Origin of the sequence: Pseudomonas fluorescens (assembly GCF_902497785.1) — a bacterium.
Classification (GTDB): domain Bacteria; phylum Pseudomonadota; class Gammaproteobacteria; order Pseudomonadales; family Pseudomonadaceae; genus Aquipseudomonas; species Aquipseudomonas fluorescens_BO.
The window spans coordinates 57,672-115,342 of the sequence record NZ_CABVHK010000013.1 but is presented as its reverse complement, the minus strand read 5'-3'; the positions used below and the strand labels follow the sequence as shown (position 1 = coordinate 115,342).

47 protein-coding genes and 2 tRNA genes (1 of these 49 only partly in view) are annotated in these 57,671 nt (G+C 60.2%); 18 read left to right on the top strand and 31 right to left on the bottom strand.

Translation table 11 applies throughout. The annotated features are described in order from the left end of the window. The first annotated feature begins 169 nt into the window (after nt 1-169). A complete protein-coding gene (gene pncB, locus F8N62_RS19975; RefSeq protein ID WP_150712295.1) occupies nt 170-1,396 on the top strand; it encodes a nicotinate phosphoribosyltransferase in 1,227 nt (408 codons plus the stop codon). Nucleotides 1,397-1,400: 4 nt separating this feature from the next. Beyond that, nucleotides 1,401-2,228, top strand: a complete 828-nt coding sequence (gene nadE, locus F8N62_RS19970; RefSeq protein WP_150712294.1) for an ammonia-dependent NAD(+) synthetase — start codon at nt 1,401-1,403, stop codon at nt 2,226-2,228. A 189-nt stretch (nt 2,229-2,417) separates the two neighbouring features. Here nadE and azu read toward each other — a convergent pair whose 3' ends face one another. Beyond that, entirely contained in the window at nt 2,418-2,864 is a 447-nt protein-coding gene (azu, locus tag F8N62_RS19965; protein WP_150712293.1) for an azurin, read from the bottom strand. A 343-nt stretch (nt 2,865-3,207) separates the two neighbouring features. On the opposite strand from azu, the gene F8N62_RS19960 reads away from it, so the two are divergent. Both F8N62_RS19960 and F8N62_RS19955 read left to right on the top strand, forming a co-directional pair. Beyond that, nucleotides 3,208-3,795: a TIGR00730 family Rossman fold protein gene (locus F8N62_RS19960; protein WP_150712292.1), complete on the top strand. Its 588-nt coding sequence runs from the start codon at nt 3,208-3,210 to the stop codon at nt 3,793-3,795. A gap of 68 nt (nt 3,796-3,863) precedes the next feature. Beyond that, nucleotides 3,864-4,055 (top strand): hypothetical protein, encoded by a 192-nt coding sequence (locus F8N62_RS19955; protein ID WP_150712291.1) that lies wholly within the window; start codon nt 3,864-3,866, stop codon nt 4,053-4,055. Between the two features lie 154 nt (nt 4,056-4,209). Here the strand turns inward: F8N62_RS19955 and F8N62_RS19950 are convergent, their stop codons facing one another. The 11 genes from F8N62_RS19950 to rnr all read right to left on the bottom strand — a co-directional run bounded on the left by F8N62_RS19950 (nt 4,210) and on the right by rnr (nt 21,104). Beyond that, nucleotides 4,210-5,100, bottom strand: a complete 891-nt coding sequence (locus F8N62_RS19950; RefSeq protein ID WP_150712290.1) for a transglutaminase family protein — start codon at nt 5,098-5,100, stop codon at nt 4,210-4,212. Then, nucleotides 5,100-7,586, bottom strand: coding sequence for a circularly permuted type 2 ATP-grasp protein (locus F8N62_RS19945; RefSeq protein ID WP_150712289.1), 2,487 nt, complete (start codon nt 7,584-7,586; stop codon nt 5,100-5,102). The genes F8N62_RS19950 and F8N62_RS19945 overlap by 1 nt, the downstream gene beginning before the upstream one ends. 88 nt (nt 7,587-7,674) lie before the next feature. Then, complete coding sequence (locus F8N62_RS19940; protein ID WP_150712288.1) at nt 7,675-10,950, bottom strand: DUF2126 domain-containing protein; 3,276 nt, start codon at nt 10,948-10,950, stop codon at nt 7,675-7,677. 313 nt (nt 10,951-11,263) lie between these two features. Next, a complete protein-coding gene (locus tag F8N62_RS19935; RefSeq protein WP_150712287.1) occupies nt 11,264-13,567 on the bottom strand; it encodes a YgiQ family radical SAM protein in 2,304 nt (767 codons plus the stop codon). A 237-nt stretch (nt 13,568-13,804) separates the two neighbouring features. Then, entirely contained in the window at nt 13,805-15,199 is a 1,395-nt protein-coding gene (gene dnaB / locus F8N62_RS19930; RefSeq protein WP_150712286.1) for a replicative DNA helicase, read from the bottom strand. Between the two features lie 120 nt (nt 15,200-15,319). Next, complete coding sequence (gene rplI, locus F8N62_RS19925) at nt 15,320-15,766, bottom strand: 50S ribosomal protein L9 (RefSeq protein WP_008035347.1); 447 nt, start codon at nt 15,764-15,766, stop codon at nt 15,320-15,322. Nucleotides 15,767-15,785: 19 nt separating this feature from the next. Beyond that, nucleotides 15,786-16,679, bottom strand: a complete 894-nt coding sequence (locus F8N62_RS19920) for a hypothetical protein (protein WP_150712285.1) — start codon at nt 16,677-16,679, stop codon at nt 15,786-15,788. A gap of 36 nt (nt 16,680-16,715) precedes the next feature. Next, a complete protein-coding gene (rpsR, locus tag F8N62_RS19915; protein WP_002551829.1) occupies nt 16,716-16,946 on the bottom strand; it encodes a 30S ribosomal protein S18 in 231 nt (76 codons plus the stop codon). Between the two features lie 28 nt (nt 16,947-16,974). Further along, the gene (gene rpsF, locus F8N62_RS19910; protein ID WP_003217491.1) at nt 16,975-17,397 is read right to left on the bottom strand and encodes a 30S ribosomal protein S6; all 423 of its coding nucleotides are present in this window, start codon (nt 17,395-17,397) and stop codon (nt 16,975-16,977) included. 318 nt (nt 17,398-17,715) lie between these two features. Beyond that, nucleotides 17,716-18,477: a 23S rRNA (guanosine(2251)-2'-O)-methyltransferase RlmB gene (rlmB, locus tag F8N62_RS19905; protein ID WP_150712284.1), complete on the bottom strand. Its 762-nt coding sequence runs from the start codon at nt 18,475-18,477 to the stop codon at nt 17,716-17,718. Beyond that, complete coding sequence (rnr, locus tag F8N62_RS19900) at nt 18,474-21,104, bottom strand: ribonuclease R (protein ID WP_150712283.1); 2,631 nt, start codon at nt 21,102-21,104, stop codon at nt 18,474-18,476. The genes rlmB and rnr overlap by 4 nt, the downstream gene beginning before the upstream one ends. Nucleotides 21,105-21,328: 224 nt before the next feature. On the opposite strand from rnr, the gene F8N62_RS19895 reads away from it, so the two are divergent. The 4 genes from F8N62_RS19895 (at nt 21,329) to F8N62_RS19880 (ending at nt 24,534) form a co-directional block, all read left to right on the top strand. Continuing rightward, nucleotides 21,329-21,415 (top strand) — tRNA-Leu (locus tag F8N62_RS19895). A gap of 166 nt (nt 21,416-21,581) precedes the next feature. Continuing rightward, nucleotides 21,582-21,668 (top strand) — tRNA-Leu (locus F8N62_RS19890). 290 nt (nt 21,669-21,958) lie between these two features. After that, nucleotides 21,959-22,969, top strand: a complete 1,011-nt coding sequence (locus F8N62_RS19885; RefSeq protein WP_150712282.1) for an extracellular solute-binding protein — start codon at nt 21,959-21,961, stop codon at nt 22,967-22,969. Further along, the gene (locus F8N62_RS19880; RefSeq protein WP_150712281.1) at nt 22,969-24,534 is read left to right on the top strand and encodes an ABC transporter permease; all 1,566 of its coding nucleotides are present in this window, start codon (nt 22,969-22,971) and stop codon (nt 24,532-24,534) included. The genes F8N62_RS19885 and F8N62_RS19880 overlap by 1 nt, the downstream gene beginning before the upstream one ends. An 89-nt stretch (nt 24,535-24,623) precedes the next feature. Here the strand turns inward: F8N62_RS19880 and F8N62_RS19875 are convergent, their stop codons facing one another. From F8N62_RS19875 to F8N62_RS19820, 12 genes are all read right to left on the bottom strand, one after another. After that, nucleotides 24,624-26,558 (bottom strand): methyl-accepting chemotaxis protein, encoded by a 1,935-nt coding sequence (locus F8N62_RS19875; RefSeq protein ID WP_150712280.1) that lies wholly within the window; start codon nt 26,556-26,558, stop codon nt 24,624-24,626. 150 nt (nt 26,559-26,708) lie between these two features. Beyond that, complete coding sequence (locus tag F8N62_RS19870) at nt 26,709-27,998, bottom strand: adenylosuccinate synthase (RefSeq protein WP_150712279.1); 1,290 nt, start codon at nt 27,996-27,998, stop codon at nt 26,709-26,711. Nucleotides 27,999-28,052: 54 nt separating this feature from the next. Next, the gene (locus F8N62_RS19865; RefSeq protein ID WP_150712278.1) at nt 28,053-29,240 is read right to left on the bottom strand and encodes an ATP phosphoribosyltransferase regulatory subunit; all 1,188 of its coding nucleotides are present in this window, start codon (nt 29,238-29,240) and stop codon (nt 28,053-28,055) included. 316 nt (nt 29,241-29,556) lie between these two features. Beyond that, nucleotides 29,557-30,426, bottom strand: a complete 870-nt coding sequence (gene hflC / locus F8N62_RS19860) for a protease modulator HflC (RefSeq protein ID WP_017336255.1) — start codon at nt 30,424-30,426, stop codon at nt 29,557-29,559. Continuing rightward, on the bottom strand, nt 30,426-31,598 hold the full coding sequence (hflK, locus tag F8N62_RS19855) for an FtsH protease activity modulator HflK (protein ID WP_150712277.1): 1,173 nt from the start codon (nt 31,596-31,598) through the stop codon (nt 30,426-30,428). The genes hflC and hflK overlap by 1 nt, the downstream gene beginning before the upstream one ends. A gap of 96 nt (nt 31,599-31,694) precedes the next feature. After that, the gene (gene hflX, locus F8N62_RS19850) at nt 31,695-32,996 is read right to left on the bottom strand and encodes a ribosome rescue GTPase HflX (protein WP_150712276.1); all 1,302 of its coding nucleotides are present in this window, start codon (nt 32,994-32,996) and stop codon (nt 31,695-31,697) included. A gap of 12 nt (nt 32,997-33,008) precedes the next feature. Continuing rightward, the gene (gene hfq / locus F8N62_RS19845; RefSeq protein WP_007902656.1) at nt 33,009-33,269 is read right to left on the bottom strand and encodes an RNA chaperone Hfq; all 261 of its coding nucleotides are present in this window, start codon (nt 33,267-33,269) and stop codon (nt 33,009-33,011) included. Nucleotides 33,270-33,363: 94 nt separating this feature from the next. Then, nucleotides 33,364-34,335, bottom strand: a complete 972-nt coding sequence (gene miaA, locus F8N62_RS19840) for a tRNA (adenosine(37)-N6)-dimethylallyltransferase MiaA (RefSeq protein ID WP_150712275.1) — start codon at nt 34,333-34,335, stop codon at nt 33,364-33,366. Then, nucleotides 34,335-36,245 carry a DNA mismatch repair endonuclease MutL gene (gene mutL, locus F8N62_RS19835; protein WP_150712274.1) on the bottom strand — a complete coding sequence of 637 codons (1,911 nt, stop codon included), beginning with the start codon at nt 36,243-36,245 and terminating at the stop codon, nt 34,335-34,337. Before mutL ends, miaA begins: the two co-directional genes overlap by 1 nt. Next, complete coding sequence (locus F8N62_RS19830; RefSeq protein WP_150712273.1) at nt 36,242-37,669, bottom strand: N-acetylmuramoyl-L-alanine amidase; 1,428 nt, start codon at nt 37,667-37,669, stop codon at nt 36,242-36,244. The genes mutL and F8N62_RS19830 overlap by 4 nt, the downstream gene beginning before the upstream one ends. Continuing rightward, nucleotides 37,670-38,140: a tRNA (adenosine(37)-N6)-threonylcarbamoyltransferase complex ATPase subunit type 1 TsaE gene (tsaE, locus tag F8N62_RS19825; RefSeq protein ID WP_150712272.1), complete on the bottom strand. Its 471-nt coding sequence runs from the start codon at nt 38,138-38,140 to the stop codon at nt 37,670-37,672. After that, nucleotides 38,128-39,627: an NAD(P)H-hydrate dehydratase gene (locus F8N62_RS19820; protein WP_150712271.1), complete on the bottom strand. Its 1,500-nt coding sequence runs from the start codon at nt 39,625-39,627 to the stop codon at nt 38,128-38,130. The genes tsaE and F8N62_RS19820 overlap by 13 nt, the downstream gene beginning before the upstream one ends. 63 nt (nt 39,628-39,690) lie before the next feature. Between F8N62_RS19820 and queG the strand changes: the two genes are divergently transcribed. Next, nucleotides 39,691-40,755: a tRNA epoxyqueuosine(34) reductase QueG gene (gene queG / locus F8N62_RS19815; protein WP_150712270.1), complete on the top strand. Its 1,065-nt coding sequence runs from the start codon at nt 39,691-39,693 to the stop codon at nt 40,753-40,755. Nucleotides 40,756-40,842: 87 nt separating this feature from the next. On the opposite strand, the gene F8N62_RS19810 is transcribed toward queG, so the two are convergent. Together F8N62_RS19810 and orn are read right to left on the bottom strand one after the other, a co-directional pair. Next, the gene (locus tag F8N62_RS19810; RefSeq protein WP_150712269.1) at nt 40,843-41,454 is read right to left on the bottom strand and encodes a trimeric intracellular cation channel family protein; all 612 of its coding nucleotides are present in this window, start codon (nt 41,452-41,454) and stop codon (nt 40,843-40,845) included. 182 nt (nt 41,455-41,636) lie between these two features. Next, entirely contained in the window at nt 41,637-42,179 is a 543-nt protein-coding gene (orn, locus tag F8N62_RS19805; protein ID WP_128606376.1) for an oligoribonuclease, read from the bottom strand. A gap of 107 nt (nt 42,180-42,286) precedes the next feature. Between orn and rsgA the strand changes: the two genes are divergently transcribed. The 4 genes from rsgA (at nt 42,287) to F8N62_RS19785 (ending at nt 45,383) form a co-directional block, all read left to right on the top strand. Further along, complete coding sequence (rsgA, locus tag F8N62_RS19800; protein WP_150712268.1) at nt 42,287-43,318, top strand: small ribosomal subunit biogenesis GTPase RsgA; 1,032 nt, start codon at nt 42,287-42,289, stop codon at nt 43,316-43,318. Between the two features lie 210 nt (nt 43,319-43,528). Further along, the gene (locus tag F8N62_RS19795) at nt 43,529-43,936 is read left to right on the top strand and encodes a TIR domain-containing protein (RefSeq protein WP_150712267.1); all 408 of its coding nucleotides are present in this window, start codon (nt 43,529-43,531) and stop codon (nt 43,934-43,936) included. 2 nt (nt 43,937-43,938) lie between these two features. Continuing rightward, a complete protein-coding gene (locus tag F8N62_RS19790; RefSeq protein WP_150712266.1) occupies nt 43,939-44,898 on the top strand; it encodes a caspase family protein in 960 nt (319 codons plus the stop codon). Beyond that, entirely contained in the window at nt 44,898-45,383 is a 486-nt protein-coding gene (locus F8N62_RS19785; protein ID WP_150712265.1) for a toll/interleukin-1 receptor domain-containing protein, read from the top strand. The genes F8N62_RS19790 and F8N62_RS19785 overlap by 1 nt, the downstream gene beginning before the upstream one ends. Nucleotides 45,384-45,566: 183 nt before the next feature. Here the strand turns inward: F8N62_RS19785 and motB are convergent, their stop codons facing one another. Then, complete coding sequence (gene motB / locus F8N62_RS19780; protein ID WP_150712264.1) at nt 45,567-46,595, bottom strand: flagellar motor protein MotB; 1,029 nt, start codon at nt 46,593-46,595, stop codon at nt 45,567-45,569. A gap of 3 nt (nt 46,596-46,598) precedes the next feature. Next, nucleotides 46,599-47,450 carry a flagellar motor stator protein MotA gene (motA, locus tag F8N62_RS19775; protein ID WP_150712263.1) on the bottom strand — a complete coding sequence of 284 codons (852 nt, stop codon included), beginning with the start codon at nt 47,448-47,450 and terminating at the stop codon, nt 46,599-46,601. Between the two features lie 166 nt (nt 47,451-47,616). On the opposite strand from motA, the gene F8N62_RS19770 reads away from it, so the two are divergent. The 4 genes from F8N62_RS19770 to F8N62_RS19755 all read left to right on the top strand — a co-directional run bounded on the left by F8N62_RS19770 (nt 47,617) and on the right by F8N62_RS19755 (nt 52,888). Continuing rightward, on the top strand, nt 47,617-49,155 hold the full coding sequence (locus F8N62_RS19770; RefSeq protein WP_150712262.1) for an HDOD domain-containing protein: 1,539 nt from the start codon (nt 47,617-47,619) through the stop codon (nt 49,153-49,155). 39 nt (nt 49,156-49,194) lie between these two features. Further along, nucleotides 49,195-50,010, top strand: a complete 816-nt coding sequence (locus F8N62_RS19765; RefSeq protein WP_150712261.1) for a rhodanese-like domain-containing protein — start codon at nt 49,195-49,197, stop codon at nt 50,008-50,010. Between the two features lie 18 nt (nt 50,011-50,028). Further along, on the top strand, nt 50,029-50,889 hold the full coding sequence (gene asd / locus F8N62_RS19760) for an archaetidylserine decarboxylase (RefSeq protein WP_150712260.1): 861 nt from the start codon (nt 50,029-50,031) through the stop codon (nt 50,887-50,889). 211 nt (nt 50,890-51,100) lie between these two features. Further along, on the top strand, nt 51,101-52,888 hold the full coding sequence (locus tag F8N62_RS19755; protein ID WP_150712259.1) for a molecular chaperone: 1,788 nt from the start codon (nt 51,101-51,103) through the stop codon (nt 52,886-52,888). Nucleotides 52,889-53,021: 133 nt separating this feature from the next. Here the strand turns inward: F8N62_RS19755 and serB are convergent, their stop codons facing one another. After that, nucleotides 53,022-54,236 (bottom strand): phosphoserine phosphatase SerB, encoded by a 1,215-nt coding sequence (gene serB, locus F8N62_RS19750; RefSeq protein ID WP_150712258.1) that lies wholly within the window; start codon nt 54,234-54,236, stop codon nt 53,022-53,024. Nucleotides 54,237-54,370: 134 nt separating this feature from the next. Here serB and F8N62_RS19745 point away from each other — a divergent pair, with 134 nt between their 5' ends. Continuing rightward, nucleotides 54,371-55,903 (top strand): AhpA/YtjB family protein, encoded by a 1,533-nt coding sequence (locus F8N62_RS19745; protein ID WP_150712257.1) that lies wholly within the window; start codon nt 54,371-54,373, stop codon nt 55,901-55,903. Nucleotides 55,904-56,154: 251 nt separating this feature from the next. Here F8N62_RS19745 and F8N62_RS19740 read toward each other — a convergent pair whose 3' ends face one another. Both F8N62_RS19740 and parC read right to left on the bottom strand, forming a co-directional pair. Then, nucleotides 56,155-56,868 carry a membrane integrity-associated transporter subunit PqiC gene (locus F8N62_RS19740; protein WP_150712256.1) on the bottom strand — a complete coding sequence of 238 codons (714 nt, stop codon included), beginning with the start codon at nt 56,866-56,868 and terminating at the stop codon, nt 56,155-56,157. Between the two features lie 176 nt (nt 56,869-57,044). Next, nucleotides 57,045-57,671 carry the end of a DNA topoisomerase IV subunit A gene (gene parC / locus F8N62_RS19735; protein WP_150712255.1) on the bottom strand. 1,641 nt of this gene lie beyond the right edge of the window, so 627 of the gene's 2,268 nt are visible here — the last part of the coding sequence; the start codon falls outside the window, past its right edge — the gene reads right to left on this strand; it ends in the stop codon at nt 57,045-57,047.

Genomic DNA, 57,671 nt, shown 5'->3' with positions numbered 1-57,671 from the left:
AGCTGTCGAGTGAAACGAGGCTGCGATCTTTTGATCTTGTTTTAAAAGCAAAATCAAAAGATCGCAGCCTCGGTTCCCTCGACAGCTCCTACAGGTCCAATAAGAAATCGCTGGCACTACCCGGCACCGATATGCGCCACTAGCCCTATTCAATGTGGAGAACCCCGTTATGAGCGAGAGTGTGTTTGCCGATCGCATCGTGCAGAACCTGCTCAACACCGACTTCTACAAACTGACGATGATGCAGGCAGTGCTGCACAACTACCCGAACGTCGAAGTCGAATGGGAGTTTCGTTGCCGCAACAGTGAAGATTTGCGCCCCTACCTGGCGGAAATCCGCTTGCAGATCGAGCGCCTTGCCGAGTTGAGCCTGAGCGCCGACCAGTTGGGCTTTATGGAACGCATCAGCTTCATGAAGCCGGATTTCCTGCGTTTTCTCGGGCTGTTTCGCTTCAACCTGCGCTACGTCCACACCGGTATTGAAAACGGCGAGTTGTTTATCCGGCTGCGCGGGCCATGGCTGCATGTAATCCTGTTCGAAGTGCCACTGCTCTCCATCGTCAGCGAAGTGCGCAACCGCTATCGCTACCGGGACATCGTGCTGGAACAGGCCCGCGAGCAGCTCTACCGCAAGTTCGACTGGCTGACCGCCAACGCCGGCAGCGACGAATTATCCGAATTGCAGGTAGCCGATTTCGGCACTCGGCGTCGCTTTTCGTACCGCGTGCAGGAAGAAGTGGTGAGCGTGCTCAAGCATGACTTCCCCGGACGCTTCGTTGGCACCAGCAACGTGCACCTGTCCCGGGAACTGGACATGAAGCCGCTGGGCACCATGGCCCACGAATGGATCATGGCGCACCAGCAACTCGGCCCGCGGCTGATCGACAGCCAGATCGCCGCCCTCGATTGCTGGGTCCGCGAGTACCGGGGCCTGCTCGGGATCGCCTTGACCGACTGCATCACCACCGATGCCTTTCTCAACGATTTCGACCTGTACTTTGCCAAGCTTTTCGACGGCCTGCGCCATGACTCCGGGGATCCGGTGATCTGGGCGGAAAAAGCCATCGCCCACTATCACAAGCTCGGCATTGACCCGATGAGCAAGACGCTGGTGTTCTCTGACAGCCTGACGCTGCCCAAGTCGCTGGAAATATTTCGCGCCTTGCGCGGTCGGATCAATGTCAGCTTCGGCATCGGCACCAACCTGACGTGCGACATTCCGGGTGTCGAACCGATGAGCATCGTGCTTAAAATGGCAGCCTGCAACGGCCAGCCGGTGGCGAAGATCTCCGACGAGCCAGGCAAGACCCACTGCAAAGACCCGAATTTCGTCGCCTACTTGCGACACGTTTTCAAAGTACCTGCCGCCCTTTCCAGCACACCAAGCAAGGAGTGAATTCATGCAAGCCGTACAGCGTGAGATTGCTGAGCAGCTCAAGGTTCAACCGCCATTCGCCGACAAGGCCGCCCTCGAGGCGGAAATCGCCCGGCGCATCAGCTTCATCCAGGATTGCCTGGTCAATTCCGGGCTCAAGACCCTGGTGCTCGGCATCAGCGGCGGCGTCGATTCCCTGACCGCCGGCCTGCTGGCCCAGCGCGCCATGCGTGAACTGCGCACCCGCACCGGTGATGACCATTACAAGTTCATCGCCGTGCGCCTGCCCTACGAAACCCAGTTCGATGAACACGACGCCCAGGCTTCAGTGGATTTCATCGCCCCGGACGAGCGTCACACCGTGAACATCGGCCCCGCAGTCAAAGCGCTGGCCAATGAAGTTGCCGCCTTCGAAGGCAAACATGCGGTTTCAGTGGATTTCGTGCTCGGCAACACCAAGGCGCGGATGCGCATGGTCGCCCAATACACCATCGCCGGTGCGGCTCAGGGCCTGGTGATCGGCACCGACCACGCGGCGGAAGCGGTGATGGGCTTCTTTACTAAATTCGGTGATGGCGCCTGCGACCTGGCCCCGTTGAGCGGCTTGGTGAAAAATCAGGTGCGAGCCATCGCTCGCAGTTTCGGCGCGCCGGAATCGCTGGTGGAAAAAATTCCGACGGCGGATCTTGAGGACTTGTCGCCGGGCAAGCCGGATGAAGCGTCACATGGCGTGACCTATACCGAGATCGATGCGTTTTTGCATGGCGAGCCGGTGCGTGAGGAAGCGTTCAAGATCATCTGCGATACGTACCGCAAGACCCATCACAAACGAGTCATGCCGTTCGCGCCGTGACCTTCTCTTGTCGAAACCTGTAGGAGCCGTAGGAGCTGTCGAGTGCAACGAGGCTGCGATCTTTTGATCCTGCTTTTAATAGGCAAAATCAAAAGATCGCAGCCTCGTTGCACTCGGCAGCTCCTACACGACAACGGACTCAAAAAAAAAGCGCCCTCACAGGACGCTTTTTTTATGAAGCCGATTCGCTTACTTCAGCGTAACCGTACCTTTCATCATCGAGATGTGGCCCGGGAACGAGCAGAAGAAGCCGTATTTCTCGTTGGCGTCCAGCTTGGACACATCGAACGTCACCGAGTCGGTTTCCTTGGCGCCGATGATTTTGGTGTGAGCGATGACGCGGGCATCACCTTCCGGCAGGTAGCTCTTTTCGATGCCAGCGGCCAGGCCTGCGGTGGCGATTGGCTGCATGTCCGCTTCTTTGCTCAGCACCCAGTTATGACCCATGACGTTTTTCGGCAGGTTGCCGGAGTGAGTCAGCTCGACGGTGAAAGTCTTGCAGCTTTTGTCGATTTCAATGGCCTTGGTGTTGAAGGACATTTGGTCGGTGGAGTCGATGGTGGTCTTGCACTCGGCAGCCATCAGTTGGCTGCTGGCCAGTGTCAACAGGGATACCGCAACGAGTTTGGCAAACATGGTGAATCTCCAAGGCAGGTTTATCAAAAGTGCGAATGGACAGAAGACTGCCTGAAAACTTCGCAAGTTCCTATGACCTGAATCAAAAATTGTATACAACTTTCGGGCTATGACACCTATCGAAACAATCTACCAGCCAGACGTCTGGGACGGCCCTATCATCAGGTCGTCATCACTCAGCCGGAGCGTCCGTCATGTCCTTCAACAGTTTTTTGTGCAGTTTGCTCGCCGCCTATGCCTGTGGCGCCAGCGGAACCTGCGAAACGCCCCAGCGCGAAGTTTAGACCTTGGAGCGGCGCCTATCTGCCTTTAACCTGTGGTCATCCTGACCCTGGAGCAAGGCATGACTTTAACGTCCGTTTGTGTATTTTGCGGTGCCAGCACCGGCACTAACCCGGCTTACCGTGAAGCGGCGGTCGCCCTCGGGCGCGCATTGGCCGAACGTCGGCTGACCCTGGTTTACGGCGGCGGCGCCGTCGGGCTAATGGGCATTGTCGCCGACGCCGCGCTGGCGGCCGGCGGTGAGGTCATCGGGATCATCCCGCAAAGCCTAAAGGACAAGGAAATCGGTCACAGCGGCCTGACACGCCTGGAAGTGGTCGATGGCATGCATGCGCGCAAGGCGCGTATGGCCGAGCTCAGCGATGCATTTATCGCCCTGCCCGGCGGCCTGGGCACCCTCGAAGAATTGTTCGAAGTCTGGACCTGGGGCCAACTCGGCTACCACGGCAAACCGCTGGGGTTGCTGGAAGTGAACGGTTTCTACAGCAAATTGACCGGTTTTCTTGATCATATCGTCGGCGAAGGCTTCGTTCGCGAAGCACACCGTGACATGCTGCAAGTGAGCGAAACGCCGCAAACCCTGCTCGATGCGCTGGACGCCTGGCAACCGACCGTGATGCCAAAGTGGACAGAGCAAAAACCCAGCTAACGGCTCGGCACCGATACAGGGCAGAATATGCGCCGCTCAACCTCACCTTCGACCCCAGAGGATCGCCCATGGCTAAACCTAATTATTCCTTCGCCAAACGTCAGAGAGACTTGGCCAAGGAGCAGAAGAAAGAGGAAAAGCTTCAGCGCAAGAAAGCTACAGCTGAAGAAGAAGCCGCTGCACTGAACCCGGAAGCAGAGGGTGGAGTGGCCGCAGAAACTGATGTTGATGCACCGAAAGATCAGGCGCCCGACGCCTGAGACCCTCAGGGCCCGATGATCTGATCAGGCCCACCGGATCTGTGTGTAGGAGCGAGCTTGCTCGCGAAGGTATCGAAGACAGCGCGTTTTTCCAGACAGGACGCGTCATCGTTGACGTCCATCGCGAGCAAGCTCGCTCCTACAAGGGGTCTTGTCAGTCCAATGGCATCACGGTGACGCGGACTTCCGGGTCATGGTTGCCACCCCCCAGAATCACCCCCCGCAGCGGCGAAACATCGGAGAAATCCCGGCCCCAGGCCAGGGTGATGTGCTCCAGTGCCGGCTGCACATTGTTGGTCGGATCGAAATCCACCCAGCCCAGCACCGGGCAGAACACCGAAACCCAGGCGTGCGAGGCGTCGGCACCGATCAGGCGTGGCTGGCCCGGCGGCGGTTGCGTCAGCAGGTAACCGCTGATGTAACGAGCCGCCAACCCACGGGAGCGCACGCAGGCCAGCATCAGGTGGGCAAAGTCCTGGCAGACACCGCGCCGGCGCTCCAGCACTTCCACCAGCGGCGTTGCGACCTGGGTGGCTTCGGCATCGAAGGTAAATTCGCTGAAGATTTTTTCCATCAATGCCTGCACGCCCGGCAGCAACGGCCGCCCCGCCGGAAAGCAGCTTTCGGAAAACTCGACGAAATTGCGCTTCAGGTGCACATAAGGCGATTCAAACCGGTAACGGCAGGCTTCCAGCAAATCGGGTGAAAGCGGCTGACTGCTGTAAGTCAGCGCGTTGCGCGTGTCTTCCCAGGCCGGTGATCGATTGAAATCCAGCGTGGGCCGGGCCAGCACCTCGACGGTGAGGCTGGCATTGACCAGCAATTCATCGTGCGGACGCTCGAACGCCAGCCGGGTCAGCGGATTGCCGAACACATCCAGCTCATCCCGGCGAACGGTCGGGTCGGGGCTGATCTGCAATTGCCGAGCGGTGCAACGCTGCCAGGCGCAGGGCCGCGGCCACAAATGGGCCAATTGCTGGGCCAGCGACACCGGGCTGTCGTAGTGGTAATGGGTGTCATGGAAAATCTGATAATGCGCGCTCATCAGACGGACACCGTACGCTGGCTGACATCATCGACATGGGCGAAATGGCGCAATGCCAAACGATCCGATACTTGCCCGCTGGCCTCAGCGATCTCATGCAGCAGATCGGCCAGCCCGTCGACAGCAGCGCGAACGCTGGCTTCGCCGAACAGGGAATTCTCCAGGCACCCCAGATCGAAGCGCGCCAGTCGCTCCACCAAGTGCGGCAGGCCGGCCTCGCGCGGCACGCCGAAATCATCGTTCAAACGTTTGAGGGTACGGGTCACCAACTTCAGTTGAAACAGCACCGCGTGTGGGTTCTGCTCGTCGAGGAGCAAGAGGTCAAGCACCGGGATCAGTTGCGCCACCGCCAGGTACCGCGAACGGTAAGTGATGCTGCTGTTGCCCAGCTCCAGCAGCCACTCCAGCCCGGCCTGATCAAACGCACCGCTTCCGCGCAGGAACGCCGCGAGGCTGGCGCTGAGAAATTGCAGCCGTTCAATCCGCCGCCCGATCATCAGAAAGCGCCAGCCTTCGTCCCGGGTCATGTCGTCGAGGGCAAAACCGGACAACGCGGCCAGCGACATCACCAGTCGATTGAGAAAATCCAGCAACTCGCCGAAGTCCGGCTCTTCGGTTTCCAGCTCCATGGCTTCGCGCTGCAATTCCACCAGCGCCTGCCAGTTTTCCCGCGAGAGCTTGCCGCGAACCTGCGAAGCCGCCCACTGCAAGCGCTGCAGGTTGGAGCGCAGGCTGAACGGCCAGTCATCACCCAGCAGCGCCGCCAACAACCGCTGCGGCAACTCGCCTTCATCCGGCAACAACATCAACCGCTCGCCCAGATCGACTGCCGCTTGCAGGGCTTGCGGATCGTCGCCATCGACATGATGCGCGAGCATGATCCGCAGCAATCGCGCACTGTCATCGCAGCGCTCGCAATAACGGCCGAACCAGAACAGATTTTCTACCACCCGCGAGGGCAGGTACGGATCGCGCCGCACCAGATCATGCACGCCGATCGTGCGCCGGGTTTTCCATTGTTCGCCGCTGGGGGCGCGCTCGCCGAGCACCCAGGTATCCTTGCTCGCGCCACCGCGTTGCATCGACACCACTTCGGCGTCGGCATCGGCCGCCACGCGGGTCAATCCGCCGGGCAAGACCCGATAACCGTCGCGACTGGCCACCGCGTACATGCGCATTCCGATGGCCCGTGGCTGCAACTGACCGTCGTCGGCTTGCCATATCGGTGCGTGGGATAATTGCGCGAGTTCTTGCGCAACATAAGCGTAAGGGCGTGCCTGCATGCGCTCGGCCAGATTCTGGCGCTGTATTTCACTCAAATCCCGGCCAAACACCGGAGCAAAGCTTTGTGACGGGAACGCCGGTTTGATCAGCAATTCCGGCATTTTCTCCAAGGCTTGAGCCAGCACGGGCGCTTCGCCGCACCACCAGGTGGCGATAGACGGCAGGATCAATTCTTCGCCAAACAGAAATTCATTGATCCTCGGCAGAAAGCCCAGCAGGCCCGGCGACTCCAGCACCCCGCTGCCCAGCGCATTGGCCACCAGCACGCGGCCCTGCCGCACGGCTTCGAGCAGACCCGGAACGCCCAGCGCCGAATCGGTGCGCAATTCCAGCGGGTCGCAGAAGTCGTCGTCCAGCCGGCGCATGATTGCGTGAACCCGACGCAAGCCGCTCAAGGTCTTCAGATAAACCGTGGCGTCGCGCACCGTAAGATCGCCGCCCTCCACCAGCGGATAACCCAGTTGCCGCGCCAGATAAAGATGTTCGAAATAGCTTTCGTTGAAGCGGCCCGGCGTCAGCAGCACTACCAACGGCGCTTCATCATCGCTTGGCGCCTGACGGGCCAGGGTTTCCTGCAGCGTGCGGAAGAATCCGGCCAAATGCTGCACCTTCAAATCGCGGTACAACTCGGGAAAGGCCCGGGACACGATGGTGCGGTTTTCCAGAGCGTAACCGGCGCCGGAGGGAGCTTGCGTGCGGTCCGCCGTCACCCACCATCGACCGTCGGGCGTACGTGCCAGATCCACCGCATATAGATGCAGAAAGGCCCCGTCGGGCGGCGTGATGCCCTGACAGGGCCAGAGAAAATTGTTGTGCCCAAACACCAGTTCAGCGGGCAACAGGCCTTCAGCGATCAACCGTTGTGGTCCGTACAAATCCGCCAGCACCGCGTTCAGCAGTCGTGCGCGCTGAGCGATCCCGGCATCTAGCTGCGCCCACTCATCAGCGGCAATCACATGCGGCAACAGGTCCAGCTCCCACGGCCGATCTGCGCCTTTGGGGTCGGCATAGACGTTATAGGTCACGCCGTTTTCCTGGATCTGCCGGGTCAGCAGGGCCTGACGCTGCACCAACTGCGCTGGCGTGCTGCGTTGCAATTGGTCGAACAGCCGACGCCAGTGCGGGCGCACCGCGCCGCTGTTGTCGAGCAGTTCGTGATAAGTGCCCGCCGTCAGCGGGTAGCGGTCTAGCAGGTCAGGCATGGAAAGCTCGGCAGACAGCAAAGAACGGTCAGACTAACGCAGGCTCATGACGCCCGGATAGACGAAAAATCCGGGCGTCGCGTAGGGTTTAGAAACGTCGTAAATCGAGAGTCATCGGCAGCTCGTCGTTAATTTCCAGCATCGGTATAGGAAGTTTCCCAGGGCTGTGTCCGATGCGGAAAAAACGCGCCATGCGCCTGCTCTCGGCTTCGTTGGCGTTCACCGGCAGGCTGTCATAGTTGCGCCCGCCCGGATGGGCGACGTGGTACTGACAACCACCCAGCGAACGCTGCATCCAGGTGTCGAGCAGGTCGAACACCAGGGGCGCGTGGACCGGGATCGTCGGTTGCAGGCAATTGGCCGGTTGCCAGGCGCGGAACCGAACGCCGGCGACGAATTCGCCGACTCGTCCGGTGGGCTGCAAGGGCACTGGCACGCCGTTGCAGGTCAGCACGTAACGCTGCGGCGGCAGGCCGGTGAGTTTGACCTGCAAACGCTCCAGCGACGAATCCACATAGCGCACCGTGCCGCCGACCGCGCCCTCCTCGCCCAGCACGTGCCAAGGTTCCAGCGCCTGACGCAGTTCCAGCTCGATACCACTGACCGCGTAATCGCCGACTTTGGGAAAACGGAACGCCAGATGTGCCGCAAACCATTCGGCCCGCACCGGATAACCCGAAGCGTTGAGATCGACGATGACGTCGGCAAAGTCTTGCTCGATAAAGTGCGGCAACAGAAACCGGTCGTGCAGTTCCGTACCCCAGCGCGCCAGTTTCGGCGGCGCATACGGCTCGCGCCAGAACCGCGCGACCAGTGCCCGCAGCAACAGTTGCTGCGCCAGGCTCATCCGCGCATGGGGCGGCATTTCAAAGGCGCGCAACTCGAGCAAGCCAAGTCGCCCCGTTGCACCGTCGGGCGAATAAAGCTTGTCGATGCAAAATTCGGCGCGATGGGTGTTGCCGGTCACGTCGATCAACAGGTTGCGCAACAGCCGATCCACTAGCCACGGCGCGCAATCCTCGCCCGGCTCGGGCATTTGCGCGAAAGCGATTTCCAGCTCGTACAGCGCGTCGTTGCGCGCTTCATCGATGCGCGGCGCCTGGGAAGTCGGGCCGATGAACAATCCGGAAAACAGGTAGGACAAGGAGGGGTGGTTATGCCAGTAACTGATCAGGCTGCGCAGCAAATCCGGGCGACGCAGAAACGGTGAGTCGGCCGGAGTCGCGCCACCCAGTACGAAATGGTTACCGCCACCCGTGCCGGTGTGCCGGCCATCGATCATGAATTTCTCGGTGGTCAGTCGGGTCTGGCGTGCTTCTTCGTAGAGAAACTCGGTGCGCTCGACCAACTCGTCCCACGTGGCGGACGGCTGCACGTTGACCTCGATAACGCCGGGGTCAGGGGTAATGCGAAAGTTGCTCAGGCGTGGATCGCTCGGCGGTTCATAGCCTTCCAGCAACACCGGGCAGTGCAGCTCCTGCGCCGTGGCTTCGATGGCCGAAACCAGTTCCAGATAATCCTCGACCCGCTCCAGCGGCGGCATGAACAGGTACAACCGGCCTTCCCGCGCCTCGGCGCAGAACGCGGTGCGGGTCAGCCAATCGGCGGACTCGTCGACCTCCAGATCGCGCTCGATCGCTTCGGCCGCTGCGACCGGGCTGTTCAGCTGCTGAGTGTCTGGAAGTGCAGGGAATTGCTGGTTGGGGTCGTTGGGATAGATGAACGGATACTCGGCCGCTTTCACCCACGGCTGCGAACCCAGTGGTAAGCGATAACCCAGCGCCGAATCGCCCGGCACCAGTCGACAGTGTTCGTCGCGCAGGTACCAGCGACCGCTTTGCCACTGATCGCCCTTGGCGGTTCGCGCCAGTGGCAGAACCTGGCCGATCACTTTGTCCAGACCCTGACTGAAAACCTTGCGCAATCGCGCACGCTCAAGGGGTTCTTCCAGACGTGAATCTTCGGCGCTGACGTTCTGCGGCAAGGTGCCTTCGCGCCACAGGTAATAGAAATTGTCTTCGTAGGCCGGAAACAAGAACCTCGTGGGAATTTTCAATCGCTCGGCGACACTGGCCAGAAAGCGACCGGCCAGTTCGCCATCGGCGCCGTAATCCTCCTGTTCATCGGCGATCAGCGCGCTGTTGTGCCAGATCGGCACGCCGTCGCGGCGCCAGTAGCAGTTCAGCGACCAGCGCGGCAGCTGTTCGCCGGGGTACCACTTGCCCTGCCCGAAATGCACCAGCCCCTTGGGCGCGTAGTGTTTACGCAGGCGCTGGAACAGCTCGGCGGACAGCCGACGCTTATCCGGTCCGAGCGCGGCGGTGTTCCACTCGGCGCCGTCGGGATCGTCGATGGACACGAAGGTTGGCTCGCCGCCCATGGTCAGGCGCACGTCGCCTTCCAGCAGGTCGGCATCGATCTGCCGACCCAGCGCCTGGATCGCCAGCCACTGATCTTCGGTGTAGGGCTTGGTGACGCGAGGCGCCTCCCAAATCCGCTCCACCGACATTTCGTGAGTGAATTCGCACTCGCACGGTTCCACCAGACCACTGATCGGTGCCGCGGAGCCGGGATCGGGACTACAGGCCAACGGGATGTGTCCTTCACCGGCAAACAGTCCTGACGTCGCGTCCAGGCCGATCCAGCCAGCACCGGGCAAATACACTTCGCACCAGGCGTGCAGGTCGGTGAAGTCCACCTCGGTGCCGGAAGGGCCGTCGAGACTTTTGACGTCGGCGGTGAGTTGAATCAGATAACCGGAAACGAAACGCGCCGCCAAACCCAGGTTGCGCAGCAATTGCACCAGCAACCACGCGGAGTCGCGGCAAGAACCGGAGGCGTGCTCCAGGGTGTGCTCGGGTGTCTGCACCCCCGGCTCCATGCGGATCAGGTAGCCGATGTCTTCGCTCAGTCGCTGATTGAGCGCGACGAGGAAATCCACGCTGGGCAGCGGCGTGCGGTCAATGCCGTCCAGATACGCCTTGAATGCCGGCGTCAGGGGCAAGGTTTCCAGGTACGGCGCCAGCTCCTTGCGTTCGTCTGCGGCGTAGGCGAACGGGATCTGTTGCGCGTAGGGCTCGAGGAAGAAGTCGAACGGATTGAACACCGCCATCTCTGCCAGCAAATCGACTTCGATCCGCAGCTCCGTGGTTTTCTCCGGGAACACCAACCGCGCCAGGTAATTGCCCTGAGGGTCTTGTTGCCAGTTGATGAAATGCTGCTCGGGCGAGACTTTCAGTGCGTACGACAGTATCCGCGTGCGACTGTGGGCGGCCGGGCGCAGGCGAACGATCTGCGGGCCAAGCTCGACAGCGCGGTCGTAGCGGTAATGCGTGACGTGATGCAATGCGACATGAATCGACACGGCGTGCCTCCTGCGAGCCCTAAGCGTATTTGAAAGCGCGCAAGACTTATGCCATCCAGTGGCGCTGGCGCTTTCCTGGTGTTGCTTAGGGCAGTACAGCACCAAAATCGGGCGATGCGTGGAATTGGCGTGGGGGATCGCACGTATTTGTGGCGAAGATCAGAAGATCGCAACCTCCGGCAGCTCCTACGAGGCGATGGTGTACACCTGTAGGAGCTGCCGAAGGCTCGGGCCGCGTTCGGACGATCTTTTGATCTTCAGCCAAAAAAAACGCCAACCCGAGGGTTGGCGTTCTGTTAAGCGTGGTCAGCGTTTAGCGCGGCACAACCGGCTTGCGCGCAGGCTTGGGCCCCTTGCCCTTGGCCGCATCCTTGCGATCCTTGGCGGCTTGCTGGTTGCGGGCGAAGGCCGCGGCCTTGGCCTGTTCACGCTTGTCCCACGCGTTACCACCATCGCTGGCACGCGGAGGCAAACCGGTGTGCTGGGTCAGGATTTTGGTGGTTTTTTCACCGGCGACCTTATGACTACCCGCCGGCGTCGAGTTCTTCCGACGGGCGCTCTGATAGCTATCAGTCGCCGGCTGATGCAGCGGGATCAACTGGTTCTTGCCCGGCCCGATCAGGTCGGCGCGGCCCATGCGGGTCAGCGCTTCACGCAGCATCGGCCAGCCTTTCGGGTCGTGATAACGCAAGAACGCCTTGTGCAGGCGACGCTGATCTTCGCTCTTGACGATGGTCACGGCGTCGCTCTTGTAGGTGACCTTGCGCAGCGGGTTCTTGCCGGAGTGATACATCGCGGTGGCAGTCGCCATCGGCGACGGATAGAACGCCTGCACCTGGTCGGCACGGAAGCCGTTGCCCTTGAGCCACAGCGCCAGGTTCATCATGTCTTCGTCGGTGGTGCCCGGGTGAGCGGCGATGAAGTACGGAATCAGGTACTGCTCTTTCCCGGCTTCCTTGGTGTACTTCTCGAACATGCGCTTGAACTTGTCATAGCTGCCGATGCCCGGTTTCATCATCTGGTTGAGCGGACCTTCCTCGGTGTGTTCCGGGGCGATCTTCAAGTAACCACCAACGTGGTGGGTCACCAGTTCCTTGACGTATTCCGGCGACTCGACCGCGAGGTCATAGCGCAGGCCGGAGGCGATCAGGATCTTTTTCACACCCGGCAACGCACGAGCGCTGCGATACAGCTGAATCAGCGCCGAGTGATCCGTGTTCAGGTTCGGGCAGATGCCGGGGAACACGCACGATGGCTTGCGGCACGCGGATTCGATTTCCGGGCTCTTGCAGGCGATGCGATACATGTTCGCGGTCGGGCCGCCGAGGTCGGAGATGACGCCGGTGAAGCCAGGCACCTTGTCGCGGATCTCTTCGATTTCGCGAATGATCGACTCTTCGGAACGGTTCTGGATGATTCGGCCTTCGTGCTCGGTGATCGAGCAGAAAGTGCAGCCGCCGAAACAGCCGCGCATGATGTTCACCGAAAAACGGATCATGTCGTAGGCCGGGATTTTCTCCTTGCCGTACGCCGGGTGCGGGACACGTGCGTAAGGCATGCCGAACACGTAGTCCATTTCGTCAGTAGTCATCGGAATCGGCGGCGGATTGAACCAGACGTCGACTTCGCCGTGCTTCTGCACCAGCGCGCGGGCGTTGCCCGGGTTGGTTTCCAGGTGAAGCACGCGGTTGGCGTGAGCGTAGAGCACCGCGTCACCACGGACTTTCTCAACCGACGGCAGACGAATCACGGTCTTGTCGCGGGTCATCTTCGGGCTGGCCAGGATCTGCACGACCTTGGCTTCGCTCGGGTCTTCAACCGGGCCCTTTTCCTGCTCGATGGCGCAGGCCTGAGTGTCCTGGGTGTTGACGTACGGGTTGATGATTTTGTCGACCTTGCCCGGACGGTCGATGCGGGTGGAATCCACTTCGTACCAGTCTTTGGGCGTGTCACGACGGATGAACGCGGTGCCGCGCACATCGGTGATGTCCTCGATCTTGTGACCGTAGGACAGACGCTGGGCGACTTCGACAATCGCACGCTCGGCGTTGCCGTAAAGCAGGATGTCGGCGCAGGCGTCGATCAGGATCGAGTTGCGCACCCGGTCCTGCCAGTAATCGTAGTGGGCGATGCGGCGCAGGGAAGCTTCGATGCCACCGAGCACGATCGGCACGTTTTTGTAGGCTTCCTTGCAGCGCTGGCTATACACCAGGCTCGCGCGGTCCGGACGTTTGCCCGCCATGCCACCGGGGGTGTAGGCGTCATCGGAGCGGATTTTCTTGTCGGCGGTGTAGCGGTTGATCATCGAATCCATGTTGCCGGCCGCGACGCCGAAGAACAGGTTCGGTTCGCCGAGTTTCATGAAATCGTCTTTGGACTGCCAGTTCGGCTGGGCGATGATCCCGACGCGGAAGCCCTGAGACTCCAGCAGCCGGCCGATGATCGCCATGCCGAACGACGGATGGTCAACGTACGCATCACCGGTGACGATGATGATGTCGCAGGAATCCCAGCCAAGCTGATCCATCTCCTCCCTGCTCATTGGCAGGAACGGCGCTGGACCGAAACATTCGGCCCAGTACTTGGGATAGTCAAATAACGGCTTGGCTGTTTGCATGACGATGACCGGTGTTGAGATGAAAAATCGCGGGCGCGGAATATAGCACAAAAAATAACCAATTCCGACGGCTATGGTCGGAAATTGGTGAGGCTCTTATCCGCACAGATCCTGAAACCGTCCACAACACCTGTGGCGAGGGAGCTTGCTCCCGCTGGGCTGCAAAGCGGCCCCAAATCTTGTGAGCGCTGCGCACTCAAGCGGGAGCAAGCTCCCTCGCCACAGGTTTCTGCTGGGTTACTCGTCGTCGAAGTTGTAGCTGCCCGGCGCGAGGTTTTCGAAGCGAGTGTACTTGCCGATGAACGCCAGTCGCGATGTGCCGATCGGGCCGTTCCGCTGTTTACCAATGATGATCTCGGCGATGCCCTTGTGCTCGGTTTCCGGGTGATAAACCTCATCCCGGTAAACGAACATGATCACGTCGGCATCCTGCTCGATTGCTCCGGATTCCCGGAGGTCGGAGTTGATTGGCCGTTTGTTCGGGCGTTGCTCAAGGGAGCGGTTGAGCTGGGACAATGCCACCACCGGGCAGTTGAATTCCTTGGCCAGAGCCTTCAAGGAACGGGAGATCTCGGAAATCTCGTTGGTCCGGTTGTCACCGCCGGAGCCGGGGATCTGCATCAATTGCAGGTAGTCGATCATGATCAGGCCGACATCGCCATGCTCACGCACCAGACGCCGCGTGCGCGCGCGCATTTCCGAGGGGCTGATACCGGCGGTGTCATCAATGAACAACTTGCGATCATTGAGCAGATTCACCGCCGAGGTCAGGCGCGGCCAATCGTCGTCTTCGAGGCGACCGGCACGGACCTTGGTCTGATCGATACGGCCGAGCGACGACAACATACGCATGATCAGCGATTCGCCTGGCATCTCCAGCGAGTACACCAGTACGCACTTGTCGCTGCGCAACACGGCGTTTTCCACCAGGTTCATCGCAAAGGTGGTTTTACCCATGGATGGACGGCCGGCGACGATGATCAGGTCAGACGGCTGCAGGCCGCTGGTCATTGCGTCGAGGTCGGTGTAGCCGGTGGAAAGGCCGGTGATCGCATTGTCGGTGTTGAACAAGGTGTCGATGCGGTCGATGGCCTTGGTCAGCAGGTCATTTACGCTCACCGGGCCGCCGGTTTTAGGCCGGGCCTCGGCAATCTGGAAAATCTGCCGCTCGGCTTCGTCGAGAATTTCTTCAGCGGTGCGGCCTTCAGGGTTGAAGGCGCTGTCGGCGATCTCGGTGGCAATGCCGATCAACTGGCGCAAGGTCGCCCGTGCGCGAACGATCTGGGCGTAGGCCTTGATGTTGGCAACGGACGGCGTGTTTTTCGCCAATTCACCGAGATAACCGAGGCCACCCACTTGCGAAGTCTGACCTTCCTTGTCCAATTGCTCGGCAAGGGTCACGACGTCGATCGGGGAGTTCAGGTCGGCGAGCTTGGCGATCGCGCGAAAGATCAAGCGGTGGTCATGCCGATAGAAATCACCGTCGGAGACTTGATCGAGCACGCGTTCCCAGGCGTTGTTGTCCAGCATCAGACCACCGAGCACGGCCTGTTCGGCCTCGATGGAATGCGGAGGCACCTTCAGGGAAGCGGTTTGCAGATCATATTGCTCGGGAGCGGAGATATCGTTCATGGCCACTTGGATTATTTAGGAAAAGCAGGGGGTTCAGAAAGACAAAGGGCACGACCTGTAAACAGGATCGTGCCCGATGTTACCGACAAGCACCCGAGGGTGCCAGCCGACAAGTGCTGCTTAAGCTGCTACCACGACAACGCGTACGGTGGCTTCAACTTCGGCGTGCAGGTGCACGGCTACGTCGAATTCGCCTACGTTGCGGATGGTGCCGTTCGGCAGACGAACTTCGCTTTTTGCAACTTCGACGCCAGAGGCGGTCAGTGCATCAGCGATGTCGTGAGTACCGATCGAACCGAACAGCTTGCCTTCGTCACCAGCGGTGGCAGTGATAGTCACTTCCAGCTCAGCCAGTTGGGCGGCACGGCTTTCAGCCGAAGTTTTACGGTCTGCTGCGGCTTTTTCCAGCTCGGCACGACGCTCTTCGAACGCAGCCAGGTTGGCTGGGGTCGCGGCGGTTGCTTTGCCGTAAGGCAGCAGGTAGTTACGACCGTAACCAGCCTTAACGTTTACTTTGTCACCCAGGTTGCCCAGGTTGGTGACTTTTTCCAGAAGGATCAGTTGCATGTGAAAATCCTCTTAACTTTTAACCTTCACCGTTCGCGCTATCGGCGTCTTTCGGCGCCGAACGACCGCGAAAATCAATCAGGCTGTCGACGATGGCCAAGACCACCAGCAACGGATAGATCAGCTGCATGAACAGCAACAGCGTGACGTACAACCCCACCAGCCAGAACCTGGCCAGTCGCTTTTGCGCCACCAGCCCATGAATCAGGGCCAGCCCGGCGAACACCAGCGGTACGCTGCACAACGGCGTCAGCATGGCCATCTGTGGACCGATGTTCGGCCCCAGAAGCATGCACGCCAGCAGCAACATCGCTGGTAGAAGCGGGAATCGGATGGCGCGAAACTCGCGACCAAAACCACCCGGGTTGTACAACAACGCCTGCCAGTAGCGCCCGATAACCAGGCTCAGCACACTGACGATTTGCAACAAAGCCGCAATCAGGCCAGTCAGGACCGGTGCAATCAGGGACGCAAAACGCGCTTGCTCATCTACCGACAACTTCTGGTAGACATCACCGAGTAGCGACGGCATGACTTTTATCAAAGCCTGCGCCAGCATCTCGATTTGGGGAGCAAAAACTGTCCCCAGCACCACTGCAAACACCACTCCCATCGCTATGCTGACCAGCAGCACGCGGTTCCAGGACTCGCTTGCGCGCAAAACCAACGCAAGGCTCCAAGACCCCAGCATCACCAGAAGTGAGCGTGGGTCATCGGAATAAAGCCACCAGACCAAGGCCGGCAGCAGTCCCAGAGCAAGTACGCCAAGGGCGTCCTTCAATCCGCGCCGCAGGAGCACGAAGCATCCAGCGGCAGCACCCAACCAATACAACAACGGCAATGCCGCGCATCCAGCCACTACCAGAGTGGCCTGCATACGGCCGCGCATGATGAACTCAGCTATGGCACGCATGCATTCAATCCTTTGCTACGTGTCGACTGCCCGGTCTCAGCGGCCGTGGCTGTCGGTGTAGGCCAGCAGGGCCAGGAAGCGGGCGCGCTTGATAGCGGTGGCCAGCTGACGCTGATAACGTGCTTTGGTACCGGTGATACGGCTTGGAACGATTTTGCCGGTCTCGGATACATAAGCTTTCAGAGTGTTGAGATCTTTGTAATCGATCTCTTTCACGTCTTCAGCGGTGAAGCGGCAGAATTTACGACGACGGAAGAAACGTGCCATGTAATAGGCTCCTCAAAAGGTCCGTGGATTACTCGTCAGCGTTATCGCTGTTGTCGCTGTCATCACTATCAGCGCTTTCAGCGCCTTCGTGCTCAGGACGGTCGCGACGCTCACGGCGCTCACTGCGGTTTTCTTCAGCCTTGAGCATCTCGGATTGGCCGGTAACGGCTTCTTCGCGACGGATGACCAGGTTACGGATCACTGCATCGTTGTAGCGGAAGTTGTCTTCCAGCTCGGCCAGGGCCTTGCCAGTGCATTCAACGTTCAGCATCACGTAGTGAGCCTTGTGAACATTGTTGATTGCGTAGGCCAGTTGACGACGGCCCCAATCTTCCAGACGGTGGATTTTGCCGCCGTCTTCTTCGATCAGCTTGGTGTAACGCTCTACCATGCCGCCGACTTGCTCGCTTTGATCCGGGTGGACCAAAAAGATGATTTCGTAATGACGCATGAATGCTCCTTACGGGTTGTAGCCTGCCGCTCAAAAGCGGTCAGACAAGGAGTGAATGACACTTATGGACTTGCTTGCGATAGACACATGCGTGCCTGCCGTCACAGCAAGGGGCGCAATTGTAGAGAAGGGATAGAAGAGGCGCAAGGCAATTGGTGATTATTTGAACAATCATCCAATCCCGAGAAAACATCTGTAGGAGCTGCCGAAGGCTGCGATCTTTTGATCTTGAAAAATCAAAAGATCGCAGCCTCGTTTCACTCGACAGCTCCTACACAGCTCCTACACAGATCCTACACAGCTCCTACAGGGTGGGTGTCAGGACTTTTTGGTGGCAGCTTTGACGCTGCGCTGGCGCTGCGCTTCGAACAGGCAGACGCCAGTCGCCACGGACACGTTGAGACTGCTGACGCTGCCGGCCATCGGCAAGTGCACCAGGTAGTCGCACAGATCGCGCGTCAGGCGACGCATGCCGCTGCCTTCCGCACCCATGATCAGAATGGTCGGGCCGGTCATGTCGTGCTGGTACAGGCTTTGCTCAGCCTCGCCCGCCGTACCGACCACCCACAAGCCACGCTGCTTGAGTTTCTCAAGAGTACGGGCGAGGTTAGTCACGGCGACCAACGGAATCACTTCCGCCGCGCCACAGGCGACTTTTCGTACCGTCGGGGTCAGCGTGGCCGACTTGTCCTTCGGCACGATCACCGCCAGCGCACCGGCCGCATCGGCCGAGCGCAGGCAAGCGCCGAGATTGTGCGGGTCGGTTACGCCGTCGAGCACCAGCAACAGTGGCGCGCCATCGGTGCGATCGAGCAGTTCGTCGAGCATTGCTTCGCCCCAGACCTGGCTCGGGCTCACGTCCGCCACCACGCCCTGGTGCACGCCTTCAACCCAGGCATCCAGCTCACGACGCTCGGCATTGCCGACCGCCACGCGGTTTTCTGCCGCGAGCTCGATCAGCGTCTGAACGCGCGGATCGCTGCGACCTTCAGCCAGCCAGATCTGCTTGACGCGTTTCGGGTGGTGACGCAGCAGCGCTTCTACCGCATGCACGCCGTAGATTTTTTCCAACTGACTCATGACTTGGCCTTAGGTTTACGCGCCCCGCCGCTTTTGGCTGGGGCCGAGCCCGCTTTCGGCGGGCCCTTACGGTGTTTGCTCGGTTTGCTGCCGGGGTCCTTGTCAGGCGCCGACCGTCCGGTCTTTCCCCCAGACGCCGCTTTACCACCGCTCTTGGCTTCAGAAAGCAACGCCTGCTTCAGTTCACGGCTTTTACGCAGCTCGGCATTTTTTGCTGCGGCATCGCTTGGGCGATAGGCTTCGACCGCCTTTTCCTTGGCCGGACGACGACCGGTTTTCGCCGGCGCCGGTTCTGCCGCGGTTTTAGCCGTCGACTTGGCAACCGGCTCGGTTTTTTCAGTTCCGCGCTTCTTGCGGCCAATCGGCGCGCTGATGGTTTTTTCAGCCATCTCGAAGTCGATCTTGCGCTCGTCGAGGTCAACGCGCATCACGCGCACTTCAACGGTATCGCCAAGGCGGAAGCTGCGACCGGTACGCTCACCGGCCAGGCGGTGGTGCACAGGATCGAAGTGGTAGTAATCGCCCGGCAGCGCGGTGACGTGCACCAGGCCTTCGACGTAGATATCGGTGAGTTCGACGAACAGGCCAAAACCGGTCACCGCGGTGATCACACCCGGGAACGATTCGCCCACGCGATCCTTCATGAACTCACACTTGAGCCAGTTCACTACGTCGCGGGTCGCTTCGTCGGCACGACGCTCGCTCATCGAGCACTGCTCGCCGAGTTGCTCCAGGGCCGCCTCATCGTACGGATAGATGCGCGCCTTCGGAATGGTCATCGCGCCTGCACGGCGAACGTGCGGGGTGTCCATTTTCGAATGGATAACGCTGCGAATTGCCCGGTGCGTGAGCAAGTCCGGGTAACGGCGGATCGGCGAAGTGAAGTGGGTATAGGCTTCGTAATTGAGGCCAAAGTGGCCCTGGTTATCGGCGCTATAAACCGCCTGGCTCAGCGAGCGCAGCATGACGGTCTGGATCAGATGGAAATCCGGACGGTCCTTGATGCTCGCCAGCAATGCCTGGTAATCCTTCGGCGACGGGCCGTCCTTGCCTTTGTGCAGGGACAGGCCAAGCTCGCCGAGGAAGGCGCGCAGCTTTTCCAGACGCTCCGGTGGCGGACCATTGTGAACGCGATACAGCGCAGGGATTTCGTGCTTTTTCAGGAATTCAGCGGTGGCCACGTTGGCCGCCAGCATGCATTCCTCGATCAGCTTGTGCGCGTCGTTACGAATGGTCGGACGGATTTCGGCGATCTTGCGCTCGGTGCCGAAGATGATCCGGGTTTCCTGGGTTTCGAAATCGATCGCCCCACGCACGTGACGAGCGCCCAGCAATACTTTGTACAGCGCGTAAAGCTGCTTGAGGTGCGGCAGAACGTCGTTGTACTCGCCGCGAAGCTGACGCGCCTCGGTGAGTTTCGGCGTCTCCAGCATCGAGCTGACCTTGTTGTAGGTCAGGCGGGCGTGAGAATGAATGACCGCTTCATAGAAGCAGTAATCCGTCATCTCGCCGGTTTTGGAGATGGTCATCTCGCAAACCATGGCCAGGCGATCGACATGCGGGTTCAGCGAGCACAGGCCGTTGGACAGCTGCTCAGGCAGCATCGGCACCACGCGCTCCGGGAAATAAACGGAGTTGCCGCGGACCTGGGATTCGTTGTCCAGCGCCGAACCGATTTTCACATAGCTGGAAACGTCGGCAATCGCCACGTACAACTTCCAGCCGCCGGAGAACAGGCGCAGCTTGCCCGGTTTGGCTTCGCAGTAAACAGCATCATCAAAGTCGCGAGCATCTTCACCGTCGATGGTCACGAATGGCAGATGACGCAGGTCAATGCGCTTCTCTTTGTCTTTCTCTTCGACTTCAGGCTTGAGCTTGGCGGCTTCTTTCAAGACCGCTTCAGGCCAGACGTGCGGAATGTCATAGGCGCGCAGGGCGACATCGATTTCCATGCCCGGCGCCATGTAGTTGCCCACGACTTCAACCACGTCGCCTTGCGGCTGGAAGCGTGGCGTCGGCCAGTGAGTGATCTTCACTTCAACGAACTGACCGATTTTGGCGTTGGCGTTACGGCCCGGCGTGACCAGCACTTCCTGCTGGATCTTCGGATTGTCCGCCACCACGAAGCCGATACCGCCCTCTTCGAAGTAACGACCGACGATGGTTTCGTGCGCACGGGAAACGACTTCGACGATCATGCCTTCGCGGCGACCACGACGGTCCAGACCGGAAACGCGGGCCAGGGCACGGTCGCCATCGAACACCAGACGCATTTGCGCCGGGCTCATGAACAGGTCGTCACTGCCGTCATCCGGGACCAGGAAGCCGAAGCCGTCACGATGACCGCTGATGCGGCCGAGGATCAGGTCGAGCTTGTCCACCGGCGCATACGTGCCGCGACGGGTATAGATGAGCTGAGCATCGCGCTCCATGGCGCGCAGGCGGCGACGCAGGGCTTCGATCTGGTCTTCTGTGGTCAGACCAAATTCTTCGACCAGCTGCTCGCGGTTAGCAGGCGAACCCCGATCAGCAAGGTGCTGAAGGATCAGTTCGCGGCTAGGAATAGGGTTATCATATTTTTCCGCTTCACGAGCGGCCTCGGGATCGAGGGACTGCCAATCGGCCATTAGAGAGTTTTCACCTTGTCTATATGCGGGTTAGTTTGGCATAGGCGTAATGAAACGGGAAATTTCAGGCTCCGAGAGCCTATCTAAAGCGCTTTATCGGCGCTCCGAAGCCGATTTCAAGACCACTGGTAAAATTTCCCAGGTTTTTTTGATGCCGGGGGTTTACAGTTAAAAAGACGCTCCGTATAGTGCGCGCCATCGACGACGGAGACGTTGCCGATACTGCCCAGATGGTGAAATTGGTAGACACGCCAGCTTCAGGTGCTGGTGACCGCAAGGTCGTGGAAGTTCGAGTCTTCTTCTGGGCACCAATTTCGAGCTTGAGATTAGATCAATTTCAAGGCTCGCACAAAAACCCGCGAAAGCGGGTTTTTTACATTCTGAACATCTGATTTATTAAAACCAAATCAGGGGTTTACAGATTAAAATGCGCTCCGTATAGTGCGCCACATCAACAGCGGCAACGCTGACGATAATGCCCAGATGGTGAAATTGGTAGACACGCCAGCTTCAGGTGCTGGTGACCGCAAGGTCGTGGAAGTTCGAGTCTTCTTCTGGGCACCAATTCAAATTCAAGGTCACGATCTTGAATTTCACAGAAACCCGCGAAAGCGGGTTTTTGCGTTTCTGGCATTCTAAAAACAACACACCCCCCTGTAGGAGCTGCCGAAGGCTGCGATCTTTTGATCCTCATCAATTTTGGCGCACCGACAACAAAGATCAAAAGATCGCAGCCTTCGGCAGCTCCTACAGAGGCAGCATCGCCCGAACCAGCCCCGCAAGGCGCACATGAGAAACAATATCGTTTATCATTGTTACAAGTTTTTGCAATGCGACAGTGAGGAACCCTGCGAATGATGTTTCGAAATACCCTGCGCCGCGGCCTGACCATCACCCTGCTCGGCCTGGCACTCGCCACTCCCCTCACCCAGGCAGCTGATCCGGTTTCCCTGACACTCTATAACGGTCAACACAAAGAGGTCGGCGATGCTGTCGCCAAAGCCTTCGAAGCCAAGACCGGCATTCACGTCAACGTGCGCAAAGGCAGCAGCAACCAGCTCGCCAGCCAGGTCGTCGAAGAAGGCGATCGCTCCCCCGCCGATGTGATCTACACCGAAGAATCACCGCCGCTGAACAAACTCGGCGAACAAGGCTTGTTGGCACAAACCGATGCCGGCACCCTCGCCGTACTGCCAAAAGACTATGTTGCCGGCAATGGCACCTGGATCGGCATCACCGCGCGCGTGCGTGTGGTCGCATTCAATCCCAAGCTGATCGATGAAAAAGACCTGCCCAAGTCGGTGATGGAATTCTCCGATCCGAAATGGCAAGGCAAGGTCGGCTTCGTGCCCACCAGCGGTGCCTTCCAGGAACAAGCCGTTGCCATCATCAAAGTGCATGGCATGGACGCCGCCGAAGAATGGCTGACCGGCCTGCGCGCGTTCGGCAAGACTTACAGCAACAACATGGTGGCGCTCAAAGCCGTGGAAAATGGCGAAGTCGCCACCGTGCTGGTGAACAATTACTACTGGTTCGCCTTGCAGCGTGAAAAAGGCCAGCTCGATTCGAAACTGCATTACTTCACCGGCGGCGACGTTGGCGGGCTGATCACTGTTTCCAGCGCCGCCGTATTGAAATCCAGTAAACACCCAACAGAAGCCCAGCAATTGCTCGCCTACATGGCCAGCGAAGAAGGTCAGCGTGTGATCACCCAGACCACCGCCGAATACCCGCTGCACAAAGGCATGCAATCGGATCGCGGCCTCAAGCCTTTCAGCGAGCTTGAAGCGCCGAAAGTCACGCCAGCCGACCTCGGCAACGCTGAAGAAGCCCTGGACCTGGAACGCGACGTTGGCCTGAACTGATGAGCGCCTCGTTATCCGCCCCCGCCACGCGCGGGGGTTTCGTGCCGCGGCGCAAGCGGCCGTCGATCTGGCTGGTGCTGCCGGTCTTGCTGCTGGTGGTACTCAGCCTGTTGCCACTGGCCTATGTCGGGATCAAAACCTGGCAGGCTGGCTGGGCCGAAGCACTGCATTTGCTGTGGCGGCCCTATGTGTTCGGGCTGCTGCGTAACACCCTGGCGCTGATGGTTGGCGTAACGGTCGCTTGCGGCGTGATCGGCTTGTCACTGGCGTGGCTGCTTGAGCGAAGCAACCTGCCGGGACGGCGCCTGTGGGGCGTGATCCTGTGTTTGCCGTTCGCGGTACCGGCGTTTGTCAGCAGTTTTACCTGGGTCTCGCTGAGCGCCAACTTCGAAGGATTGGGCGGGGCGATTCTGGTGATGACCCTGTCCAAATACCCGCTGATCTTTCTGCCGGTGGCGGCGACGCTGCGCAACCTCGACCCTTCACTTGAAGAGTCCGCCCGCACATTGGGCCAGAACCGCGTTGGCGTGTTCTTCCGGATCACCCTGCCACTGCTCTGGCCATCACTGCTCGCCGGATCGCTGCTGATTGCGCTGCACATGCTGGTGGAGTTCGGCGCGCTGTCGATTATCGGCCTCCAGACGTTCACCACGGCCATCTATCAGCAGTTCGAGCTCGAATTCAGTAACGCCAATGCAGCGATGCTTTCTGCGGTGTTGCTGGCGATGTGTCTGGTGTTGCTGTGGCTCGAGCTGCGCGTACGCGGCAAGGGTCGGCATGTGCGCACCGGCCAGGGCGCGGCGCGGCGTGCGGAACAGGTTCAACTGGGGCCTTGGGCGATCGCCGGGCAAGTTTACTGCCTGGTGTTGGCGATCATCGGCAGCGGGATTCCCCTGGCCATGCTCGCGTACTGGTTGGCGGTCGGCTCGTCGGCGGCGTTTCCGGTGGCGGCGATCAGCGAGGCATTGTTGTCGTCCCTCGCACTGTCGCTGGGTGGCGCCGCTTTATGCCTGGTGCTGGCGGTGCCGGTAGGATTGCTGGTGGTGCGTTACAAGGGTCGATTGGCGATCTGGGCCGAGCGCTTGCCGTATCTGCTGCACGCACTGCCAGGTTTGGTGATCGCGCTGACGCTGGTGTATTTCGCCCTGCACTATGTGCCGGCGTTGTACCAGACGTCGGCGTTGCTGTTGATCGCTTACGCGTTGCTGTTTCTGCCGCTTGCACAGGCGCCGATTCGCACGGCGCTGAACAAGGCCGCGCCGCAGCTGGAAGAAGCGGCCCGCACGCTGGGGGCTTCGTCCTTCACAGCATTTTGCCGAGTGACGCTGCCGATTATTTTCCCGGCTCTGGGCGCGGCGTTTGCATTGGTGTTTCTGGATGCCATGAAGGAGCTGACGGCGACGCTGCTGCTGAGTCCGACCGGGCTCAATACGCTGGCGACGGAAGTCTGGGCGCATACCGCGAATGTGGAATTTGCGGCGGCGGCGCCTTATGCGGCGCTGTTGATTCTGGTGTCGGGGTTGCCGGTTTATCTGCTGACGACGCGGATGTATTTGAGCCGCTGACAAGCGAAAAGATCGCAGCCTGCGGCAGCTCCTACATGTACACGCGTAGGAGCTGCCGCAGGCTGCGATCTTTTGATTTTCTCGATGCGTTACGCCCTGAACTGCCCCAGGCTCGCCTTCAACTGCGCCGCCAAGCCATCCAGCACTTTGCCGCTGGCCGTGGTTTCCACCACCGCCTGGGCGGCCTTTTCAGCCTGCGCATGAATGGTTTCAACCCGTCCTCGCACCGCTTGCGCGCCTTGCGCCTGATGCGCGGCTGCCTGTGTTGCCAGACCAATCGCCGCATGCACCTGCTCGACCGACACCTGCACCGATTGCTGCAATCGCGCACTGTCCCGCAATACCAACAGACCTTCGCTGGCCTGACGCCCCGCTTGCCCAATCGCGGCGACCGCCTCTCGCGCCCCTTGCTGCAAGGCCACGATGTGCGCCTGAATGTCACCCGTAGAGCTCTGGGTCTTGCTCGCCAGCGCTCGGACCTCGTCCGCCACCACGGCAAAGCCGCGACCGGTCTCGCCGGCACGCGCCGCTTCAATCGCGGCATTCAGCGCCAGCAGGTTAGTCTGCTCGGCGATACCGTGGATCACGGTCAACACCACTTCAATCTGCTCACTTTGCTGCGCCAGCCGCTCGATGACTTTTGCACCGGTATCAACCTGCCCGGCCAAGGCCTCGATCAGGCTGCCGACTTTCGCCGAAGTCCGGGTGTTTTCGTCAGTCGCCGAACGAATATCCACCACCTGCTGCAACGCCGCCTGCATGGCGTGACTTTCTGACTGCGCTTCGTCCGCCATTTGCGACAACGCGCGCAGGCTCTCGGCCACTTCGTCACGCTGCATGCCCGCCGCCGCATCGGCACCGGCGTTACGCAGGGTCATGGCACCGATTTCAACGCCGGTGCGCTGAGCGACATCGCCCGCTTCACGCACGATCGGCTGCAACTTATCCACAAAGCGATTGACCGCCGAGGCCATGTCGCCGATTTCGTCTTTGCTGTTGATCTGCACGCGCTTGGTCAGGTCGCCCTCGCCCGCCGCCAGGTCGTCCATCGCGGCAATCAACAGTTTCAAGCGATTGACTACACGCCGACCCAACACAACGGCCAGCAGCAGCAACACGCCGCAACCGACCAGCGCGAGGCCCATGCCGATGCGCCAGCGCAGAGTCGCCGCAGCTTCCTGCACGGTGCTGGTGGTGTTGTCTTTCATTTCCGAAGCGGTGGATTGAGCAGAGGTCAGACGCGCTCGCATCGCCGTGGCGCTGTCAGCTGCCGCGCCCTTGAGGCTGTCGCCGACCAGTTGATCACTGCTAGCGATCAATGCCGTAAAGCGCTTGTCGAGAGCCGCAAGATCGGTTTCCACCGACGCGGTCGAGACACCCATCAAGACCTTGCCGATTTCCACGCCGTTGGGATTGATCGAGGCTTCGAGGTAGTAGACCGACGGATCGTTCTTCGCTGCATCCAGCACCTTGTCCAGTGCACGCTCGCCCTGGCCTTTCTCCAGCAGTGCCTTGTTGATCGGGTTTTCGCGGTTGAGGTAGCGCGTCAGATGCTGGCCTGTCGCGTCGTCATAGACCACAAACAGCACGTTGGGATTGCGCTGGGCCCGGCGCGCGAATTCGGAAAGGGTCGGCACGTCGCTGTCCCACATGGCGCGGGGTGCGACCGAGGCGAGAAGTTGGGCCATGTCATTGGCGGAATCCTTCAGGTCCTTTTCCAGCGTGGCACGCAATTGCGCCTGCTCTTCCTGCAGTCGCGAGGACAAACCGGCGGTGAGGCGCTGACGCGTGCTGGTGGAAAGGTTGTCGAGGCTCGACGTGACTTCACGTCCCGCCTGCTCGAGCTCACCAGAGAGCTTTTGACTGTCGGCACCCAGGCGCACGCTCAAATCTGCTTCCAGCGCAGTCACTGTGCTCCGGGTCAGGGCAACAGCCACCAGCACCTGCACCAAAAGGGCGATACCAAGGGTAACGAACACCGGCCGCAATAAACGGCTTTGTAACAATGAGAGAACCGCCGACACTTGATATCCCTCTGCCTGGACGCCATTAAATTGATGGCACGCCAAAAGACGTGCCGATAATGAAGATGCCAGCAAAGGTCATGCCGTCCTACGGACATATACGACAAAGGGCCCCATAAAGGGCCCTTTGTGTTTTACATCAATAGCTTATTAAGCGAACGGGTGGCGCAAAACGATGGTCTCGTTGCGGTCCGGGCCCGTCGAAATAATGTCGATCGGTGCACCGATCAGCTCTTCGACGCGTTTGATGTAGGCACGTGCGTTAGCTGGCAGCTCTTCCAGGGCTTTGGCACCCACGGTCGATTCGGTCCAGCCCGGCACTTCTTCGTACACAGGCTGCAGACCCACGTAGCTGTCAGCGTCAGTCGGGGCAACATCGTTACCTTCGGCATCTTTGTAGCCGACGCAGATGTTGATCGTTTCCAGACCGTCGAGTACGTCCAGCTTGGTCAGGCAGATGCCCGAGATGCTGTTTACATCGATAGCGCGACGCAGGATAACGGCGTCAAACCAGCCACAACGACGGGCACGGCCAGTAGTCGCACCGAACTCGTGACCTTGTTTGGCCAGGTGCGCACCGACTTCGTCGAACAGTTCAGTCGGGAACGGACCCGAACCTACACGTGTGGTGTAAGCCTTGGTGATGCCCAGGATGTAGTCGAGGAACATCGGACCAACACCCGAACCGGTAGCAACGCCGCCAGCGGTAGTGTTAGAGCTGGTCACGTACGGGTAGGTACCGTGGTCGATGTCCAGCAACGAACCTTGGGCGCCTTCAAACATGATGTCTTTGCCGGCGCGACGCAGGTCGTGCAGCTCGGCCGTCACGTCCAGCATCAGCGGCTTCAGCAGCTCAGCGTATTCTTTGCATTCAGCCAGGGTCTTTTCGAACTCGATGGCCGGCTCTTTGTAGTAACCCACCAGCATGAAGTTGTGGTAATCCACCAGTTCACGCAGCTTGTCTGCAAAGCGCGGCATGTTCAGCAGGTCGCCAACACGCAGGCCACGACGCGCAACCTTGTCTTCGTAGGCCGGGCCGATGCCGCGACCGGTCGTACCGATCTTCAGCTCGCCACGGGCCTTTTCACGGGCCTGGTCCAGCGCAACGTGGAACGACAGGATCAGCGGGCAGGACGGGCTGATACGCAGGCGCTCGCGCACCGGTACGCCTTTCTCTTCCAGCTTGACGATTTCCCGCAGCAGGGCGTCGGGTGCAACCACCACGCCGTTACCGATCAGGCACTGCACGCCTTCGCGCAGTACGCCCGACGGGATCAGGTGCAAGACGGTTTTTTCGCCATCGATCACCAGGGTGTGGCCAGCGTTGTGGCCGCCCTGGTAGCGCACTACGGCGGCAGCATGTTCGGTCAGCAGATCAACGATCTTGCCTTTGCCCTCATCACCCCATTGGGTGCCCAGGACTACGACATTCTTACCCATAACACTTGTCCTCATTCGCGCAAACTTGGTGCCGGCCGCGGCCGACGGGAAAACTCAAGAAGCCAGTGGCGATACTTGCCAAAGCCCGTTCTGCTGAATCAATTGCCGGTCGCAGTCCGCTTCACGGGCGGCGGCCAAAGGTTGCCCAGGCAATGCCTGAACGACACGCTGACCCTCACTGCGCAACTGGCAAACCTGCTGCCAGAGTGCCGCATCCGTACTGTCAGGCATCCAGATACCGCCAGACGGTAGCTCGATTTCAGCACGCCCCAGGGTCACCAGGGTTTTCAAATCGGTAGAAAAGCCGGTTGCCGGACGGGCGCGACCGAAGTCGGCGCCGATGTCGTCGTAACGACCGCCCTGGGCAATGGACTGGCCAACACCCGGCACGAACACCGCGAACACCACACCGGTGTGGTAGTGGTAACCGCGTAACTCGCCGAGGTCGAAGTACAACGGCAACTCCGGGAACCGCGCGGACAAACGCTCGGCAATCGCCAGCAAATCGTCCAGAGCGGCCAGCACCGGCGCCGGCGCATTGGCCAGACGTACGCGTGCAGCCTCCAGCACTTCACGACCACCACACAGGTCGACCAGCGCCCGCAGCATGCCCGACAGATCGGCAGGCAGGCCTTCGGTCAAGGTAATGACCTCGTCAATGGCCTTGCGTTGCAAGGCATCGAACAACTGTTGTTCCACTTCACCGGACAACCCGGCGGCGCGGGCCAGGCCGCGGTAGATGCCGACATGACCGAGGTCCATGTGCACATCCGGCACGTCGGCCAGTTGCAGCATGGCCAACATCAGGCTGATGACTTCCACGTCACTGCTCGGGCTGCCATCGCCATACAACTCGGCGCCCAGCTGAATCGGGCTGCGCGAGGATGACAACGCGCGCGGCTGAGCGTGCAGCACACTGCCGGCATAGCACAGGCGGCTCGGGCCTTCGCGACGCAAAGTGTGCGCATCGATGCGCGCCACTTGCGGCGTGATGTCCGCCCGGAAACCCATTTGCCGGCCCGATTGCGGGTCGATGACCTTGAAGGTACGCAGATCGAGGTCCTGGCCCGCGCCGGTCAGCAAGGATTCCAGGTACTCGATATGGGGAGTCACGACAAACTCGTAACCCCAGCTCTGGAACAGATCCAACACCTGGCGACGCGCAACTTCAATGCGCGCCGCTTCCGGTGGCAGTACTTCTTCGATGCCATCTGGCAGCAGCCAGCGGTCTACCGTTGCCATTACGCCATTCCCCTATGGTCCGGGCGGCAAGCCTGTGGGCGAGCCTTGAGTGAAGCAGAAAATGATGGGCTCATGTGTTCAAGCCACGCATGAACAACGCGGCGAAAAGCCGAAAACAGGCTTCGCCAATCACTTTCCTCGAAAAACCTGTCGAGTCATTCGACTCGGGCGCCTGCATGAAACACGGCAATCAAACGTGCAGACGCAAAAAAGCCGGGAATTTCCCGGCTGCCGCATCATACACACGTTTTCCCAAAGGATCACCCCGCCCGAGGCTTTAGCCGCCAGGCGGGGGATGATTCAGGTCAACGCTGTATCAAGGTTTGGCTTTTTCCAGGTAACGGAAGAAGTCGCTGCTTGGGTCCAGGACCATGACGTCGGATTTGTTCGCGAAGCTTTCACGGTAGGCGCGCAGGCTACGGTAGAAACCGTAGAACTCCTGATCCTGGCCGTAAGCCTTGGAGTAGATCGCAGCGGCCTGGGCATCACCGTCACCGCGAACCTCTTCAGATTCACGATAGGCTTCAGCCAGCAGCACGCGGCGTTGACGATCGGCGTCGGCACGGATGCCTTCCGCCAGCTCGTTACCCTTGGCGCGGTGCTCGCGAGCTTCACGCTCACGCTCGGAGCTCATACGCTCAAACACGCTACGGTTTACTTCTTTCGGCAGGTCGATGGCCTTGACCCGAACATCAACCACTTCGATGCCCAGTTCTTTTTCCGCCATCGTGTTCAACGAAGCGGTGATATCCGACATCAACGCGTCACGCTCACCAGAAACCACTTCATGAAGCGTGCGCTTACCGAACTGGTCACGCAGGCCCGACTCCAGACGACGGGAAAGACGCTCGTCAGCGATCTGCTTGAGACCGGAAGTTGCGGTGTAGAAACGCTCCGCGTCCTTCACGCGCCACTTGGCATAGGCATCGACCATGACCGCTTTCTTTTCCAGCGTAAGGAAGCGTTGCGTCGGTGCGTCCAGCGTCATCAGGCGTGCGTCGAATTTACGCACCTGGTTAACGTAAGGCACTTTCACATGCAGGCCCGGCTGAACATCGGCCTGAACCACACGACCAAATTGCAGCAGCACCGCACGCTCGGTCTGAGCCACGATGTAGAAGCAGTTCCAGGCGGCGATCGCGACAACGACGACGACAATAAGGGTGATCAGCGATTTATTGCTCATCAGCGACTCTCCCTGGTACGTGCTGGCTGTTGCTGCAGATCAGCTGCCGCACGTGCATTCGCTTCATTGCTGGTGGCTGCCGCGCCAGTCACCGGAGTGCTGGTGTTGCGACCACTTTCGACCATCTTGTCCAGCGGCAAGTACAGCAGATTGCTCTGGCCATTCTTGTTGCCGGTCACGAGAACCTTGCTGGTATTGCTGAAGACTTCCTGCATGGTGTCCAGGTACAGACGCTCACGGGTTACTTCAGGGGCCTTGCGATACTCGCTGACCAGCTTGGTGAAGCGATCAGCCTCACCCTTGGCGCGCGAGACGGTTTCGTCGCGGTAGCCATTGGCATCTTCAAGGATTCGTTGAGCCTGACCACGAGCTTCCGGCACGACACCGTTGGCGTAGGTTTCAGCCTGGTTGCGCGACCGCTGCTCGTCTTCACGGGCACGGATCACGTCATCGAAAGCTTCCTGCACTTCACGCGGTGCCGCTGCGTTCTGGACGTTGACCTGAGTAATGGTGATGCCGGTGCGATAGGTATCCATGAAGCGTTGCAGGCGCTCCTTGATTTCACTGGCCATCAATTCACGACCTTCGGTCAGCACCTGGTCCATCGCGGTGGAACCCACCACATGGCGCAAGGCACTTTCGGTCGCGTGCTGCAGGCTGATTTCCGGCTGATCGACGCTCAACACGAAATCCTGCAGGTTGCTGATCTTGTACTGCACGGTCAGCGGCACTTCGACGATGTTCTCGTCTTCGGTCAGCATCTGCCCCTGCTTGGTGTAGGCACGCTCACGCGTGACGTTCTCCAGGTACTTGCGATCCAGCGGCGGGAAATAGATGTTCAGACCCGGACCGACTGTCTCGTAGTACTTGCCGAAGCGCAGCACCACGGCTTGCTCCTGCTCGTCGACGACGTAGACCGCGCTGTACAGCCACACCGCGGCCAACACGACCAGGCCGATGCCGAGCAGGCCGCCGAAGCCGCCACTCTTGCCCGAACCACCGCCGTCATCACCGCGTTTCTTACCACCACCGAACAACCCGTTCAGGCTTTCCTGCAGCTTTCGGAAGGCCTCGTCGAGATCCGGTGGTCCCTTGCGGTCGCCGTTATTGCGGCGCTTGCCACCCCAAGGATCCTGATTATTCGAGTTGCCACCCGGCTCATTCCAAGCCATAGCGCTCTCCATCTGATAAAGCAAAGACGCACCCACGGCGCGCCGACCAATGCTACAGAATGCCTGTCACCACGGCACAACCGCTTTCTCAGGCTTTTATTGCAAAGTGTGTTGCTCGATGAACTCTGTCGGCACAACGCCTTCACGGCTGACCAGCCGATTAAGCTCCGAACGGGGCAATCGAACGGCCAGCAAGCTGACACCTTCTTCGTCGTGTTCTTCTTTCTGCACCGCTCCGAGTTCGAAGAACTGCGCACGCAGTCGAGCGAATCGTTGCGGCAAGCGCAAGGTACCGATAAACAACTCACTGCCCAACAACTCGGCAATGGCTTGCTCAAGCAATTGCAGACCACTGCCATCACGCGCCGACAGCCAGACCCGTTGAGGCTTGCCGTTCTCGTCGCGCTGAATTTGTGGCTCGACGCCTTCAAGCAAATCGAGTTTGTTATAGACCTCGAGGATCGGCAAGTCCTGGGCACCAATCTCGCCCAACACCACCATCACCTGCTCGATCTGCAACATGCGATCCGGTTCGGCCGCATCGATCACGTGCAACAACAGGTCGGAGTTGCTCGATTCTTCGAGGGTAGACCGGAATGCCTCGACCAGCTTGTGGGGCAAGTGGCGAATGAAACCCACCGTGTCAGCCAGGACAATCGGCCCCAGGTCGTCCAGTTCCAGACGACGCAAGGTCGGGTCCAGCGTGGCAAACAACTGGTCCGCCGCATACACGTCGGATTTCGTCACGTTATTGAAGAGCGTGGATTTACCGGCGTTGGTATACCCCACCAAAGACACGGTAGGGATATCCGCACGCGTACGGCCACGTCGCGACTGTTCGCGCTGGCTGCGCACTTTTGCCAGCCGGCCTTTGATCTGTCGCAGGCGAACCCGCAACAGGCGCCGGTCGGTTTCCAGCTGGGTTTCACCCGGGCCACGCATGCCGATACCGCCACCTTGACGCTCAAGGTGAGTCCAGCCACGAACCAGCCGGGTGCTCATGTGGTCAAGCTGGGCCAGTTCTACCTGGAGCTTGCCTTCATGGGTACGGGCGCGCTGGGCGAAAATATCGAGAATCAGACCGGTGCGGTCGATCACGCGACACTCGAAAACACGTTCGAGGTTACGTTCCTGACTGGGCGTAAGCGTGTGATTGAAGATCACCAGATCGGCTTCTTCAGCATGGACCAGGTCGCGTAGTTCCTCGACCTTGCCGCTACCGATCAGGAATTTGGCGGTTGGCCGATGACGCGGCACGTTAAAAAACGCAACGGTCTCGGCGCCGGCCGAATTAGCCAACTCCTGAAACTCCTGCGGATCTTCGCGCGCCTCAGGGTCCTGTCCATCCAAGTGAACGAGGATCACTCGCTCACCACCACCGTGGCGCTCAAAGAACAAAGGAGACTCCTATCAGGCGTTACCTGGCTCAGCGTCACCTGCTTCGGATTCGGTTGCGCTAGGCAGACGAATTGGACGAACCGGGACCACTGTAGAGATAGCGTGTTTGTAAACCATTTGGCTAACGGTGTTTTTCAGCAGGATAACGAACTGGTCGAAAGACTCGATCGTGCCTTGCAGTTTGATCCCGTTGACCAGGTAGATGGAAACCCCCACTTTCTCTTTACGTAAAGTATTCAAGTAAGGGTCTTGTAGCGAATGCCCTTTTGACATGTGCCGCACTCCTTTAAGGATTCAATATAAAAAATAGGTAAACAGATGGCTTGTGGCCGTCACACCCCCAAGGATAGACGGCAATTGCAAGGACTCAGCTCAATATGGAGATGGTCCCCAGGTATTTCAAGGCGCGCGGCAGATTGTCGCAATCCAGGCTGTCCAGCCAGTGTAAATCAGCCCAACTGCGCAACCAGGTGAACTGACGCTTTGCCAACTGGCGCGTGGCAATGATTCCACGCTCCTGCATCTCGGCTTGCGTCAGCTTGCCATCCAGGTAGTCCCAGACTTGTCGGTAGCCTACTGCACGTATAGACGGCAACCCGGAATGCAGGTCACTGCGCTTACGCAGGGCTACGACCTCGTCAATGAATCCCTGTTCCAACATAACTGTGAATCTTTGTTTAATTCGCTCGTGCAGTACCTGGCGATTTGCCGGAGCAATTGCCAAGTTCGCGACAGTATAGGGCAATTGTTGCAGTCCCGAAGCGGCTGCTTCAGTACTTTGCGCACTTTGTCTCAGTCGCAGCTCAGTCATGCTCTGACCGCTGACGCGATAAACTTCCAGAGCGCGACTGAGCCGCTGGGGATCGTTCGGATGGATGCGGGCGGCGGACTCAGGGTCGATCACCGCCAATTGGTCGTGCAGGGCCTGCCAGCCAAGGCGTTCAGCTTCTTCTTCGATCTGCGCCCGGACCTCGGGATCGGCGGCGGGCATGTCCGCCAGACCTTCAACCAAAGCCTTGTAGTAGAGCATTGTGCCGCCCACCAGCAGCGGAATTTTCCCGCGCGAAGTGATGTCGGCCATGGCTTCGAGGGCATCACGGCGAAAATCGGCGGCGGAATAACTCTCTGCCGGGTCAAGAATATCGATCAAACGGTGCGGGAATTCGGCCAGCACTTCTTTCGAAGGCTTGGCGGTGCCGATGTCCATGCCGCGATAAACCAGCGCCGAATCGACGCTGATCAACTCGCAGGGCAGGACTTTGGTCAGCTCGATGGCCAGATCGGTCTTGCCCGCAGCGGTCGGGCCCATCAGGAAAATCGCTGGGGGAAGCTGGCTCATCAACGACCGCGCAAGAAGAGTTTGTCCAGATCGTCCAGGCCCAATTGGGTCCAGGTCGGTCGGCCATGGTTGCATTGACCGCTGCGCTCGGTGTTTTCCATGTCACGCAGCAGACCGTTCATTTCCGGCAGGGCCAGACGCCGATTCGCCCGAATCGCGCCGTGGCAGGCCATGGTGCCGAGCAATTCGTTCAGATGCGCCTGAATGCGGTCGCTGGTGCCGTACTCCATCAGGTCAGCCAATACGTCGCTGACCAGTCGATTGGCTTCGGCTTGCTTGAGCAAGGCCGGAATCTGCCGAATCGCCAGCGTTTCCGGACCGAGTCGCTGCAATTCAAAACCCAGACGCTGGAACCACGCGACATTTTCTTCGGCGCAATCGCCTTCGCGCTCACTCACCGCCAGCGATTCCGGGACCAACAGCGGCTGGCCGCTCAGGCCTTCGCTGGCCATGGCGATTTTTAGCCGTTCGTACATGATCCGCTCATGGGCGGCGTGCATGTCCACCAGCACCAGGCCTTGGGCGTTTTCCGAGAGAATGTAGATGCCTTTGAGCTGCGCCAATGCGTAACCCAGCGGCGGAATATCATCCTGACCGGCCGGAAGCGCGACAGCATTGGCCTCAGGCAAGGGCGCAAAAAACTCACGGTAAGCCGCCTGAGCTTCTGCCGCCGGTACGCCGGACTGCGGACGCGGCGTGTATTGATACTGATAGCCGGCGCCGGCGCCAGAGCCTGCTGCGGTGTTGAACGACGGTTGTGCCTGCGGCTGCTCCAGCAATGCATTGGCCGCCAGGCGCATTTCGCCCTGCGGACCAAACTCGCCGGCATCGATACCGGAGGGGCGAACAATCGCCGTGGCCACAGGCGCCGCCAGATGATCATCCGGGCGCACATCGCCCAAGGCGCGGTGCAACGTGCCATACAGGAAATCGTGGACCATGCGCCCGTCACGGAAGCGCACTTCGTGCTTGGTCGGGTGCACGTTGACGTCGACACCCGCCGGGTCGACCTCGAAAAACAGCACGAAGGTCGGGTGCCGGCCATTGAACAGCACATCGCGATAGGCCTGACGGACCGCGTGCGCGACCAATTTATCTCGCACGGCGCGACCATTGACGAAGAAATACTGCAAGTCCGCCTGACTGCGGTTAAACGTCGGCAAGCCGACCCAACCCCACAGATGCAGGCCATTGCGCTCGATTTCGATCGGCAGTGCCTGCTCCAGAAACCCCGAACCACAGATCGCCGCCACACGCCGGGCGCGGGCCGCGTCGTCATGGGCTTCATGCAGGCTGAGGATGGTTTTGCCGTTGTGGCGCAAATGGAACGCCACGTCAAAACGCGCCAGGGCCAGGCGTTTGATCACTTCTTGCAGGTGATCGAATTCGGTTTTTTCGGTCTTGAGAAACTTGCGCCGCGCCGGGGTATTGAAGAACAGGTCGCGGACTTCCACCGAGGTGCCCACCGGATGGGCGGCGGGTTGCACGCGAGGCGCCATGTCGCGGCCTTCGGTTTCGACCTGCCAGGCCTGATCAGCGTCGCGAGTGCGCGACGTCAGAGTCAAACGGGCCACCGAGCTGATCGACGCGAGTGCCTCGCCGCGAAACCCCAGGCTCATCACCTGCTCAAGGTCTTCCAGGTTGCGAATCTTGCTGGTGGCGTGACGGGCCAGCGCGAGCGGCAGGTCATCGGCAGAAATGCCGCTGCCGTCGTCGCGCACCCGCAGCAGCTTGACGCCGCCCTGCTCGACATCGACATCAATGCGCCTGGCGCCGGAGTCGAGGCTGTTTTCCAGCAACTCCTTGATCACCGAGGCCGGACGTTCAACCACCTCACCGGCGGCAATCTGGTTCGCCAGTCGCGGGCTGAGCAACTCGATGCGAGTGCTATTGATCACGGCCTGATTCATTCTTTGGAAGCCAGTTCGGTGCCGGGAATGGTCAGGGTCTGGCCGACTTTCAGCTCGTCGCTTTTCAGGTTGTTGGCGCTGCGCAGGGTCGCCGGGGACACCTGATAACGCACGGCGATCATCGCCAGGGTTTCGCCGGGGTTAACCCGGTGATCCCGTGGCCCTTGGGCGATCTTGCCGGAATCACGCAGCCAGGCAATGTAAGTGCCCGGTGGCGGATTCTGCTGGAAGAACTGACGCACGCCGCTGCTGATCGAACGCGCCAGCGCCTGCTGGTGGTTCGCGGCGGCAAGCTTCGACGCTTCATTCGCGTTGGAGATGAACCCGGTTTCCACCAGGATCGACGGGATGTCCGGCGACTTCAGGACCATAAACCCGGCTTGCTCCACGCGCTGTTTGTGCAGTGGCGTGACGCGACCAATGTTGCTCAGAACCTTCTGGCCGACGTTGAGGCTGGAGGTCAGGGACGCGGTCATCGACAGGTCGAGCAATACGCCTGCGAGCATGCGGTCCTTGTCGTCGAGGCTGACGTTGCCGGCGCCGCCGATCAAGTCGGAACGGTTTTCGCTGTCGGCCAGCCAACGCGCAGTTTCCGAGGTGGCGCCGCGATCAGACAGGGCGAACACCGACGCACCGAAGGCAGCGGCCGAAGGCGCAGCGTCGGCGTGGATCGAAACGAACAGGTCGGCGCCCTTCTTGCGGGCGATTTCGGTACGCCCGCGCAACGGAATGAAGTAGTCGCCAGTGCGGGTCAGTTCGGCGCGGAAACCCTTCATGCCGTTGACCTGACGCTGCAATTCGCGAGCGATGGCCAATACCACGTCTTTTTCACGCTGACCGCGAGAGCCCGAGGCGCCCGGGTCTTCGCCGCCGTGACCGGCATCGATGACCACAATAATGTCGCGCTTGCCGGCAGGAGCGGGCGGCAGCTTGACGGGAGGATCGATCGGGGTGACCGGGACCGGGGCCACCGTCGCGACGTTGGTCGGCACAGGAATCGGTGCGGCGTCGGCGGGATTGTCGAACAGATCGACCACCAGTCGGTTGCCGTATTGGGCGTTCGGCGCCAAGGTAAAACTCTTCGGCGTGACGGCCTTTTTCAGGTCGATGACCACGCGCAGGTCGGTCGGCGTGCGTTGGGCCGAGCGCATGGCAGTGATCGGCGAATTCGAAGCGTTGACGTTCAGTGGCGCTCCGAGGGTTGCGCCATTGATGTCGATCACCAGCCGGTCCGGGGACGTCAAGGTGAAAACGCTGTGTTGCACCGGCCCGGTCAGGTCGAACACCAGCCGTGTGTTGTCCGGCGCCCGCCACAGGCGAACGCTGTTGACCTTCGTTTCGGCCACAGCGTTGACGGTCACCGCCAAAAACAACAACCCTACGGCAGCTACCATCGCGCGAAAGCGCATACCAGACCCCATCATTTAATTGGATTCCAATGCCAAAGCGGCACACCACGACTCGCCACGCGAGCCCTGGGACAAAATTTTCAGCGAACGCCCGCTGTCTTGCGGGCTAATGGTAATGGTCAGGTCGGGCTTTGGCAAAAAGCCTGCACCCTTGCCGGGCCATTCGATCAGGCATAACGCATCGTCTTCGAAGTAGTCGCGGATGCCGAGGTACTCCAGTTCTTCAGGGTCGACCAGCCGATACAGGTCGAAATGGAAGGCGCGTATGTCGCCGATTTCGTAGGGTTCAACCAACGTGAACGTCGGACTTTTTACCGCACCGACATGCCCCAATCCCCGGATGATGCCTCGGGACAGCGTGGTTTTCCCCGCGCCAAGGTCCCCCTCCAGAAAAATCAGACCGTGCCCTTCGGTCGTTCGTGCGATGCGCGCGCCAAATTCGGTCATCGCCTCTTCATCGGCCAGGTACAGAGTTACTTCAGACACGGTGCTTGCTCCTCCAACAACTGACGAATGGCTGGAATCAGATCACTGGCCGCCAGCCCACGGCCCGATTTACCTTGTTGCGCGCCAGCATTGGCGTGCAGCCACACCGCAAGGCTGGCCGCATCGAATGCGTCCATGCCCTGGGCCAGCAACGCGCCTACCAGACCGGCGAGTACATCGCCCAATCCGGCCGTGGCCATGGCCGGATGGCCTTGATGACAGACAGCCAGGCGCCCGTCCGGGCTGGCGACCAGACTTCCGGCGCCTTTCAAAATCACCACGGCTGTATATTTTTTGCTCAAAGCGTGAGCGGCGGCAGGACGGTCGGCCTGAACGTCGGCCGTTGATATTCCCAGCAACCGCGCCGCCTCGCCCGGATGCGGCGTAATCACGCAATCCTTGGGCAAACTTACGACCCCACCCGCCAGCATGTTCAATGCATCCGCGTCCCAGACTTGCGGCAACGGCGCGTTGGCCGCTGCCGACAACAGACTGCGCCCCCACGAAGCCTGCCCCAAGCCGGGACCGACCACCAGTACGGAAACCTTTTGCAGCAGCTCCATCAGCTGATTGGCCGACGAAGTCCCCAGCACCATGGCTTCGGGGATTCTGGCCAGCGCCGCCGCGACGTGTTCGCTGCGCGTCGCCACCGACACCATCCCCGCGCCACTGCGCAGCGCACTGTGCGCGCTCAACAGGATTGCGCCGCCGAACCCGCGATCACCGCCAATCAGCAGGACATGGCCGAAACTGCCTTTATAAGCAGTCGGTGCGCGACCCGCCAGACGCGGCAGGTTGCCAGCCGACAGGCGACGTGCGCTGACGGGAATCTCGCCGCACAACTCAGGCGAGGCTTGCAGGTCATTGAAGACCAACTCGCCCACCACATTCGCCGCGTCGCCCGTGAACAGACCCAGTTTCAATCCGATGAAGGTCACGGTCAGATCAGCCCGCACCGCCGCGCCGAGCACCCGCCCCGTATCCGCACACAGCCCGGAAGGAATATCCACCGCGGCCACCGGTCGGTCACTGGCATTGATCGCCGCGATAACACTCGCATAGGGTTCCCGCACGTCTCCCGCCAGACCGGTGCCGAGCAAGGCATCCAATACGACGCCGCGCAATTCGGACTGCGCCGTCCAGCTCTGAACGGCGACCCCTTCGGCGATGGCCTCTGCGTGAGCCAATCGGGCATCGCCCTGCAACTGCTGAGGATCTCCGGCCGCCAACACGCGCACATGCCAACTGGCCCGCCTGGCCAACACCGCAACCAGATAGCCGTCGCCAGCGTTGTTGCCGTGACCGGCGACCACCGTCAATTCGTTCGCCGTCGGCCATTGCCGGACCAGCGCACGCCAGGTCGCCCGTGCCGCACGCTGCATCAATTCGAAGCCCGGCGTGCCGGCCGCAATCAGGCTCGCATCGAGGGCTCGCACTTGCGCGGCGCTGTACAGCGCGTCGGGTAAATCATCTTTAGTGTGCGGCATGCGTCTTCAGGCTCCGATGTCTGGCAGAATTATACGCACCTCAGCTCCGGTTTCTCTCGCCTCATGCCCGCTATTACCACAGACCTGCCCGCCCTCGCCCAATCCATCAAGGACTGGGGCCGCGAGTTGGGCTTTCAGCAAGTCGGCATCAGCGGCCTCGACCTCGCCGAGCATGAGCAGCACCTGGAGCGCTGGCTCGAAGCCGGCTATCACGGCGAAATGGACTACATGGGCGCCCATGGCAGCAAACGCTCACACCCGGAAGAGCTGGTGCCGGGCACTTTGCGCGTGGTTTCCCTGCGCATGGACTACCTGCCCGGCGACACCCAAATGGCGCAATTGCTGGCCCAACCGGAAAAAGCCTACGTCTCGCGTTATGCCTTGGGCCGCGATTACCACAAATTGATCCGTAAACGCGTGCAACAACTGGCAGAAAAGATTCAGACGGTGATCGGCCCGTTCGGCTACCGCGCATTTGTCGACAGTGCGCCGGTGCTGGAAAAAGCCATTGCTGAAAAGGCCGGCCTTGGATGGATCGGCAAAAATACGCTGGTCTTGAATCGCAAGGCCGGCAGTTATTTTTTCCTCAGCGAACTGTTTGTCGACCTGCCGCTGCCGGTCGACCCACCCCACAGCACCGAACACTGCGGCCGCTGTACCGCGTGTCTGGACATCTGCCCGACCAATGCCTTCGTCGGCCCTTATGTGCTGGACGCTCGGCGCTGTATTTCCTATCTGACCATCGAGCTGAAAAGCGCGATCCCCGAAGACCTGCGGCCATTGATCGGCAATCGGGTATTCGGCTGCGATGATTGCCAGATCGTTTGCCCATGGAACCGCTTCGCCCGCCCGTCCGGCGAAAGCGACTTCAAGCCACGGCACAATCTGGACAACGCCGAACTGGCGGAATTGTTCATGTGGGATGAGGACAAATTTCTCAGCAGTACCGAAGGTTCGCCGTTACGACGCGCCGGTTACGAGCGCTGGTTGCGCAATCTGGCGGTGGGCCTGGGCAATGCGCCGTCGAGCATTCCGGTGCTGGAGGCGTTGAAGGCGCGCCGGGAGCACCCGTCAGAGCTGGTGCGCGAACATGTCGAGTGGGCGCTGAAACAACACGGACTGGCGTAGGAGCTGCCGAAGGCTGCGATCTTTTGATCCTGATTTTTCAAGATCAAAAGATCGCAGCCTTCGGCAGCTCCTACAGGGCTTTGCGATTCAAGCTTCGTCGTTGTAGACGAACTTGGGCATTTCCCAGTGAAACCGGATCGCCAGCAAGCGCAGCAGGAAGCCGCCGAACAGGGTGATCAGGATTGCCTGCTCTCCCGGCACGTTCAGATAAAGGCACAGCATGTAACACCACGCCGCCGCGAACGAGACGCTGGCGTAAAGCTCGCGACGGAAAATCAGGGGGATGTCGTTGCAGAAGATGTCGCGCAGGATGCCGCCGAATACGCCGGTGATCACGCCACTGACCGAGGCCACCAGCATGCCGTGGCCCATTTCCAGGGCGGTCATGCAGCCGATCAGGGTGAACGCCACCAGCCCGACGGCGTCGAGCACCAGAAACAGCGAGCGCAGGTGGCGCATCCAGCGTGCCGTGAAGACCGTGACCATTGCCGCGACCGAGGTCAACACCAGGTATTCCGGGTGCTTGACCCAGGTCAGGGGGTAATGGCCGAGCAGCACGTCGCGCACCGAACCGCCGCCCAACGCCGTGATACAGGCGATCAGCACCACGCCGAACCAGTCCATGCCGCGGCGGCCGGCAGACAGCGCGCCGGTCATGGCTTCGGCGGTGATGGCGATCAGGTAAAGCATCAGCAACATGGTGGCGGTCCTTGCAGGAAGGCGCGCAGTCTAGCCATTTAGTTCCGGCACCAAAAGAGGGCAGGCGTGCCGCAATCCCCTGTAGGAGCTGCCGCAGGCTGCGATCTTTTGATTTTGCTTTAGAACCAGGATCAAAAGATCGCAGCCTGCGGCAGCTCCTACACAGGGACCGCGATGCAGCATCAGAACTTGATGAAATGCTGGCGGTAATGCTGCAATTCGGCGATCGATTCGCGGATGTCGTCCAGCGCCAGGTGGGTGCTGCCCTTTTTGAAGCTGTCACGCACGTCCGGCGCCCAGCGCGCGGCCAGTTCTTTCAGGGTCGAGACGTCGAGGTTGCGGTAGTGGAAGTAGCTTTCCAGGGATTTCATGTGCGTATAAAGGAAGCGTCGGTCCTGGCAGATGCTGTTGCCACAGATCGGCGACTTGCCCTTCGGCACCCATTTCTCCAGGAAGGCAATGGTCTCAGCTTCGGCTTCGGCCATGCTGATGCGGCTGTCACGCACGCGCTGGGTCAGGCCCGAGCCGCCGTGTTGACGGGTGTTCCACTCATCCATGCCAGCAAGAATTTCATCGCTGTGATGGATGGCGATCACCGGACCTTCGGCCAAGGTATTCAGATCACTGTCAGTGACAATGGTGGCCATCTCGATGATGACGTCGGTATCAGGGTTCAGACCGGTCATTTCCAGGTCGATCCAGATCAGATTCTGCGGGTTTTGCATGTGTCGGCTCCTAGGCAATGCTGCGCAGTTTAGCCTAGGGCGGCGCCCGGGCGTGCTAAACTCGCGGCCGTTTTACCTAATCGCTGCATTCTTCATACGGAACACCCATGGCCAAACGCCAACTCAATCGTCGTCAAAACTGGCGCATCGAAAAGATTCAGGGCGAGCGCGCTGCCCGCGCCGCCAAACGCGAGTCCTCGGCTGTCGAGGCACTTGAAGGCGGCGACCTGGGCCCGGAACAGACCGGCCTGGTGATCGCGCACTTCGGTGTGCAGGTCGAAGTCGAAGCCCTCGAAGGCGAATTGGCCGGCCAAGTGTTCCGCTGTCACTTGCGCGCCAACCTGCCGGCGCTGGTGACCGGCGATCAGGTGGTCTGGCGTGCCGGCAACCAGGGCATCGGGGTGATCGTGGCGCAACTGCCGCGCAAAACCGAGCTCTGCCGTCCGGACAGCCGTGGCCAGCTCAAGCCGGTGGCGGCCAACGTTGACATGATCGTCATCGTCTTCGCACCGTTGCCCGAGCCGCATGCCAACCTGATCGACCGTTACCTGGTCGCGGCGGAACACGCCGGGATTCGGCCACTGCTGCTGCTGAACAAATTCGACCTGATCGACGAGCAGAACGCCCCGGCGCTGAATGCCTTGCTCGCGGTTTATCGCACGCTGGGTTATCCGGTGCTGGAAGTGTCGGCGCACCACGGCAATGGCATGGAACAACTTCAAGAACAACTGGACGGGCGCATCAGCGTGTTCGTCGGCCAGTCCGGTGTCGGCAAATCTTCGCTGGTCAACAGTTTGCTGCCGGAAGTCGAAACCCGCGTCGGCCCGCTGTCCGAGCTGTCCGGCCAGGGCACTCACACCACGACCACCGCGCGTTTGTTCCACTTCCCCGGTGGCGGTGAGCTGATCGACTCCCCGGGCATTCGCGAATTCGGCCTGGGCCACGTCAGCCGCGCCGACGTCGAAGCAGGCTTCATCGAGTTCAACGACCTGATCGGCACTTGCCGCTTCCGCGACTGCAAACACGACCGCGAGCCGGGTTGCGCCCTGCTCAAGGCGCTCGAAGAAGGCCGCGTGCAGCAGCAACGGATGAACAGCTACCGCTCGATCATCGCCAGTTTGCCGGAAAGCAGCTACTAAACAGGTGAGCCTGCCGCCCCGACGCTGACGGGGCGGAGCTCTCTCGTTTATGCCTTACAAATCCCTCACGGATTAAACGTCAGATATTTCTGAAAGGCTTGCGTGCGCCTTCTGTAAGGCCATTCTCTTTATTGCCGCCGATCTTGTGACACCCCGCCAAGTGCCTACATTCAAGCCCTCTGCGCACTCCTGCGTCTGTGAGGGATTTCGATGCAAACCTATCACCTGTTTATCAGCCATTCGTGGAATTACGCCCACACCCACGACGACCTCGTGCGCCTGCTCAGAGCGCAGCCGGGTTTCACCTTCAAGAATTTTTCGGTGCCACCGCATAATCCGATCCTCGACGCGCCCACCGACAAGCAACTCGAAACAGCCATCGAAGACAAGATCCGCCCTTGCTCCGCCGTGTTGATCATGGCCGGCGTGTATTCGACGTACAGCAAGTGGATCAACAAGGAAATCGAGATTGCCAGGCGCATGGGCAAGGTGATCATTGCGATCAAGCCCTTTGGCGCCGACCGGATTTCCACGGTAGTACGCAACGCCGCCCACGCCGAGTGCGCGTGGAACACCAAAAGCATCGTCAGTACCATTCGACTGCACACGGCGGTGTAACCATGCGCAAGGGACTGTTCATCGGAATTAACCATTACGCCCATGTTCCACCGCTGAGCGGCTGCAATAACGATGCGATGGCCATGGCATCGGTGCTGGAGCGCCACGCCAGCGGCCGACCCAACTTCAGCAGCAAGGTTCTGACGTCGGCGGAGGACCATCTCACTCACACGTTTTTGAAGCAGCAGATCCAGAGCCTGTTCTCGGGTGATTGCGATGTGGCCCTGTTGTACTTCGCCGGCCACGGCCAGTTCGATACCAGCATCGATGAAGGCTTGCTGATCCCTCAGGACTTCGGGCACGGCGTAGAGGGCATTCGCATCAGCGATGTCTTGAAATGGGCGGAAGATGCTCAACACATCAAGAACAAAATCATCATTCTCGATTGTTGCCAGGCGGGTGCAGCAGCGGCCATGCGCGGGTTGCGCGGCGGCAGCAGCATTGTCAGCGAGGGCTTGACCATCCTCACCGCCTGCAAAAAGGATCAAGCGGCGATGGAAGGTCGGGGCCACGGGGTTTTTACCGATCTGTTGCTGCAAGCGCTTCACGGCGGAGCCGCCAATGTGTTGGGCAAAGTCACGCCCGGCAGCGTGTATTCGTTTGTCGATAATGCGTTGGGCGCCTGGGAACAGCGACCGGTATTCAAGACCAACGTGTCGCAGTTTGTGCCGCTGCGCGAAGTCGCGCCGCTGATCGCTGAAGACACCTTGCGCAAACTCAAGGACTGGTTCCCGGAGCCCAGCTACGTCTATCGACTCGATCCGAGCTACGAACCGACCGCCTCCGCGTTCGATCCCGACAACGGCGAAATCTTCAACCAACTGCAAAAGTGCAACCGCCACAGCCTGATCGAACCGGTCGACGCCGAGCACATGTACTTCGCCGCCATGCACTCCACCGGCTGCCGCCTGACTGCGCTCGGCGCCTACTACCGCGAACTCGCGATCAAAGGACATTTCTGATGCCAGTGTTTATCAGCTACCGGCACACCGACCGCGCACAGGCAATGGCCATCAACGAACGCCTGGTGCGGGCCAACATCAAAACCTATCTTGATGTGCTGGATACCGAATCCCAACTGACCGATGACATCACCGCCGTGATCACTCGCAACATCACCGACTGCACGCACTTGTTGGCGGTGGTTTCACAGGAGACGGCGCAGTCGTGGTGGGTGCCATTCGAAATTGGCGAAGCGACCATCAGCAATCGGCGGATCTGCTCATTCCAGATCGGTCAGAGCGCCCTGCCGCTGTACCTCGATAAATGGCCGAAACTGAGTGGCGATTCTGACATCAGTTTCTTTATTGATGCTTATCGGGAGGAAACCCTTTCCAGTCGATCGGTGGGGCTGGAGTCGTTCAGCGAGGCCATTCGCAGCGTGTACAAGCGCGATGCGGACATGTTTCATGACAAGCTGAAAACGCGAATTCGCCGCGGCTTCTGACCGGCACGCTGGTGACGCCGCTCCCCTGTGGGAGCTGGCTTGCCAGCGATGGTCGTTAACGTTGACGCTGGCTGTCTGAATGAACGTGTCGCCCTGAAGTCCTTCGCGAGCAAGCTCGCTCCTACAAGGGACCGTGCAAACCAAAGTAAAAAAAGCCGACATCACTGTCGGCTTTTTCGTGGGTCACTGCTTCGGCGGCTCACCGGGTTTCGGCACCGGGTCCTCGAACAGATTCAGCCGCTCGCGAAGCTCATGCGCCGGCAACGGTTCTTTATCCGCCGGCAATGCATTCGGATCCACCGGCGTGGCCGGCACTTCACCCGGGCCGCCCTGGCCTTGAGTGGGTTCCGGCGCCGGTTCCGCGCCTTGCGAACCTTCGATGGCGCGCTGGGCCTTTTTGGTCAACACGATAATGTCGATACGACGGTTCACCGGGTTCAGCGGATTATCGCGATCAAACAGGGCTGACGAGGCATAACCGACAACCCGCGCCACTTGCTGATCTGGATAACTGCCCGCGACCAATGCACGACGTGCGGCGTTGGCACGGTTGGCCGAGAGTTCCCAGTTACCGAAATCGCCAGTGCCCGAGTACGGCTTGGCATCGGTGTGGCCGCTGACGCTAATTTTGTTCGGCACCGCTTTGATGGTGTCGGCCATGGCCAGCAAGATGTCTTCGAAATACGGTTTCAGGCGGGCACTGCCGGAGTCGAACATCGGGCGGTTTTCGGCGTCGACGATCTGGATGCGCAAACCGTCCGAGGTGATCTCGAACAGAATCTGGTCCTTGAATTTCTGCAGTTGCGGATTCTCTTCGACCTTGTTCTGCAGTTCTTGCAGCAACAGTTCCAGGCGTTCCTTTTCGACCATCTCGGCCATGCCTTCGACCTGTTCGGTGTCGACGGTCACTTTGTCCGGCTGCGGCTGGGATTTCACCTCGGGGTTGAGGGTATTTTCCGGCGCCAGGGTTGGCGAGCCACCGAGGTCGATGATGTACGGCGTGCCGCTTTCGGAAAACCCGACCGGGTCCTTGAAGTACCCGGCGATGGCGATCTTCTGTTCCGGTGTCGCAGTGGACAGCAGCCACAGCACCAGGAAGAACGCCATCATCGCCGTCGCGAAGTCGGCGAAGGCGATTTTCCAGGAGCCCCCGTGATGCCCGGCCGCGTATTTCTTTACGCGCTTGATGATGATCGGCTGGTTATTTTCCATGACTTAGCGACCGCGGACCGCTTGTTCCAGCTCAGCGAAGCTTGGGCGATGCGCCGGGTACAAAACTTTGCGGCCAAATTCCACCGCCAGCGATGGCGGCATGCCGGAAGCCGACGCGACCAGCGAGGCCTTGATGGCTTCGTAGATGTTCAGTTCTTCCTTGGCATCGTGGGCCAGGGAATGGGCCAGCGGACCGAAGAAACCATAAGCCGCGAGAATACCGAAGAAGGTACCGACCAGTGCCGCACCGACGTGCAGGCCGATGGAGGCCTGATCGCCTTCACCCAGGGAGGCCATGGTCACCACAATACCCAATACCGCCGCGACGATACCGAAACCGGGCATGGCGTCGGCAATGCCGTTAACGGCGTGGGACGGGTGGTCCAGATCTTCCTTGAGGCTGGTCAGCTCCATGTCGAACAGGCCTTCGAGTTCATGGGGCGCCATGTTGCCGGAGGACATGATGCGCAGGTAGTCGCAGACGAATGCGGTCATCCGCTCATCTTTCAGAACCGACGGGTACTTGGCAAAAATCGGGCTCGCGGCGGCGTCTTCGATGTCACCTTCAATGGCCATCATGCCTTCGCGGCGGCTCTTGTTGAGGATCTCGTAAATCAGCCCCAGCACTTCCAGGTAGAAGGTGTGGTTGAAGCGCGAACTGAACATGCTCAAGGATTTCTTGAGCACGTGCAGGGTCATGTAACCGGGGTTGGCCTGCAGGAATGCACCGAGGGCCGCGCCACCGATGATCAACACCTCGAAGGGCTGAATCAAGGCGGCAATCTTGCCGTGGGAAAGCACGTATCCGCCGAGCACGCTCGCGAATACGACGATGATGCCGATAATTTTAGCCATAGGTAGGAGAGCACTTACTGAGTCGGGTTCAAGGTCATATTCGGAAGTTAAAAAATCTCTTCTTCTCCTTATCGGCAAAACTGCGCCAGACTATAGCCCGTTCAGGCGAAAAGCCAATTTGGCCCGCTCCGGGCATAGGTAATGCAGACGATGATCGCGTCCATCCATGGCTAACGAAACGAACGTCCCGACTCCAAAACCGACCACACTCGAAGGCTGGATCAAGCTGCTCGACGGCGTGCGCCTGCCCGTTCCGCAGGCCAGTCACGACCGGGTCTGCAAGGCCATCGCCGATAACCGCAGCTCGCTGCGCGACATCGCGGATTTGATGCAGGACAGCCCTGCCCTGGCCTTGAGCGTGATTCGCGAAGCCAACCGGCACACTCACGGCAGCATGTCCGAACCTGCGGAAAACCTTGAGGTGGCGATCAATCGCCTCGGTTTGAAGCGCACTGAAGAGTTGCTCGCCCGGCTGCCCGCCGAGCCGGAAGCGAACATTCCCGTGGCGCTGCGTCAGCTGCAACTGATCAGTCAGCATGCGACGCAACAGGCCAACGGTTTTTTTGCCGCTCGCCTGGCCCGGCTGTGGCAGGACATCCACTGGGGCAGCCTGCTGTTTCTTTCGCCGCTGTGGCCAATGGCGTTGACCCATCCGCAGCTGCTTGAAGAATGGGAGCTGCGGGTCATTCATAAAGGCGAGTCGGCGCGCAACGTCGAGAAACAATTGTTTGGCGTGCGCTTGCTGGAAATCGCTCAAACCCTGGTGGAAATCTGGCACCTGCCGCACTGGGTGCAGCAGGGTTACAAACTGTTGCTCACGGAACGCAGGGAGCTGGTGAAAGTCCTGCGCATCGCCCGCGACACTGATCACCCGCTGCGCCAGCAGAACCGCCTCGATGACGATCCGACATTGCGCCGCTGGCTCAATCAGCCGGCCAATACCGTGTTGCTGGCCAACGGCCTGGCACTGTCGGCGCAACAGGCCTGGGACAGTCCGCACAGTCAACGCTGGCAATACCTGACCAGCCTTTACCTGCAAATGCCGATGGACGATGTGCAGCAGCAACTGCACCAGCAGGCCGCCAACAGTGCGCGCCAGCACGCCAGGCCCGAGCTCTGGCACCCGGCCGTTGCGTTGCTTTGGCCGTGGGGCACGAACCGCATCCATGCCGGCTTGCTCCCTGCCCCGGCGCCCACCGCAGTCGATCTGACGCACTGGCGCAAGCAATGCGCCGAGCTGTTGGTGGAACCGAGTCGTTTCACCAACGCCATGCACTTGACCAACTCGGCCCGGGACGCGCTGGTCGCCTGCGGCATGCGTCGGGTGATCATCCTGATGGCCGACCGCACCCACGCCAATTTGCGCGTGCACCAGACCGCCGGGCTGCCAAAAGAAGCGGCCGGCCTGAATTTCGTCGTGAGCCAGAGCACCGTGTTGCAACGCCTGCTCTCGCAGCAGGCGCAGGTGCGCCTGACGCCGGACAACAATGCGCAATTTTCGGCGCTGTTGCCCGCCGGCCTGCGAGCGCAGTTCGGTGGCGAGCACCTATTGTTGCGCTCGCTGGTGAATAACGGCCGGGTGATCATGATTGTGGTGGCGGATCAGGGCGGCGGGCCGTTTTCCGAGATCACCGTGCAAGCCTTCGGCAAAACCGCGCAGTGCATCGAAAAAGCACTGCACAGCTTTAGCCATCGCGGCCAATGACCCGCTACAATCCTCCCCTTTGTGCTCTGGAGACCTCACATGTCTGACTTCTCTGGCTTGCCGCTGGTGATCGAGCCGAGCGACTTGCTCCCTCGCCTCGACGCCCGCGATCTGATTCTGGTGGACCTGACCAGCAGCGCCCGCTATGCCGAAGGGCATATTCCGGGCGCGCGATTCGTCGATCCGAAACGCACGCAACTCGGCCAGCTCCCTGCGCCGGGCCTGATGCCGCCGCACGCCGCACTCGAAGCGTTATTTGGTGAGCTGGGGCACAACCCAGATGCGGTCTACGTGGTGTATGACGACGAAGGCGGCGGTTGGGCCGGGCGCTTTATCTGGTTGCTGGATGTCATTGGCCACAGCAAGTACCACTACGTCGACGGCGGCCTGACGTCCTGGCTGGCGGAAGGCATGCCGATGTCGATCCAGATTCCGCCCGTGGTCGGCGGTCCGGTTGCATTGACCCTGCGCGACGAACCCACCGCCACTCGCGAGTACCTGCAAAGCCGTCTCGGTGCCGCCGACCTGGCGATCTGGGACGCGCGCGGACCGCTCGAATACTCCGGCGATAAAGTCCTGGCGGCCAAGGCTGGGCACATTCCCGGCGCAGTCAATTTCGAATGGACCGCGGGCATGGACCCTACGCGCAACCTGCGCATCCGCTCGGACATGCCACAGATCCTCGAACAACTCGGGATCAGCAAAGACAAAGAAGTGATTACCCACTGCCAGACTCACCATCGTTCTGGCTTCACCTATCTGGTGGCCAAGTCCCTCGGTTATCCGCGGGTCAAAGGCTACGCCGGCTCCTGGGGCGAATGGGGTAACCATCCCGATACGCCTGTAGAGATTTAAGGTTTTTAAGGACAGTTAATGAATAAGCGTTTGTTTATCCTCAGCCAATACCTGCTGCCGCACCACTTGCTCTCGCGACTGGCCGGCTGCATCGCCGAATGCCGCGTGCGCTGGTTCAAGAACGCGTTCACCGCGTGGTTCGCCAAGCGTTATCAGGTGGACATGTCCCAGGCACTGGTCGAAGACCTGACGGCCTACGAGCACTTCAACGCGTTCTTCACCCGCGCGCTGAAAGACGGAGCCCGTCCACTGGACGAAACCCCGGGCGCGATCCTCAGCCCGGCCGACGGCGCCGTCAGCCAGCTCGGCCCGATCGAGCACGGCCGCGTGTTCCAGGCCAAGGGCCACAGCTTCAGCGTGCTGGAATTGCTCGGTGGGGACGCCGCCAACGCAGCGCCGTTCATGGGCGGTGATTTCGCCACCATTTATCTGTCGCCGAAGGATTACCACCGCGTACACATGCCGCTGGCCGGCACCCTGCGCGAGATGGTCTACATCCCGGGCCGGATTTTCTCGGTCAACCAGACCACTGCTGAAAACGTGCCGGAACTGTTCGCCCGCAACGAGCGTGTAGCGTGCATTTTCGACACCGAACGCGGGCCGATGGCCGTGGTGTTGGTGGGCGCAATGATTGTGGCGTCGATCGAAACGGTCTGGGCCGGCCTGGTGACACCGCCGAAACGCGAACTGAAAACTTTCCGCTACGACGAAGCGGCCCGCGCGCCGATTTATCTGGAAAAAGGCGCGGAACTGGGTCGTTTCAAACTGGGTTCCACCGCTGTCGTGCTGTTCGGCCCGGATCAAGTGCAGTGGGCTGAAGAACTGGTGGCCGGTTCGCCGGTACAGATGGGCCAAGGCCTGGGCTTGCCAAAAGCCTGATTCACTGCGGCTTTACTGTAGGAGCGAAGCTTGCTCGCGAAGAACCTGAGAACGCCGAGGGGTGTCAGGCCTCCCGCGTTATCGTTGGCGACCATCGCGAGCGAGCTCGCTCCTACAGGGAGCCAGGCAATTGCACTGCCCTTCCCCGGTCCTGAGCTGCTACAGTTCGGGTCATTCACTGCCCATTTCCCGGTTGGAGTTCTTCCACGGCATGAATGAGACCAGCCCCCATCTGCTGTTACGCGCCCCTGTCCCTGCACAGTCGCGCCTGTCGTTTTGCGAAGCCACCCCGCGCGACCTCAAGCGCTGGATCGCCGATCTGCCCAAGGCCAACATCGGCGAAACCGCGCGTCAGCTCTATCAGGGCTTGAGCGAGCTCAACCAGTTACTCACCCCCAGCGAAAATCGCCTGCAACTGCTGGAGCTGCTGCGGCCGGAGGTGTATTTCGTCTGCAAACACCTGGAGCGGCATTTCCTGCACCAGTCGATCGTCCTCGACGAGCGCTCGCGCAAGATCGCCAACCTCTGCCAGGCGCTGCAAAGCCATCTGGCGATTGGCTATAAACAGATCGTCGTGCGCATTGCACCGCGCCTCACCAAGGACCGCGCGCCGCTACTGGCGCAGGCGCTGCAACGGGCGATCCATTGCCTCAACGGTTCGTTGATCCGCGCAACCGAACTCTATTGCCCGGTGCCGGACGGCGTGTGGCGGGAACTGCACCAGCTGTATCGAATCGCCTGCACCCACCGGCTTCAGCACCTGAACCTGCGCGACGAGCTGGCCAGTCAGACCAAAGAGCTGACCATCGAACACACCTACGTGGTCGCGCTCTTGCTGGGTGCCGCACGCTGCAATCAACTGCGCCAGAACCAGATCGCCCGGCTCGCCGAAGTGCTGGAACCGTGGAGTAAATGGATCAAGCTGCAACCCGGCCAGCCCGCCACGGGCCTGTTTGCCGTGGCGCCCGACCTCGATACCGGACCGCGTTACCGCTCGAAGTTTCGCCCCGAGCAACTCGATACGTTGCTTGGTCTTGACCCACAGTCGCTGGTCGCGGCTATCGAAGCGCATTTGCAAAAAACCGCCAGTACGCAGCCGCTCCTCGTCCCGGCCGGCCTGACGCTGGACACCTTGCAGCACCTTCAGGCCGCTTGGGGCCAAACCGCCGAGCGCAGTTTCCAGCGCACCCCCAGCCAGGGAACGTTGACCTTGTGCGTCGGCATGAGCGCGCTGCATTTCTTTCTCGGGGGGCAGCGCCCGTTCAGCGAGATCCTGAAAAACCCCGGCGCCGGCCGCGCGCAGTTCACCGCGACTTCGCCCGTCACCCGGGAGAGAGATCAATGGAGCCATGCCTTCGATGCGGCGCCACAGGGCACCGCCGACGTGCTGCTGCCGTATGAAGAAATCGAATACCCACAACTCGAGAACGACGACAGCCACGATGCTTCCGACCGCAACCGCCACTTCCCGACCTACGCACTGCCGGTGATCAATCACAGCCCGGGGGGCTACTGCCTGGCCTGGCCAGATGCGGTGCCGGCCGAGTTACAAGCCGGTGAAATGGTCGGCATCGAGGATGCGACCGGTGGGGGATGGAGCATCGCGGTGGTGCGCTGGATCCGTCAGGTTCGCGGTGGCGGTACGCAGATGGGTATCGAACAGGTCGCGCCTTACGCAGAACCTTGCGGCCTGCAACTGGTGCGCACCCGGGACGACCACAGCCATTATTTACGCGGCTTGTTGCTGCCGGCCATCAGCGCGATAGACCTGCCGGCCACCTTGCTTGCACCGCGATTGCCGTTTCAGGAAGGTAACAAGGTGCTGATCAACACCAACGGCGAAGAGCGCCGGGCCGGGCTGGACCGGCGGGTGGCGAGTACCAACAGCTTCAATCAGTTTGCCTACCGTTCGCTGGAAACTGCCAGAAACGAAAACGCCGCGGGGAGCGGCGCGGGCGGCAACGAAGAGGAATTTGATTCGTTGTGGAAGACGCTTTGAAAGTGAACCCGCTACCTGTGGCGAGGGAGCTTGCTCCCGCTGGGCCGCGAAGCGGCCCCAAGAAGGACTGCTTCGCAGTCCACACGGGAGCAAGCTCCCTCGCCACATAGGCACTTGTTAAATTCTGCGAGACTCAGAGCTGCCCGTCACGATCCCGAAAGCCCAGCAGGTACAGCACGCCATCCAGCCCAAGGGTGGAAATCGCCTGCTTCGCCGACTGCTTGACCAGCGGTTTGGCGCGGAACGCCACGCCCAACCCGGCAATCGCCAGCATCGGTAAATCGTTGGCACCGTCGCCCACCGCGATGGTCTGCTCCAGACGCAAACCTTCCTTGTGCGCCAGCTCCTTCAGCAGATCGGCTTTACGCTGCGCATCGACAATCGGCTCGACCGCCACACCGGTGACTTTGCCATCGAGCACTTCCAGTTCGTTGGCGAACACGTAGTCGATGCCGAGTTTGGCCTGCAATTGCTTGGCGAAATAAGTGAAGCCACCCGAAAGGATCGCAGTTTTGTAGCCCAGGCGCTTGAGTTCGGCGAACAGGGTTTCAGCGCCTTCGGTCAGGCGCAACGAAGCGCCGATGGAGTCGAGCACGCTGACGTCCAGCCCTTTGAGCAACGCCAGGCGTTCCTTGAAGCTGGCGCGGAAATCCAGCTCGCCGGCCATCGCCCGTTCGGTGATCTCGGACACCTGATCGCCGACCCCGGCTGCCTTGGCCAATTCGTCGATGACTTCGGCTTCGATCAGCGTCGAGTCCATGTCGAACACCGCCAGACGGCGGTTACGGCGGAACAGCGAATCTTCCTGGAAAGCGATGTCGACGTTCAATTCCTGGGCAACGCTGAGGAATTCAGCTCGCAAGGCCTGCGGATCAGCCGCTTCGCCCCGTACGGAAAACTCGATGCAGCCCTTGCCCTTGTCGGCCGGGGTGTCCAGCGGCATGCGCCCGGACAGGCGATCGATGTGGTCGATGTTCAGGCCGTACTTGGCGGTGATCGAGCTCACGGCCTGCAATTGTCCGGCGGTCACTTTGCGGGTCAACAGCGTCACGATGTGGCGCTTCTTGCCCTGATTGCCGACCCACTGCTGGTAATCCTCTTCGGACACCGGCGTGAAACGCACCTGCTGATCAAGTTCATAGCCCTTGAACAGGATGTCCTTGAGCACCGACTTGCCTTGCTCAGTGTCGGGAATTTCAACCAGGATGCCGAACGACAGCGTGTCGTGGATCACCGCCTGACCGATGTCGAGAATGTTCACACCACCCTGGGCCAGAACGCCGGTAATGGCCGCAGTCAGACCCGGACGGTCGACTCCCGTGATGTTTATCAGGACGATTTCGCGCAAGGCGCACCCCCGCAGGTGGAAAAAAACCGCATTCTACCCACTTTCAGTGACCATCGGGCACCGTCAACGCTTTGCCGGTCTAGGGCCTGTCGCTATACTGCGCGTCAACTTCACGGACAAAGAGCCGAGCTCAAGTGAACCGGCCCACGCCAGTAAAAACCGATAACTTCTTTCTGCTGATCTTCCGTGCACTGCGCCACCGCCGTGTACCGATTGCATTGCGCATCGCCAGCCATAACGTGATCCTGGTCGCTCTGGCCCTGGTGATCTACGCCTGTGTGATGGGTTTGCAGTTCAAGCAGGCCATGCACGAGCAGGCCGATGCGCTGGGCGAAAGCCTGACCACGCAGACCGCCACGTCCGCCACCGAGCTGTTGGTGTCCAACGACATCCTCAGCCTCAACGTGCTGCTCAACAACCTGACCAAAAACAAGCTGGTGGCCCACGCGGCCATCTATAGCGTGGATAACCGCATCCTCGCCGAAGCCGGTCAGCGCCCCAAGCACAGCCTGCTGGGTGAAGCCGAAGGCATGTACCAGAGCAAGATCACCTTTCAGGACGTGACCGCCGGGCAACTGCGCATCAGCCTGGACATGGATCAATTCCAGCAGCCGATGACCATCAGCCTGCAAAGCATGGGCATTTTGAGTGCGATTCTGCTGGCCCTGTCCCTGGCCCTGAGCCTGCGTCTGGGTCGAAACCTCTCCACACCGCTGATGCAACTGCGCGTGTGGCTGCGCAATATTGACGAATACACCCCCGCTACCGGGCGTCAGGACGAGATCGGTGACCTGGCGCGTCAGCTGCACGCCAACTTCGCGCCGGAACCGGCCGAACCGGAGCCTGTGCCGGAACCTGAATACGACGAAAGCGAGTACGAAGACGCTGACGACAACGAGCCGTCTTTCGAAGTGCGCAATCTGCGTGACCCGAGTTTCGATGAAACCAAGCCTGTTGCGGGCTTGAAGCCTGCGCCACGGCGGGTTGTCAGCACCGTCGAAGATGATGATGAAGATGACGCGTTTGCCGATTTGCGCGACGAGTCGATGGTCAGTGCACCGAAACCGCTGGTGAAACCGCAGCCATCCAACGTGCCGCAACACAGCGCCGTGCTGGCGGTGCAGCTGGGCGCCCAGGATCAACTGCGTCGACTGCCCCGCGCGCGACTGGAAGAACTGCTTAAGCGCTATCGCGACTGCCTCGATCAGGCGGCCTCGCTCTATCAGGGCGAAGTGCATAGCCTGAATGACGGCAGTACGCTGATGGTGTTCCACACTGAGGACAGCGGTGACGATTACCTCACCAACGCGATCTGCTGCGGCGAGCTGCTGCGGGCGCTGGGCCATCAGTTGCAGATCGAAGTCGCCGACAGCGGCATCACCCTGCAACTGCAGTTGGGCCTGACCTTGGGCGATGAGTTGTTCGGCATGAGCCAGATTGACTTGCTGCTGACCGAGTCTGCTCAAGATGCCCTGGCCCTGTCGCAACACAGCCGCAACCTGCTGCTGGTGGAGCGCAAAATCAGTGACGACGCGCTGATTCGCCAGCGCGCACGGATTCGCCCGATTGCCAGCCCTGAGGGTGCTTGCTGCGTGGAGCGCCTGATGGAGCCGTATCCGTCGATGCTGGAGCGGCAACTGGCGCGGATGCATGAGCGTCGGGCTTAAGGTTTACCCCGATGTGAAGAAACCCGCAGACAAGTGATTGTCTGCGGGTTTTTTATTGCCTGTCCCGCAGCCATCGCTGGCAAGCCAGCTCCCACAGGGTTATCGGTCGTGCACCCTTTCTGTGGACACCATTGAACACTGTGGGAGCTGGCTTGCCAGCGATGGGGCCATCAGCCGCACCGAAGATTTCCAACCCGCAGAAACAACAAAGCCCGCATCTCTGCGGGCTTTGTGCTGGATCAGTCCAGGCTTCAGAATCTGAACACTTCCAAATCCGTGCGGATCGGCGAAGCCATCGGAATCTTCGGCTGTTTCTCTTGCTCTGCCGCCGGAGCCACAGGCTTGGCCGCCGGTTTTTTTGGCGCTTCGGCAATCGGTGGCTGGTTAGCCAGTGGCTTGAGCGCGACCGACAACTGTTCGGCCAGGCGCTGCAGCAACACGCCTTGCGCCTGAACCTGAGCCGCCGTGCCGCCAGCGTGTTGTTCCTGCAGGTGAACGATACGGTTATCGCGAACCTGGCCACGACGGTCGATCAAACGCCATTGCGCATCGAGGATCGCCGGTTGCGATTCACCCGAATCCAGCCGCGTGATGGTCAGCAGTACCTGCACGTCCGGCGTGAAGCCGACTGTCGCTGGCGCCAGCACCACGCGTTGACTGTCGAGATGGCCCGCGACCTGACGCAACAACAGCTGATCGATGTCGGAAGACAGGCTCCCCGCCCAGCGGCCATCGACCGAAGCTTGCAAGCTGCCATCCGGCTGGCGCTGCAACAATGTCTCACGTTGCAAGTAGTCCGCTACCACGACCGGACCCAGCAAAACCGCCATGCCGGCGCTTTGCGCAGGCTGAGCCGGACTTCCGCTGTCCAGCTGATACAGCGACACCGGTTGGTGAACGCTGCAACCCGCCAGGCCAAGAACCCCAGCGAGCATCAAAATAAAAGGAAGGCGCAGAGCAGTCATCGTCCCATCCAGGTGGTTGCCACAAGGCTAACCACAGTGAAAAAACTCAAAAAATATGAAGAACGCTCGGCCACGCCGGCGCTTGAAAGGCCATATCATCCGTGAATATGCGTTCCGACTCCAGCGCCAATGCGTCGATCTACGCGTTAAATCGTAGATCGAGGCCTCTAGGACGCTTAATTGAGGTTTTCGACGAGCAGCGCATCGACTCGCTGGAAGCCACGTGGCAGTTTGTTACCACGACGCCCACGCTCACCTTTGTAGTGTTCGAGGTCGTCCGCTTTCAGCGACAAGGTACGTTTTCCGGCCTGAAGCACCAATGTAGCGCCATCCGGTATGACGGCGATGTCCGTAACATATTCTTCGCGACTGGCCACACGCTCACCGGAAATCCCGATGATCTTGTTGCCCTTGCCCTTACCTAATTGTGGCAGATCGCTGATTTTGAAGATCAGCAGGCGACCTTCGGTGGTCACCGAGGCCAGCCAGTTGTTCTCACGATCGGCCACCGGGCGCGGCAGAATGACCTTCGAATTGTTCGGCAAGCTCAACAGCGCCTTGCCGGCCTTGTTCTTGGCCTGGAAGTCTTCACCCTTGACCACGAAACCGTAACCGGCGTCGGAGGCGATCACGTACAGCGAATCGTCTTCGGGCATCAGCACGCATTCAAAGGTCGCGCCTGGCGGCGGCGTCAGACGACCGGTCAACGGTTCGCCCTGGCCACGGGCCGAAGGCAAGGTGTGCGAGGCCACCGAATAGCTGCGTCCAGTGGAATCGATGAACACTGCAAACTGGTTGGAACG

What these genes read in the sequence shown, in the direction of transcription:
- F8N62_RS19880 (WP_150712281.1), top strand. Translation starts at nt 22,969, where the DNA reads ATGAGCGCCTCGTTATCCGCCCCCGCCACGCGCGGGGGTTTCGTGCCG.
- F8N62_RS19820 (WP_150712271.1), bottom strand. Translation starts at nt 39,627, where the DNA reads ATGCCGCACACTAAAGATGATTTACCCGACGCGCTGTACAGCGCCGCG.
- F8N62_RS19955 (WP_150712291.1), top strand. Translation starts at nt 3,864, where the DNA reads ATGGCTAAACCTAATTATTCCTTCGCCAAACGTCAGAGAGACTTGGCC.
- mutL (WP_150712274.1), bottom strand. Translation starts at nt 36,245, where the DNA reads ATGAATCAGGCCGTGATCAATAGCACTCGCATCGAGTTGCTCAGCCCG.
- hflC (WP_017336255.1), bottom strand. Translation starts at nt 30,426, where the DNA reads ATGAGCAATAAATCGCTGATCACCCTTATTGTCGTCGTCGTTGTCGCG.
- F8N62_RS19865 (WP_150712278.1), bottom strand. Translation starts at nt 29,240, where the DNA reads ATGGCAACGGTAGACCGCTGGCTGCTGCCAGATGGCATCGAAGAAGTA.
- F8N62_RS19830 (WP_150712273.1), bottom strand. Translation starts at nt 37,669, where the DNA reads ATGATGGGGTCTGGTATGCGCTTTCGCGCGATGGTAGCTGCCGTAGGG.
- motB (WP_150712264.1), bottom strand. Translation starts at nt 46,595, where the DNA reads ATGGAAAATAACCAGCCGATCATCATCAAGCGCGTAAAGAAATACGCG.
- nadE (WP_150712294.1), top strand. Translation starts at nt 1,401, where the DNA reads ATGCAAGCCGTACAGCGTGAGATTGCTGAGCAGCTCAAGGTTCAACCG.
- asd (WP_150712260.1), top strand. Translation starts at nt 50,029, where the DNA reads ATGAATAAGCGTTTGTTTATCCTCAGCCAATACCTGCTGCCGCACCAC.
- rsgA (WP_150712268.1), top strand. Translation starts at nt 42,287, where the DNA reads ATGGCCAAACGCCAACTCAATCGTCGTCAAAACTGGCGCATCGAAAAG.
- rnr (WP_150712283.1), bottom strand. Translation starts at nt 21,104, where the DNA reads ATGGCCGATTGGCAGTCCCTCGATCCCGAGGCCGCTCGTGAAGCGGAA.
- F8N62_RS19950 (WP_150712290.1), bottom strand. Translation starts at nt 5,100, where the DNA reads ATGAGCGCGCATTATCAGATTTTCCATGACACCCATTACCACTACGAC.
- hfq (WP_007902656.1), bottom strand. Translation starts at nt 33,269, where the DNA reads ATGTCAAAAGGGCATTCGCTACAAGACCCTTACTTGAATACTTTACGT.
- F8N62_RS19810 (WP_150712269.1), bottom strand. Translation starts at nt 41,454, where the DNA reads ATGTTGCTGATGCTTTACCTGATCGCCATCACCGCCGAAGCCATGACC.
- F8N62_RS19935 (WP_150712287.1), bottom strand. Translation starts at nt 13,567, where the DNA reads ATGCAAACAGCCAAGCCGTTATTTGACTATCCCAAGTACTGGGCCGAA.
- rpsF (WP_003217491.1), bottom strand. Translation starts at nt 17,397, where the DNA reads ATGCGTCATTACGAAATCATCTTTTTGGTCCACCCGGATCAAAGCGAG.
- F8N62_RS19945 (WP_150712289.1), bottom strand. Translation starts at nt 7,586, where the DNA reads ATGCCTGACCTGCTAGACCGCTACCCGCTGACGGCGGGCACTTATCAC.
- rpsR (WP_002551829.1), bottom strand. Translation starts at nt 16,946, where the DNA reads ATGGCACGTTTCTTCCGTCGTCGTAAATTCTGCCGCTTCACCGCTGAA.
- F8N62_RS19740 (WP_150712256.1), bottom strand. Translation starts at nt 56,868, where the DNA reads ATGACTGCTCTGCGCCTTCCTTTTATTTTGATGCTCGCTGGGGTTCTT.
- motA (WP_150712263.1), bottom strand. Translation starts at nt 47,450, where the DNA reads ATGGCTAAAATTATCGGCATCATCGTCGTATTCGCGAGCGTGCTCGGC.
- rlmB (WP_150712284.1), bottom strand. Translation starts at nt 18,477, where the DNA reads ATGAGTCAGTTGGAAAAAATCTACGGCGTGCATGCGGTAGAAGCGCTG.
- rplI (WP_008035347.1), bottom strand. Translation starts at nt 15,766, where the DNA reads ATGCAACTGATCCTTCTGGAAAAAGTCACCAACCTGGGCAACCTGGGT.
- F8N62_RS19960 (WP_150712292.1), top strand. Translation starts at nt 3,208, where the DNA reads ATGACTTTAACGTCCGTTTGTGTATTTTGCGGTGCCAGCACCGGCACT.
- pncB (WP_150712295.1), top strand. Translation starts at nt 170, where the DNA reads ATGAGCGAGAGTGTGTTTGCCGATCGCATCGTGCAGAACCTGCTCAAC.
- dnaB (WP_150712286.1), bottom strand. Translation starts at nt 15,199, where the DNA reads ATGAACGATATCTCCGCTCCCGAGCAATATGATCTGCAAACCGCTTCC.
- F8N62_RS19790 (WP_150712266.1), top strand. Translation starts at nt 43,939, where the DNA reads ATGCGCAAGGGACTGTTCATCGGAATTAACCATTACGCCCATGTTCCA.
- F8N62_RS19755 (WP_150712259.1), top strand. Translation starts at nt 51,101, where the DNA reads ATGAATGAGACCAGCCCCCATCTGCTGTTACGCGCCCCTGTCCCTGCA.
- F8N62_RS19870 (WP_150712279.1), bottom strand. Translation starts at nt 27,998, where the DNA reads ATGGGTAAGAATGTCGTAGTCCTGGGCACCCAATGGGGTGATGAGGGC.
- F8N62_RS19765 (WP_150712261.1), top strand. Translation starts at nt 49,195, where the DNA reads ATGTCTGACTTCTCTGGCTTGCCGCTGGTGATCGAGCCGAGCGACTTG.
- F8N62_RS19885 (WP_150712282.1), top strand. Translation starts at nt 21,959, where the DNA reads ATGATGTTTCGAAATACCCTGCGCCGCGGCCTGACCATCACCCTGCTC.
- queG (WP_150712270.1), top strand. Translation starts at nt 39,691, where the DNA reads ATGCCCGCTATTACCACAGACCTGCCCGCCCTCGCCCAATCCATCAAG.
- hflK (WP_150712277.1), bottom strand. Translation starts at nt 31,598, where the DNA reads ATGGCTTGGAATGAGCCGGGTGGCAACTCGAATAATCAGGATCCTTGG.
- F8N62_RS19920 (WP_150712285.1), bottom strand. Translation starts at nt 16,679, where the DNA reads ATGCGTGCCATAGCTGAGTTCATCATGCGCGGCCGTATGCAGGCCACT.
- azu (WP_150712293.1), bottom strand. Translation starts at nt 2,864, where the DNA reads ATGTTTGCCAAACTCGTTGCGGTATCCCTGTTGACACTGGCCAGCAGC.
- orn (WP_128606376.1), bottom strand. Translation starts at nt 42,179, where the DNA reads ATGCAAAACCCGCAGAATCTGATCTGGATCGACCTGGAAATGACCGGT.
- F8N62_RS19785 (WP_150712265.1), top strand. Translation starts at nt 44,898, where the DNA reads ATGCCAGTGTTTATCAGCTACCGGCACACCGACCGCGCACAGGCAATG.
- F8N62_RS19795 (WP_150712267.1), top strand. Translation starts at nt 43,529, where the DNA reads ATGCAAACCTATCACCTGTTTATCAGCCATTCGTGGAATTACGCCCAC.
- F8N62_RS19770 (WP_150712262.1), top strand. Translation starts at nt 47,617, where the DNA reads ATGGCTAACGAAACGAACGTCCCGACTCCAAAACCGACCACACTCGAA.
- miaA (WP_150712275.1), bottom strand. Translation starts at nt 34,335, where the DNA reads ATGAGCCAGCTTCCCCCAGCGATTTTCCTGATGGGCCCGACCGCTGCG.